General features: G+C 36.2%; 61 protein-coding genes, 3 pseudogenes and 1 other annotated feature (1 of these 65 cut by a window edge). Of the genes and pseudogenes, 53 read left to right on the forward strand and 11 right to left on the reverse strand.

All coding sequences use genetic code 11. From position 1 onward, the window contains the following. On the forward strand, positions 1-622 hold the 3' portion of the coding sequence (locus tag FG383_RS08480; protein ID WP_142606849.1) for a DUF4179 domain-containing protein. Its footprint begins 638 nt before the window's first position; the window shows 622 of its 1,260 coding nt (coding positions 639-1,260); the start codon falls outside the window, past its left edge; it ends in the stop codon at positions 620-622. A 295-nt stretch (positions 623-917) separates the two neighbouring features. Here FG383_RS08480 and FG383_RS08485 read toward each other — a convergent pair whose 3' ends face one another. After that, entirely contained in the window at positions 918-1,481 is a 564-nt protein-coding gene (locus tag FG383_RS08485; protein WP_142606851.1) for a cysteine hydrolase family protein, read from the reverse strand. Positions 1,482-2,009: 528 nt separating this feature from the next. On the opposite strand from FG383_RS08485, the gene FG383_RS08490 reads away from it, so the two are divergent. The 8 genes and pseudogenes from FG383_RS08490 (at position 2,010) to FG383_RS08520 (ending at position 6,450) form a co-directional block, all read left to right on the forward strand. Further along, complete coding sequence (locus FG383_RS08490) at positions 2,010-2,450, forward strand: NUDIX domain-containing protein (protein ID WP_142606853.1); 441 nt, start codon at positions 2,010-2,012, stop codon at positions 2,448-2,450. A 177-nt stretch (positions 2,451-2,627) separates the two neighbouring features. Then, complete coding sequence (locus FG383_RS21300) at positions 2,628-2,795, forward strand: hypothetical protein (protein WP_246096920.1); 168 nt, start codon at positions 2,628-2,630, stop codon at positions 2,793-2,795. A gap of 170 nt (positions 2,796-2,965) precedes the next feature. Beyond that, positions 2,966-3,697 carry a class I SAM-dependent methyltransferase gene (locus FG383_RS08500; protein ID WP_142606855.1) on the forward strand — a complete coding sequence of 244 codons (732 nt, stop codon included), beginning with the start codon at positions 2,966-2,968 and terminating at the stop codon, positions 3,695-3,697. A gap of 148 nt (positions 3,698-3,845) precedes the next feature. Then, positions 3,846-4,286, forward strand: a complete 441-nt coding sequence (locus tag FG383_RS08505; RefSeq protein WP_142606857.1) for an SRPBCC family protein — start codon at positions 3,846-3,848, stop codon at positions 4,284-4,286. Between the two features lie 249 nt (positions 4,287-4,535). Beyond that, positions 4,536-4,934, forward strand: a pseudogene (locus tag FG383_RS08510) (transposase); the annotation flags it as partial. A gap of 17 nt (positions 4,935-4,951) precedes the next feature. Continuing rightward, complete coding sequence (locus FG383_RS20860) at positions 4,952-5,119, forward strand: hypothetical protein (protein ID WP_185907884.1); 168 nt, start codon at positions 4,952-4,954, stop codon at positions 5,117-5,119. A 253-nt stretch (positions 5,120-5,372) separates the two neighbouring features. Next, positions 5,373-6,029, forward strand: coding sequence for a helix-turn-helix domain-containing protein (locus FG383_RS08515; protein ID WP_221887516.1), 657 nt, complete (start codon positions 5,373-5,375; stop codon positions 6,027-6,029). Continuing rightward, the gene (locus tag FG383_RS08520; protein ID WP_142606861.1) at positions 6,004-6,450 is read left to right on the forward strand and encodes a toxin-antitoxin system TumE family protein; all 447 of its coding nucleotides are present in this window, start codon (positions 6,004-6,006) and stop codon (positions 6,448-6,450) included. Before FG383_RS08515 ends, FG383_RS08520 begins: the two co-directional genes overlap by 26 nt. Positions 6,451-6,790: 340 nt before the next feature. Here FG383_RS08520 and FG383_RS08525 read toward each other — a convergent pair whose 3' ends face one another. Next, positions 6,791-7,294: an aminotransferase-like domain-containing protein gene (locus FG383_RS08525; protein ID WP_185907886.1), complete on the reverse strand. Its 504-nt coding sequence runs from the start codon at positions 7,292-7,294 to the stop codon at positions 6,791-6,793. Positions 7,295-7,302: 8 nt separating this feature from the next. Here FG383_RS08525 and FG383_RS08530 point away from each other — a divergent pair, with 8 nt between their 5' ends. From FG383_RS08530 to FG383_RS08580, 12 genes and pseudogenes are all read left to right on the forward strand, one after another. After that, positions 7,303-7,557, forward strand: a complete 255-nt coding sequence (locus FG383_RS08530; protein WP_342782134.1) for a branched-chain amino acid transporter permease — start codon at positions 7,303-7,305, stop codon at positions 7,555-7,557. A gap of 154 nt (positions 7,558-7,711) precedes the next feature. Beyond that, positions 7,712-8,041, forward strand: a pseudogene (locus tag FG383_RS08535) (hotdog domain-containing protein); the annotation flags it as partial. A gap of 255 nt (positions 8,042-8,296) precedes the next feature. After that, entirely contained in the window at positions 8,297-8,446 is a 150-nt protein-coding gene (locus tag FG383_RS08540) for a histidine phosphatase family protein (protein ID WP_142606865.1), read from the forward strand. Between the two features lie 190 nt (positions 8,447-8,636). Next, complete coding sequence (locus FG383_RS08545) at positions 8,637-9,092, forward strand: GNAT family N-acetyltransferase (RefSeq protein ID WP_142606867.1); 456 nt, start codon at positions 8,637-8,639, stop codon at positions 9,090-9,092. 422 nt (positions 9,093-9,514) lie between these two features. After that, entirely contained in the window at positions 9,515-9,994 is a 480-nt protein-coding gene (locus FG383_RS08550; RefSeq protein ID WP_142606869.1) for a GNAT family N-acetyltransferase, read from the forward strand. Positions 9,995-10,052: 58 nt separating this feature from the next. Beyond that, positions 10,053-10,328, forward strand: a complete 276-nt coding sequence (locus FG383_RS08555; RefSeq protein ID WP_142606871.1) for a hypothetical protein — start codon at positions 10,053-10,055, stop codon at positions 10,326-10,328. A 210-nt stretch (positions 10,329-10,538) separates the two neighbouring features. Beyond that, entirely contained in the window at positions 10,539-10,835 is a 297-nt protein-coding gene (locus FG383_RS08560; protein ID WP_142606873.1) for a hypothetical protein, read from the forward strand. Between the two features lie 151 nt (positions 10,836-10,986). After that, complete coding sequence (locus FG383_RS20865; protein ID WP_185907887.1) at positions 10,987-11,151, forward strand: hypothetical protein; 165 nt, start codon at positions 10,987-10,989, stop codon at positions 11,149-11,151. A gap of 307 nt (positions 11,152-11,458) precedes the next feature. Then, positions 11,459-12,115 (forward strand): hypothetical protein, encoded by a 657-nt coding sequence (locus tag FG383_RS08565; protein ID WP_142606875.1) that lies wholly within the window; start codon positions 11,459-11,461, stop codon positions 12,113-12,115. Between the two features lie 213 nt (positions 12,116-12,328). Further along, positions 12,329-12,769: a GNAT family N-acetyltransferase gene (locus tag FG383_RS08570; protein WP_142606876.1), complete on the forward strand. Its 441-nt coding sequence runs from the start codon at positions 12,329-12,331 to the stop codon at positions 12,767-12,769. Positions 12,770-13,070: 301 nt separating this feature from the next. Continuing rightward, positions 13,071-13,511, forward strand: a complete 441-nt coding sequence (locus FG383_RS08575; RefSeq protein ID WP_142606878.1) for a hypothetical protein — start codon at positions 13,071-13,073, stop codon at positions 13,509-13,511. Between the two features lie 396 nt (positions 13,512-13,907). Next, complete coding sequence (locus tag FG383_RS08580; protein WP_142606880.1) at positions 13,908-14,186, forward strand: UPF0158 family protein; 279 nt, start codon at positions 13,908-13,910, stop codon at positions 14,184-14,186. Between the two features lie 343 nt (positions 14,187-14,529). Here the strand turns inward: FG383_RS08580 and prli42 are convergent, their stop codons facing one another. Further along, positions 14,530-14,628 carry a stressosome-associated protein Prli42 gene (gene prli42, locus FG383_RS08585; RefSeq protein ID WP_142606882.1) on the reverse strand — a complete coding sequence of 33 codons (99 nt, stop codon included), beginning with the start codon at positions 14,626-14,628 and terminating at the stop codon, positions 14,530-14,532. Positions 14,629-14,755: 127 nt separating this feature from the next. Here prli42 and mce point away from each other — a divergent pair, with 127 nt between their 5' ends. The 10 genes from mce (at position 14,756) to rnz (ending at position 24,829) form a co-directional block, all read left to right on the forward strand. After that, complete coding sequence (gene mce / locus FG383_RS08590) at positions 14,756-15,166, forward strand: methylmalonyl-CoA epimerase (protein WP_142606884.1); 411 nt, start codon at positions 14,756-14,758, stop codon at positions 15,164-15,166. A gap of 4 nt (positions 15,167-15,170) precedes the next feature. Next, positions 15,171-16,718, forward strand: coding sequence for an acyl-CoA carboxylase subunit beta (locus FG383_RS08595; protein ID WP_142606967.1), 1,548 nt, complete (start codon positions 15,171-15,173; stop codon positions 16,716-16,718). 15 nt (positions 16,719-16,733) lie between these two features. Further along, positions 16,734-17,846 (forward strand): M20/M25/M40 family metallo-hydrolase, encoded by a 1,113-nt coding sequence (locus tag FG383_RS08600; RefSeq protein ID WP_142606886.1) that lies wholly within the window; start codon positions 16,734-16,736, stop codon positions 17,844-17,846. A gap of 22 nt (positions 17,847-17,868) precedes the next feature. Then, positions 17,869-18,354, forward strand: coding sequence for a chemotaxis protein CheW (locus FG383_RS08605; protein WP_142606888.1), 486 nt, complete (start codon positions 17,869-17,871; stop codon positions 18,352-18,354). 229 nt (positions 18,355-18,583) lie between these two features. Next, on the forward strand, positions 18,584-19,828 hold the full coding sequence (locus FG383_RS08610) for a DNA polymerase IV (protein WP_142606890.1): 1,245 nt from the start codon (positions 18,584-18,586) through the stop codon (positions 19,826-19,828). 108 nt (positions 19,829-19,936) lie between these two features. Beyond that, entirely contained in the window at positions 19,937-20,224 is a 288-nt protein-coding gene (locus FG383_RS08615) for a metal-sensing transcriptional repressor (protein WP_142606969.1), read from the forward strand. A 17-nt stretch (positions 20,225-20,241) separates the two neighbouring features. After that, positions 20,242-20,448: a copper chaperone CopZ gene (copZ, locus tag FG383_RS08620; RefSeq protein WP_142606892.1), complete on the forward strand. Its 207-nt coding sequence runs from the start codon at positions 20,242-20,244 to the stop codon at positions 20,446-20,448. Positions 20,449-20,531: 83 nt separating this feature from the next. Beyond that, positions 20,532-22,949: a heavy metal translocating P-type ATPase gene (locus FG383_RS08625; protein ID WP_142606894.1), complete on the forward strand. Its 2,418-nt coding sequence runs from the start codon at positions 20,532-20,534 to the stop codon at positions 22,947-22,949. Positions 22,950-23,068: 119 nt separating this feature from the next. After that, positions 23,069-23,653 (forward strand): YdhK family protein, encoded by a 585-nt coding sequence (locus FG383_RS08630; RefSeq protein WP_142606896.1) that lies wholly within the window; start codon positions 23,069-23,071, stop codon positions 23,651-23,653. A gap of 228 nt (positions 23,654-23,881) precedes the next feature. Continuing rightward, positions 23,882-24,829 (forward strand): ribonuclease Z, encoded by a 948-nt coding sequence (gene rnz, locus FG383_RS08635; RefSeq protein WP_142606898.1) that lies wholly within the window; start codon positions 23,882-23,884, stop codon positions 24,827-24,829. A gap of 17 nt (positions 24,830-24,846) precedes the next feature. Here the strand turns inward: rnz and FG383_RS20870 are convergent, their stop codons facing one another. Both FG383_RS20870 and proC read right to left on the reverse strand, forming a co-directional pair. Then, complete coding sequence (locus tag FG383_RS20870; protein WP_185907888.1) at positions 24,847-24,993, reverse strand: hypothetical protein; 147 nt, start codon at positions 24,991-24,993, stop codon at positions 24,847-24,849. A 140-nt stretch (positions 24,994-25,133) separates the two neighbouring features. Then, positions 25,134-25,946, reverse strand: a complete 813-nt coding sequence (gene proC, locus FG383_RS08640; RefSeq protein WP_142606900.1) for a pyrroline-5-carboxylate reductase — start codon at positions 25,944-25,946, stop codon at positions 25,134-25,136. A gap of 49 nt (positions 25,947-25,995) precedes the next feature. After that, positions 25,996-26,207 (reverse strand) — a binding site (T-box leader). A gap of 120 nt (positions 26,208-26,327) precedes the next feature. Here proC and FG383_RS08645 point away from each other — a divergent pair. The 4 genes from FG383_RS08645 to FG383_RS08660 all read left to right on the forward strand — a co-directional run bounded on the left by FG383_RS08645 (position 26,328) and on the right by FG383_RS08660 (position 31,436). After that, entirely contained in the window at positions 26,328-27,272 is a 945-nt protein-coding gene (locus FG383_RS08645) for an MBL fold metallo-hydrolase (RefSeq protein WP_142606902.1), read from the forward strand. Beyond that, the gene (locus tag FG383_RS08650; protein ID WP_142606904.1) at positions 27,259-28,011 is read left to right on the forward strand and encodes an SDR family NAD(P)-dependent oxidoreductase; all 753 of its coding nucleotides are present in this window, start codon (positions 27,259-27,261) and stop codon (positions 28,009-28,011) included. The genes FG383_RS08645 and FG383_RS08650 overlap by 14 nt, the downstream gene beginning before the upstream one ends. Before the next feature lie 93 nt (positions 28,012-28,104). After that, positions 28,105-30,174, forward strand: coding sequence for a catalase (locus tag FG383_RS08655; RefSeq protein WP_246096924.1), 2,070 nt, complete (start codon positions 28,105-28,107; stop codon positions 30,172-30,174). Positions 30,175-30,353: 179 nt separating this feature from the next. Then, positions 30,354-31,436 carry an FAD-dependent monooxygenase gene (locus FG383_RS08660; protein ID WP_142606906.1) on the forward strand — a complete coding sequence of 361 codons (1,083 nt, stop codon included), beginning with the start codon at positions 30,354-30,356 and terminating at the stop codon, positions 31,434-31,436. A 67-nt stretch (positions 31,437-31,503) separates the two neighbouring features. On the opposite strand, the gene FG383_RS08665 is transcribed toward FG383_RS08660, so the two are convergent. Together FG383_RS08665 and FG383_RS08670 are read right to left on the reverse strand one after the other, a co-directional pair. Further along, a complete protein-coding gene (locus FG383_RS08665) occupies positions 31,504-32,760 on the reverse strand; it encodes a TolB-like translocation protein (RefSeq protein ID WP_142606908.1) in 1,257 nt (418 codons plus the stop codon). A 103-nt stretch (positions 32,761-32,863) separates the two neighbouring features. Continuing rightward, positions 32,864-33,028 (reverse strand): aspartyl-phosphate phosphatase Spo0E family protein, encoded by a 165-nt coding sequence (locus FG383_RS08670; RefSeq protein ID WP_142606910.1) that lies wholly within the window; start codon positions 33,026-33,028, stop codon positions 32,864-32,866. A gap of 298 nt (positions 33,029-33,326) precedes the next feature. Here FG383_RS08670 and hslO point away from each other — a divergent pair, with 298 nt between their 5' ends. Next, on the forward strand, positions 33,327-34,205 hold the full coding sequence (gene hslO, locus FG383_RS08675; protein WP_142606912.1) for an Hsp33 family molecular chaperone HslO: 879 nt from the start codon (positions 33,327-33,329) through the stop codon (positions 34,203-34,205). Positions 34,206-34,333: 128 nt separating this feature from the next. Next, positions 34,334-34,768, forward strand: a complete 435-nt coding sequence (locus FG383_RS08680) for a hypothetical protein (protein WP_142606914.1) — start codon at positions 34,334-34,336, stop codon at positions 34,766-34,768. Between the two features lie 4 nt (positions 34,769-34,772). Here FG383_RS08680 and FG383_RS08685 read toward each other — a convergent pair whose 3' ends face one another. Further along, positions 34,773-35,411 carry a cupin domain-containing protein gene (locus FG383_RS08685; protein ID WP_142606916.1) on the reverse strand — a complete coding sequence of 213 codons (639 nt, stop codon included), beginning with the start codon at positions 35,409-35,411 and terminating at the stop codon, positions 34,773-34,775. A gap of 128 nt (positions 35,412-35,539) precedes the next feature. On the opposite strand from FG383_RS08685, the gene FG383_RS08690 reads away from it, so the two are divergent. From FG383_RS08690 to FG383_RS08720, 7 genes and pseudogenes are all read left to right on the forward strand, one after another. After that, on the forward strand, positions 35,540-36,115 hold the full coding sequence (locus FG383_RS08690; protein ID WP_142606918.1) for a histidine phosphatase family protein: 576 nt from the start codon (positions 35,540-35,542) through the stop codon (positions 36,113-36,115). A gap of 38 nt (positions 36,116-36,153) precedes the next feature. After that, positions 36,154-36,693 carry an NUDIX hydrolase gene (locus FG383_RS08695; RefSeq protein ID WP_142606920.1) on the forward strand — a complete coding sequence of 180 codons (540 nt, stop codon included), beginning with the start codon at positions 36,154-36,156 and terminating at the stop codon, positions 36,691-36,693. A gap of 97 nt (positions 36,694-36,790) precedes the next feature. Then, positions 36,791-37,474 (forward strand): hypothetical protein, encoded by a 684-nt coding sequence (locus FG383_RS08700; protein WP_142606922.1) that lies wholly within the window; start codon positions 36,791-36,793, stop codon positions 37,472-37,474. 594 nt (positions 37,475-38,068) lie between these two features. After that, positions 38,069-38,446: pseudogene (locus tag FG383_RS08705) on the forward strand (DUF4279 domain-containing protein); the annotation flags it as partial. Between the two features lie 122 nt (positions 38,447-38,568). Further along, positions 38,569-39,036 (forward strand): GNAT family N-acetyltransferase, encoded by a 468-nt coding sequence (locus tag FG383_RS08710; protein ID WP_142606926.1) that lies wholly within the window; start codon positions 38,569-38,571, stop codon positions 39,034-39,036. Positions 39,037-39,083: 47 nt separating this feature from the next. After that, positions 39,084-39,614, forward strand: coding sequence for a DUF6886 family protein (locus FG383_RS08715; protein WP_142606928.1), 531 nt, complete (start codon positions 39,084-39,086; stop codon positions 39,612-39,614). A 75-nt stretch (positions 39,615-39,689) separates the two neighbouring features. Continuing rightward, the gene (locus FG383_RS08720; RefSeq protein ID WP_142606930.1) at positions 39,690-40,529 is read left to right on the forward strand and encodes a YitT family protein; all 840 of its coding nucleotides are present in this window, start codon (positions 39,690-39,692) and stop codon (positions 40,527-40,529) included. 303 nt (positions 40,530-40,832) lie between these two features. Here FG383_RS08720 and FG383_RS21720 read toward each other — a convergent pair whose 3' ends face one another. Then, a complete protein-coding gene (locus tag FG383_RS21720; protein ID WP_221887517.1) occupies positions 40,833-41,078 on the reverse strand; it encodes a helix-turn-helix domain-containing protein in 246 nt (81 codons plus the stop codon). A 178-nt stretch (positions 41,079-41,256) separates the two neighbouring features. On the opposite strand from FG383_RS21720, the gene FG383_RS08725 reads away from it, so the two are divergent. The 3 genes from FG383_RS08725 to FG383_RS08735 all read left to right on the forward strand — a co-directional run bounded on the left by FG383_RS08725 (position 41,257) and on the right by FG383_RS08735 (position 44,108). Beyond that, positions 41,257-42,909 carry a M20/M25/M40 family metallo-hydrolase gene (locus FG383_RS08725; protein ID WP_142606932.1) on the forward strand — a complete coding sequence of 551 codons (1,653 nt, stop codon included), beginning with the start codon at positions 41,257-41,259 and terminating at the stop codon, positions 42,907-42,909. Positions 42,910-43,206: 297 nt separating this feature from the next. Then, positions 43,207-43,419 carry a hypothetical protein gene (locus FG383_RS08730; RefSeq protein ID WP_142606934.1) on the forward strand — a complete coding sequence of 71 codons (213 nt, stop codon included), beginning with the start codon at positions 43,207-43,209 and terminating at the stop codon, positions 43,417-43,419. Between the two features lie 275 nt (positions 43,420-43,694). Continuing rightward, positions 43,695-44,108 (forward strand): GNAT family N-acetyltransferase, encoded by a 414-nt coding sequence (locus FG383_RS08735; RefSeq protein WP_185907890.1) that lies wholly within the window; start codon positions 43,695-43,697, stop codon positions 44,106-44,108. A gap of 383 nt (positions 44,109-44,491) precedes the next feature. Here the strand turns inward: FG383_RS08735 and FG383_RS08740 are convergent, their stop codons facing one another. Further along, the gene (locus FG383_RS08740; protein WP_142606938.1) at positions 44,492-45,511 is read right to left on the reverse strand and encodes an NADH:flavin oxidoreductase/NADH oxidase; all 1,020 of its coding nucleotides are present in this window, start codon (positions 45,509-45,511) and stop codon (positions 44,492-44,494) included. Between the two features lie 179 nt (positions 45,512-45,690). Between FG383_RS08740 and FG383_RS08745 the strand changes: the two genes are divergently transcribed. Both FG383_RS08745 and argH read left to right on the forward strand, forming a co-directional pair. Continuing rightward, positions 45,691-46,899, forward strand: a complete 1,209-nt coding sequence (locus FG383_RS08745; protein ID WP_142606940.1) for an argininosuccinate synthase — start codon at positions 45,691-45,693, stop codon at positions 46,897-46,899. After that, positions 46,896-48,269, forward strand: coding sequence for an argininosuccinate lyase (gene argH, locus FG383_RS08750; RefSeq protein ID WP_142606942.1), 1,374 nt, complete (start codon positions 46,896-46,898; stop codon positions 48,267-48,269). The genes FG383_RS08745 and argH overlap by 4 nt, the downstream gene beginning before the upstream one ends. A gap of 222 nt (positions 48,270-48,491) precedes the next feature. On the opposite strand, the gene FG383_RS08755 is transcribed toward argH, so the two are convergent. Then, positions 48,492-49,265 (reverse strand): HAD-IIB family hydrolase, encoded by a 774-nt coding sequence (locus tag FG383_RS08755; RefSeq protein ID WP_142606944.1) that lies wholly within the window; start codon positions 49,263-49,265, stop codon positions 48,492-48,494. A gap of 82 nt (positions 49,266-49,347) precedes the next feature. Here FG383_RS08755 and FG383_RS08760 point away from each other — a divergent pair, with 82 nt between their 5' ends. The 4 genes from FG383_RS08760 to FG383_RS08775 form a co-directional block, all read left to right on the forward strand. Further along, positions 49,348-50,034 (forward strand): Crp/Fnr family transcriptional regulator, encoded by a 687-nt coding sequence (locus tag FG383_RS08760; protein WP_142606946.1) that lies wholly within the window; start codon positions 49,348-49,350, stop codon positions 50,032-50,034. A 167-nt stretch (positions 50,035-50,201) separates the two neighbouring features. Continuing rightward, complete coding sequence (locus tag FG383_RS08765; RefSeq protein ID WP_142606948.1) at positions 50,202-50,528, forward strand: DUF3870 domain-containing protein; 327 nt, start codon at positions 50,202-50,204, stop codon at positions 50,526-50,528. Between the two features lie 267 nt (positions 50,529-50,795). Next, positions 50,796-51,956, forward strand: a complete 1,161-nt coding sequence (locus tag FG383_RS08770) for a CaiB/BaiF CoA transferase family protein (protein WP_142606950.1) — start codon at positions 50,796-50,798, stop codon at positions 51,954-51,956. Between the two features lie 16 nt (positions 51,957-51,972). Then, a partial coding sequence (locus FG383_RS08775; protein WP_185907891.1) for an acyl-CoA dehydrogenase family protein occupies positions 51,973-52,745 on the forward strand: 773 nt, incomplete at its 3' end.

A 52,745-nucleotide genomic window follows, 5' to 3' on the forward strand; every position in this document is an offset into this window, starting at 1 on the left:
GAATCGTACTGTAAATGTCGATGGTCAGAAATTTACGATTACACAAATTCGCCGTTCTCCATTAAAAATGGCACTCGACATTGAAATAGACGAAGAAAATACGATGCAAATTTTATCGCTAGATGATATTGGGGTCGTGATGCAAAGTGGAGAGCGAAGAGAAAGCATTAAAAATGGCATATCAAAAAGCGGAAATATCCGAGACGGCAAATTTACTCTATATTTGCAAAGTGATTATTTCCATGACCCGGATTCACTCTCGATTATTATTGGAGCTGTTCAAGCTGTTCCAAAGGGAGAAGATTTTATCGAAGTTGATTTTGGTAGAAACGAAGTACTTACAAAGCCCGATTATTTCGATTGGGACATTTCCGTAACGCATCAAAGTGTATCAGTTGCTGTAAATAAAGGGGATAATCAAGGTAGACTTTTAATGCTACATGAGGCTGTAAAAGAAGATGGTACGACTTTAGAACATACAAGTAGCAAGGTTTCACGAGATGAGCAGTACGTAGTTGAGACGACGCAATTTCAAAATTATGATGGCAAAGCAAAAATATATTTAAACTATTACTCCAATCCTATTGGAAAAAATATTGAACTGATGATTCCAGTGCAATAAAGTACAGATGTTTAAAAAGGTCCTCCTTTTTGAACATCTGTTTTTATATTTCAGAGCAAGCATTAAGTATATTTATTTAGAATAAAGATAATAAATGGAAATCCAAAGAAGTGAAAATGACTTGGGTTAGTTAATTATGATTGTGCTATCGAGTGATTAAGTAAATGATCTTGGGCTGTCATAGGTCACTCATTTTCTTAATAAATAAAATAAACAGGGAATTCTCCCTGCTTATTCTGTCACAAAAGTTCATGTATTTTGTTGTTTTCTTGCATCAAGATATTAAGTGTTACCTTTAATTTTCCCGATAAGAGTCATGAGTTGGACGAAACACGTCTTCCCCTGAATTTCTAACTATTGAAAAGTGTTCAACATTATAATGCCCATGAAGCGTTTCATTATGGTGCTTTATTATTTGTTCTGCACTTAAAAAATCACTGTCTGTTGTTGAATGGGCATCACCGACTAAAGTCACGTCAAAACCATTAATCGTTGCTGTTCTGACTGCACTATCAATACAATGCTGTGTTTTACAACCCATCATAACAATATGTTCAATCTCTTGTGATCTCAAATGATCTAGAAGCTCTGTTCCATGGAAGGAATTCGTTGCAGTTTTATCAAAAAACTTAGTATCAGCAGGTACATTAATGTCATCGTGAACCTGAAAACCTTTCCCTTTACCTTCAGCAACATCTAAATCTCTAACAAATACAACTGGAACATCTGATTTCCTTGCTTTTTCGATCAGTAAATTAATATTCCTAATAAGTTGCACTTTATTAAAAACAGCACTTTCTACTTGATTCCCATCAATTAATTCTTGTTGAGCATCAATGATTAATAATGTTTGATTCAAATAATTTTCCCCTCTCAAAATGCGGGAAAACGCTAAACAGTTTGATTAGTTAGTCGTAATCCCTTTATTAATTTTCAAGTAACCATTTCTTTTGTTTGTCATAATATCTACCTCCAATCAAATATTGTCTAAATTAATTGAATTATTAGACCGTTAAATTATATCATATTTACTTTAATAACAGTCAATACAAAATAGAATAATTATAGCTTTAGTTCTATTTTTACGTCTAAAACATCAAGTAGATTTCGGCGATTCGTTGTGAAATATCTCACTTAAACTTAAGGGAGTTTAGTGAAAGAGTATCTTTCATCTTCTGAGTATTAGTAGTAAAATGAATATGAACTGGAAAATTGTAACTAGGGTTCCGCTATCTAGGTAGGTCAGTGACCAAGGGCTACATCTTTTACAATATGTAAAAGGCACCTATTGACATAAAAGGTCCGAGGGGAAAGGTTCAGCGTATTTCTTATGCGTTGAAATCTTTCTCTTCGGTCCTTTTTTTATTATTTTATGGAGGGTTATTGTATGAAAAAAATTGATGATTTAAAAGCTGGGATTGCAGTCATTATTTTGAATGAGGAAAAACAAGTTTTGTTACAGAAAAGGTCAGATGTAGGACTATGGGGCATTCCTTCAGGACATATAGAAATAGGGGAAACAGTTTCTGAAGCAGCTATCAGAGAAGTAAAAGAAGAAACTAATTTAGATATAAGAATTAAAAAGCTTATTGGTGTGTACTCTGAGCCTAATTCACAGGTGTTTGCTTATCCAAATGGTAAAGTAGTACATTTTATAACAACCTGTTTTCTTGCTGAAATTACTGGTGGAGAACTACGATGTAATTCCTCTGAGTCACTAGAAATTAAGTTTTTTGAACAACAGAACCTACCGCAAGACCTATTGAAAATGCATCCTTTATGGTTAAACGATGCACTTGCTAATAGAGAATTAGCGTTTATTCGTTAGTGAAATTCTTATTGAAGTAACGGGCAGCCATCCATGTAGCATCTTCATCATATAGTTGACTTTGGTTATGAAGAATCAGTAAATGGATAGGAACAAGGTTTTAATTTCGCTAAAGAAAATAATGCTCAGTGGAATATAAATGTAATTTCAATTCTTCCTTTAAAAGAAGATGAAACTATGGCTATTTTATCAGCTACTTTAATTATTCAAGGTAAGAGTTTAGGAACAGCAAATTTATTCTTTCAAACGTTCAAAAAAAATAGCATTAATGATTGGGAATTAATAAGAAGTTATATAGAAGCAGGAATTCCGTATATTAGTACAAACAGCGTGCTGTTCAACTAACACTGCAGGTTAGTTCATTAATTAATAGTTATAGCGATAATTTTTTCTAGAAACTAAATAACCTCCTACTTGTAGATTACAGGTAATATGTGGTAAAATATATTAATTTGTGTATTTGGCGATGAATCAAATTGCCTGACATCTTAAATTTTAGAGGGGGAATCGTTTCGATGGAGTTTAAAGGATCTAGCGTTTACGATCAAACGGATTTTTTAAAAAATTACATGACTAGAAGAAACAGAAACGATAGTCCAAATAATGCCATTGAAGGACCGATTATCTATGAATTAATTGGGAGCTTTCAAGATAGTAGTATCTTAGATTTAGGGTGTGGTGATGCATCTTTTGGAAAAGAGCTTTTACATTTAGGAGCAAAAAACTACACAGGAGTAGAAGGATCGGAACAAATGGTAGAAGTTGCACGCTCTAACATACTTGAACAAAATGGGACAATACATCTTGAAACTATGGAATCTTATGATTATCCAAAAGAGGTATTTGATCTTGTAACATCTCGATTTGCAATCCATTATGTTGCAGACATTAACCGCCTGTTTAAAGATGTTCATAAAACACTTAAAGAAGGTGGAAGATTTACTTTTAGTATCCAGCATCCACTGACAACTTCGTCATTTGCTAGTAAGCAATCTGGGGATAAACGTGGTAATTGGATTGTCGATGACTACTTCCATGAGGGGGAAAGAAAAGAGCCTTGGATTGACCAAATAGTGGTTAAGTATCATCGAACAATCGAACATTATTTTAAAGCACTTAAACAAGCTGGCTTTTCAATTCTAGATTTACGTGAAGGTACACCCAAGCGTGAACATTTTAGTAGTGAAGATGAATTTGTTAGAAGACAACGAATTCCAATTGTACTGGCTTTTTCTTGTGTGAAGTAAAATAAACATCCTAATATTGAATGTTGAACTCCCATGAAAATTAAAAAAGTTATGTAAAATGAGTGATGTAAGTTTATGCTTACTATGTAATAATTATATTGTAGGAATGTAAATTTCCAATTTATACGAAGTGAAAGTGGGGATCATAATGGCAACGGGAACACATACAGTAGAAATTCCAGTAGATGTACAAGCAGTTTGGGATTATGTCAGTGATCTTGAAAAATGGGCAACGACGGTACCGGCCTATAAAGAACATGAAATCATCAATGACACGCAATCTTTTTGGACATTTGAAGGTAGTGTGAAAGGTATTAAAAAAACAATAAAAGCACAGGTAGATATTACCGAATGGAATGAACCTTCCAATATTACGTTTGAACTAAAAGGTTTAACAGATAATTTTACAGGAAGCGGTCACTTTACAGCAGAAGAAGTTAATGGTAAAACTACAATGACTTGTACGGTGGAAGTTCATGCAGGCGGATTATCTGGCGCGATGTCAACACCTATTATTAAATGGGCTGTTCCAAAAGTAGCATCTCGTTTAACGGAATCTATCGCACGTAAAATTGCAGTATTCTCCTAGTTTCTAAAGATTGGAAGTCGCTTCGTTTTGGAGATACTTCTTCTGAAGTAAAGATTGTAACATTCTGATGTTATGACGAAGAGTTTTACTAGAAGGTTTATATTTAACGGAAAAAGGGGCTGTTTAAATGAAGAAGCCACTGAAAAGTCCAGATAGTTTAACTTAGCGAGGTATTCGACGATTTAATCGTCGAATACCTCGCTTTTTTTCATTTATTATAGTTTTATTAAATGCAGGTGTTGTCCCAAAATGATTTCTAACCAAGAAACGTTCAAGTTAAGTCCTTTCATGGCAATTTACGATATTGTCATCCCAAAAGATAATATGCTTTGTTAAATAATTGAGCTAGTCGATTTTACATTCATATTAGAAGAATTGAAAACAAAATACTGTTTAGACTATGGACGTAATGCGATTCCTTCGATTCGTATGTTTAAGTATTTATTGTTAAAGTCCATTTTTGATGTATCAGATGTAGATCTAGTGGAACGTTCAAAATTTGATATGTCATTTAAATATTTCTTAGATATGGCACCAGAAGATCCAGTTATCGATCCAAGTTCACTCACAAAATTCCGCAGGCTTCGTCTTAAAGACGTAAGCTTATTAGACTTGCTTATTGGGAAAATCGTTGAAATCGCACTTGAAATAGTACACAGACAGGTATGGAAATTAATACGGTAATTGATGACGCAGCATACTCTGAAAAGGCAAATATTAATTACACAAAAGAATCATCTGCGGGTCTTTTTGGCATGGAAATACAAGGTGCCACAGCAATGTTCGCGGTCAATCCTAAGCGAATACTCACATTGTTAAGAGAAAAAGAATAGAAAAGATCAAAGAAACAGGCAACTTCATGTTCAAAATCGAACAAGAAGTTGCCTGTTTTTGTTTGAAAAAACGATACGAATTTAAAAACGTAAGTTTTTCAGTGCCCTCTTGCACTGAGAAGGTTCTTTTTTGGCATTGATTTGTATAATTTGTATAGATAAAGGTAACAATAAACTTTAAAAGTACTTTCCGTTTACTTTCAGTTTGTTGACAAACTGAAAGTTCGACGATATGATGGAGGTGAGAGGTGAGATGATTATGCGTCCTACAGTAATTGAAAGAGAGATTTTAACTGGATCTGCTGCTCACGATTATACGAAAAAGATGGTAGAGACAGACCTAATAGTTACAGCTACATTGGTTAAGCACTTATTATTTACAGTAAAAGGTGCTGAGCAGTATCGAAACGAATGGAATGAAGATAACTTATCTAATAGGGAGAAGCTTGTTGAATATTTTAATCAGTTATTGGTACACATTTCAACGGAATCTATACTAGAAAGTATAGTAACATACTCAACAAGTGAAGTTGCTAAGTTTATTGGTGTATCACAACAAACGATTAATGCTTGGATACGTGATGGGAAAATTAAAGGTGTTGAAAAGGATGGAAATAAGTGGTCTAAAATACCTGAAGAAGCTGAAGTTATTTTATCGAACGGAAAACGATTTACAATTGCTACTTTAAAAGCTAATTGGGAAGTCGAAAACGAAGAACCTGAAGTAGATGAAATAACTTATCTAGAGCACTCAATAAAAGAATTAGAAGAAAAATACGATGGTAAAACTTTCGAGGAAGTTTTTGGCGATAAAACTATTTTGGAATTAACGGAAGAAGACACAGATGCTTCGGTTTGGTTGTCGTATAAAGTGAGGTTGGAAAGTGCCAAAAAAGCTAGGAATAACTAAAACAACCTTTAGCAACCTTGAAGTACGTTATGAACAAATTTATAGCGTATCATTTTCTGAAACACCGCAAGGACAATTAGGTCATAAAAAGGGTAGAGAAGTACTAGCAAAGATTAAATTTTTTGATGATGCTTGTTATCTACAATGTAGAGAAATCTTCGATAAAAATAATTTGGTGGAATATTATTATGATTGGTATGCCGGCAACGGTACCATACTTCAAAAATTTCACGCTCATTATCATCCGAATGATACACCCGAGGAAGTAAAAAAGTTTGATCCTTGGCATTGGCATGTGCCTATAGATGAAAAAGAGAAAGATGGTCAACGAGTACCAGGCAAGGAAGGCTACACAATTGACGATGTACTTGAAGAACATGTGCTACCACACATACTTCGATTGAAACGCTCTAAAAAGTAGAAAGTTGGTTAAGGAACAAAACCAACTTTCTTTTTTTATTATTCTTGTATATTTCACCTCTAGGTGTGTATGGTAACCGTATTATTATCTAATCTTTGCTATTTATGATAATTATGTTACAAAAACTTAAGTAATAGATTCCCTATAACAGATTTATTTAACTAATGGTGCCTTTAATGGAAACACATATAGTTGCTAAGACGGCTTTTTTTTCTTGTTCGACTAAGAGCAATTGAGTTCAATATGAAATAATCGAAAGAATTTTTTTGAGATTAAATCATTTATAAATATAGACACCAAAATCCAGTATTGTATCTTCAGGGGAATTGGTGTCTATTTACTAGTGCTTGTCCACATAATATTTGAGTATTTCTAATCCTCTTTGTAAGTCATCTAATGTGTTAGTGGAGGAAAGTGCTATACGTAGATAATGATACTTTGTCGTGCGTCCACTCATAAAACGAACTGAATGGAAAACACGTATTCCCTCGTTTTTTAAATCTGTTTCGATTTGTGACGTGTTCAAATGCGTTTGGATCGGTAGCCAGCGATAAAAACTAAGTGGATGTTCACCCACTTTTTTTTCTGGAAAATAATTCGTATAGATCTCATTCGCCATTTGTGCGAGTTGTTGCTTTTGATTAGCAATTTTAGATGCAACCCCGGACAGTATCAATTCAGTAATCACTTCTGCGTCGAGCGAAGAAGTTTTGACATTGTTCGTATATATGGACTGTAAAATCTTATGATGAAAGGCGTCGCTATACACCATATAGGCTACACGTAGACCTGAGCAAATGGACTTTGAGGTTCCACAAATATATACTGTTTGTTCTGGTAACAAGTTAAATATTGGCTGCTTATAATCCTCTATTAACCCTGCTGTTAAAAAGGCGTGGATATCATCCTCTATCAAGATTAACTGATGTTGGTCTCTTAGTTATCTATTGTTTGAAAGATGTCACGCTTTTAACTGGCTCCCATGGTTTTCCTGAGTTGATCGGAGTAGCAGTTGTGACTGGATTACATCTTTGGAAGCGCAATATGTTGTTATCGATAGCTGCTGGGACAATTGTTTATATGTTACTTGTACAATTCATTTTTTAAATTAATTCAAACAAAGGGGATATGAAAAATGAAGAAAAAAATAGATGAATTACACATTCATGAAACACATTACGAGGCAATTTTACAACAAGTAAAAAATGATCCTTATGCTCTTTCTTTAGGTATTCAGTTGACCTAATTCAAAGCTGGTTTTGCGGAGGCAAAATTAGAAGTACAAAATCATATGGTCAATGCATATGGCACGGTGCACGGTGCCGTTATTTATGCTTTAGCAGATTTTGCTTTTTCGGTAGCCTGTAATGCATATGGAAAGACCTCTTTAGCGGTAAATACAACTATACAATTTATGGAATCAGCTAAACCTGGGGACAAGTTATTAGCCCATGCAACAGAGGTTAAACGTAATTATCGTACAGGATTCTATCGTATTGAGGTTTATCATGAAGAAAATTTGATTGCAACTATGGAAGCTATGTCTTACCGTAAGGACCATTATTTCATTGAACTTGCTGAAATAAATTAAATAACAGGTACTTAGCAAAACTAGGCTTGATCAAAGATTATTTTTTAAAATGATCCTTATTGAACTAATGGATGCTTTAGTTAAACAAGGCCATCATTTCGATGGTCTATTTTTATGTCCAGAACATCAAGTAGTTTTTGGCGAGCCAGTGTGAAATGTTACACTAAAACTAATGAAGCAGGTTAGCTGAATAAGAAAGATAACATATAACTAAATATTTTCTAACAGAAAAATCATTAAGGGTGTGATAAATATTTGTTAATTTTATATATAACTAGACATGGTGAGACTGTATGGAATACGCAAAAAAGAATGCAAGGTTGGAGTGATTCGGAACTAACAGAGAAGGGGATAAGTAACGCTGTATCTTTAGGAAGTTTCAATAAGAAAATAAAATTACTATAAGAAGGAATTAACTGGAGAAAAATAGTATAATTAATAAGTCTAAAAATTCATTCAATATAATTTTTAGGTATTAGTTTTTAGAGGAGGCGTTCATTATGACAAATAAAAGAATTTATGAATCACTACAAGGGGATAACGACTAATTAACAAAGTTGTTTAGCGTTTCCCCGAATTTTGAAAGGGGAAAATGATGAGTACAGAAAATGTGAGAATCGTAGAATTAAATGCAGAAAACTGGTACGACTGTTGTAAACTAGAAGTATCGCCAGAACAAAAAGATTACCTAGAGCCCAATGCTGTTTCAATAGCTCAGTCAAAGTTTGAGCCTACATTAAAGCCATATGCTATTTATGCTGAAGATAAAGTAGTTGGCTTTTTGATGTACAATTCAGTTCAAGAGGAACTTGATGGTTATTGGATATATAGAATAATGGTGGATAAGGAACTTCAAGGCAAGGGGATTGGTAAAGCCGCTACTAAGTTAATGATTTCAGAAATGGCTAAATTACCGAATGCAGAAAAAATTGTTGTAGGTTTTCATCCTAAAAATTTTGGAGCCTATAATTTATACGCGAGTTTAGGATTTATTGATAAAGGTGATAGGTTCGGTAAGGAAATGGCAGTTATAAAAAATATTACCGAGTGACAGATCGATAGAATATATCCGCAAGAAAGGACCATTATTTGGTCCTTTCTTACTGTACGAACGGGTAATTTAGTTTTAAATCATGGGTTGCTTAGGTCAACTCTTTTTCTATTGAACTATAGCAGGAACATACAATTATAGTAAAAAGGATGGAATGATTATAATAGCGAAAAGTGAAAAAGAAATTCTATTACTGCATAGCGACAAAAATTTTACAACATTATTTCAGTGTTAATTTTGGAACATCACTTGCTGAAAATTGGATAGCTAAACAAGGTGGGGCAGATCATTCAGCATACCTAATTGTAATGGAAAGTTCTATAAATAATTTCTTGGCTGCAGGAAGTATCCTTTTTGGGATTGGCCTCGCCACTATTATTTTTACTTATTACAACATACTTAATATTTGAGGAGAATGATGTATGGATTTTAAATATGTAGAAATATCAGATGCTGCTGTAATTCATGACTTAATGATTAGAGCATTTATGGAGTATATGGATGCAGTGCCACCCTCGAGTGCTTTAGAGGAGACGGTTCAATCAATATCAGCCTCTTTAAAAGAAGGAGAACAAGGCTTCATTGGTTATGTAGATCATAGACCTGTAGGAATGGTTCGTTTTCTATTAAACGAAAAGGGTCTTTATTTTTTTAGATTATCAGTTATCCCAGAAAAACAGGGGCAAGGTATTGCGAAAAAAATATTAAAATCATTAGAAGACTATGCGATTAATAATGGAATTCACACATTATTTTGTAAAGTTCGTATGACTGTACCTAAAAACATTCAATTATATAGTTCAATAGGGTTTAACATTTATGAAGAGGAAGTAGTACATAAGCCGAACGGTATAAGCATAAAAGTTGTTTCAATGGAGAAAAAGTTATCGTTCATCGAGTAATTGAGAGTTATTTTATTAAAACACTGAAGAGAAAGAGGTTGTCGAGGAAACAAAATCTATGTTTAAAGATTCATTTGAATTAGTTATGGAAAACAATCTTGCTATTTTCAAGGGAAATAAGGAACTAGATCTTCTAAATTATTTATTATTTAACTATGTGGATAAAGAGGGGAAGTTAAAATGGTTCTCTATTTTTTTGAGTAAAAATACTAGCCCTATTTTTCATTCTGAACATTGGGGTAGGGAATTTTTTGCACCTAATGTAAATAAAAAAGATATAGCATTTATTAAATCGGTAACGCCAAATGAAACAAATTTCAATCAATATAAATAGCGGGATTATCACTACGTTACGGAACGAACGGGGCAGGATTAATGATTTAAAAACAAAAAATATTGGATAGCATTTAATAAGGTTTTTTAGAACTCCGTCAAATGATTTTGAATATTCACTCAATAATGATCTGTGACTTAGAACTATTTAATGAAATAAAATTTTAAGTAGCCGATATGATCTTATTAAAAAGTGAAAGGAGGTTCTAACATGGAGTTTATCATGGCAAATGCACCTGTTGTAATAGTGGGAGGGATTGTAGTATTTGTAATTCTAAGGCTGAAACATAAATATAACCAAGGGTACCTAGGTAAGAAAAAATCGAAAGGCGCTCAGTTTATATTAGATAGTTTAATACCAATGGGAATGCTTTGTGGCTGTGCTATCGGTGTGATTTGGGGCATGTTTTTCCGAATCTCTCTACTATCTACAGTTAGTTTAGGAGCTGGAATAGGTTTTTTATTTGGATATTTTGCTTATGAAATTTATAGTAAGAAAAATAAATAGTTATTTTTCTGAAACGGGCGCCTATCAAATTAGAAGAAGATAATTGCTTCGTACTTGCAATTTCAAATACGAAAGAACAAAAACTGGTTGTAATGGAATGGTTTCAATAGTTAACCATAAAAATTTTATTCAACTAACGGATGCTTAGTTCATGAGCATTGAAAAAGCTGTACCAATAAGCGAACCTATAGTAATACAAACAAACAAAAAGAAAAAACTCATTGATTCCCAGCCGTTCAATGTGAAAAAAGCCACGACCGCGATTACAAATGATATTCCTATTAAAAGAACACTAGGTATCCAATACTTGGGGTAATTCTTTTTTCGAAGAATAGATGATGAAATCATAACTATGAGAATGGAAGCTAAAGTAATATAAACAAAAATATGTAAAAAGTTTCTCCCCCTTAAATATTATTTAGTAGTAAAATTACCTATTATTGGTTTATTTTATCTGAAAATTCTAACAATATATAGGCAGGAATATCGAATTGGCTAACATGAGTGGAAAGAGGGCAACAGGTTATGGTTTTAAACCAAAAGAAGTGAGTAAACGTATTAAATATGAAAGGAATGATGGAAAATAAAAAAGGAAAGATAAATATAATTTGAGGGGGATTTAAATGCAGAAAAAAGGAATTTTATTATTAGCAATATTAAGTATGATTGTTTTCTTAGCAGCTTGTATAGATAAAAGTTCAGTGGATAACAGTATAGAAATGGATGAAAAAGACGCTACGAAACAACTTATTGAAGATAAAGATACTCAAATAAAGAAATTAGAAGAGAAGAATGAGGAACTTCAAGATTCATTGCATAGTATTCAAACAGATTTGAACTACACGAAAGAGGAAGCAAATTATTATAATCAATTGATTGATGAACTTTTAAATGATTATAGTGATGCTCAATTACTAGAGTTAGCAAAAAAGTTATGGAATTATGAGTTAGAAGTAAATGGATCACCCGTTCCGAGAGACGGTATAATAGAAATACAGGAAAACACAATTGAAATTTCTTTGATAGAAACACAACCAGCTTATGTTGTTTTACCAGATGATATTTTTATACAAGGAAAAGTCAGTGGGAATTATTATGACCATTTAAAATTTAACGCTAATCCTTCTGAAACATATGGCACTGATGGAACAGTTGTTACGGGAGTACATCACAAATTTGTAGATGTGGAAAAAGGGGCCACTATTTCATTCTCTATTACAGAAGAGTTAAAGAAAAGTTTAGGGTTAGATACCGCAGAAATTATGATTAAAAGCAGATAAATAATTCATCAAATTTTTTAAGCTAACGGGAGCTTTAGTTAAACAAGACTATCATTAGGATGATCTATTTATATGTCCAGATCATCAAGTAGATTTCGGCGGTCCAGTGTGAAATGTTATACATAAACTACCTGGGCAGTTTAGTTGAAGGATAAATGTTGTCTTAATAGATGGTATAATTTGAGAGGATTTTATAATTGGAGGAATTGAATTATGGCGAATTCTACATTAGAAACTATATCTGAGTTAACAAATAGCAAACAGTGGTTAGAAGCTTTTCCTATTATGAAGCAATTAAGAACTGATTTAACAGAAGAAACATACATAGAGTTACTTCAAGATATGAGTAAAGATGGGTACAAGCTATACGCAATGTATGTTGAAGGTGAAATAGTTTCACTAGTTGGATTAAGTTGGAGAATTAACTTTTATAATAAGCGTCATATTTTTATTTATGATTTAGTTACTGATGTGTCTCAACGGTCATTTGGTTACGGAGAGAAATTGTTAAAGTACATACATGATTGGGCTAGTGAAAGTGGGGCAGAGTATGTAGCTTTGGAGTCAGGTTTACAAAGAAGTGATGCACACCGTTTTTATCAGGATAAATTAGACTATGACAAATGGTGTTATTCCTTTAGAAAAACATTGTAATAGGATTTTAAACTTTAATTATTATTTTTACTTAACTAGCGGGTGCTTTACTTCATGAAGGAGTAAAGCCCTTTTCTTTTTTGAGCTAACTGGACAGTTTAGTTGACGATGGAAGGCTAAGAATAAAAATAAGCAAGAAGAAAGCATTTTGGACATACTTTATTAAAACACTACAGGAAGTAATTGAGTGTGGGATTAATAAAACTGATATATGGAAAATGATGTGCAAAAGAAAAAACCAAACTTTTTGAATATTCTTACGTAATATAAATACAAGTACTTTTCTTTTAGGAGGGATATTATGAACATCATATTTATGGTGATTTTTATAGGTATTGCTATAACAGTCGTATTTAAAATAGCCCATTTACTATACTTATTATTCAAACTAGGTTTCAACTTTGAAGTAATCAATTTCCTATTCGTCTTTGGTTTCATGGCAACCTTTGCAACATTCATATTAGTCGGTACAAATTATAGTACAGTAAGTTTTATAATATCTTCACTCATCGGTGGTGCGATGCTACCTTCATTATTCGATATCACAAAGATGAAGACGGCATCTCATTACGGGCAAAAGAGACCAACGAGCGTATCTGAAAACAACTACGCATGGAGCTACTATGGCAGTGGGAATGGGAATGGGAATGGGAATGGGAATGGGAATGGGGATTGCGGAAATGTAGGTTTTAGTAGTGATAGCGGAGGCGATTGTGGTGGTGGCGGGGGAGGTGGCGACTAACCGCATAATAACAAAAAAAGAATCCATACGAGTGGTCGTATTTATGGATTCTTCTTTTTATTTTATTTAGGTTAATGGAAAAATGTATAGGATATTAACCTATTATCAGTTTTTCTTATTGAAAACGCCGCAGTTTAGTTTTGTTCAACGAAAGGATGCTTTACTTAAAGGGGGGAAAGCCTGTTCTTAATTTAGCCAAAGGGCAGGACAGTTGAAGATAAAACTTCATTTATATAATTTTTTGAAGTCGATGTTCAGGATTCTCCATATTAAATATTCTATGAGGAATTTTTATATCTTGTTGTACATGAAATTTATAATATTATTATAAAAATGGAAGGTGATCTATAATATGAGTATTCAAGTGAATGGGAACGAGAAAATAGAATAATTGCTATGGATGTTGTTGAAAACTTTGAAAATTACATAGAGTTACCTACTAAACATGAAGTCAATGAATATGAAATTATGGAAGACTTTTGCCTAGCAGTAAAAGATCAGCAAAAGAAGGATTCTTTATTATTAGAAATTAGTAGAAAGGGTGCTTTTAGAAGATTTAAGGATAAAATAGTAGAATTTGAAATCGCAGATCAATGGTATTTATATCGTCACGAGCGATTTAAACAAATTGCGATAAAATGGTGTCAGAATAATAACGTAAACTATATTGAATAGTATTTTTCAAGTTTATACAAACAACCTACACTAGATCTTGAAATGAGCTACATTCAATTTTTTCCGAAGATAATTTACAACAGTTTTCTACTAATAGGAATACCGAGTCCTAGATTAAAACTCTCTTTGAATTATTGATGACCCAAATACCAAAAACGATTATTGATTAAATTTTAAGTATCTAATTCTTAATAGGTTGTTTCATAGACAGATTAGCGCTTTTGTAGAATGTATATATACGGTACCTTATTATATTGTATTTAGTATTAACAATTTTGTTTAACATAGCAAATATATAGAAAAAACAGCGGAAGCATGCGAGCTACCGCTGTTTTTTTATCCATTATTGCAGGACGAAGCTTAATCCAAATAATAGGGAAGACATGACCATTACTAAAATCATTAAATAGACAACAATTTTACGGAATTTTTGATTGCGCATGAAATTCTCTCCTTTAGCATGTACTACTATTTTAACAAAAACGAAAAAAATCACAAGAGGTAGCCATTTATTTTTGAAATCTGTACAATAGAATAGAGAATAGTCAAACAGTAAGGGGTGTGCAACAATGGAAAAGGTCGATCATATTGGGATTGCTGTGAAAAATATAGAAGATTCCCTTCCATATTACACAGAAACACTAGGTTTGAAACTAATACATATTGAAGAAGTTCCTTCTGAAAAGGTGCGAGTTGCTTTTATCGATAGCGGTAATGTAAAACTGGAATTACTTCAGCCCATCGACGAAACTAGTGCGGTTCATTCTTTCATTGAGAAAAAAGGAGAAGGTATACATCATGTTGCCTTTGGAGTAACTAATATTCAACAACGTTTAAATGAGCTGAAAGAAAAAGGGGTAAGGCTCATTCAAGAAACGCCAAAACTTGGAGCGGGTGGTGCGCAGGTCGCATTCATTCATCCAAAAGCATCTGGCGGGGTTTTATATGAGCTTTGTGATAAAACAGGGGGAGCGAAGTAAACAAATGGATATTTATGATAAAATCAATGATTTATATGATCGCAAGCGCAAAATCGAATTAGGCGGCGGAGACAAACGTATCGAAAAGCAACATGAAAAAGGGAAGCTTACTGCTCGTGAACGAATTGAGTTACTTGTGGATAAAGGCTCATTTGTCGAGTTAAATCCATTTATCCAACATCGTACAGTTGACTTTGGGATGGATAAGCAAGAAGGACCTGGTGACGGGGTGGTCACAGGGTATGGGAAAGTGAATGGTCGACCAATTTATCTATTTTCACAAGATTTCACTGTATTTGGAGGAGCACTTGGAGAAATGCATGCGCTGAAAATAGCGAACGTGATGGATTTGGCTGCTAAAAATGGTGCGCCGTTTATTGGGCTAAACGATTCAGGTGGTGCTCGTATCCAAGAAGGGGTTGTGTCCTTGGATGGGTACGGACAAATTTTTTATCGTAATGCGATTTACTCCGGAGTTATTCCTCAAATCTCGGTGATTTTAGGACCTTGTGCTGGTGGAGCGGTGTATTCCCCTGCTATTACTGATTTCGTTTTCATGACGGATGAGACGAGTCAAATGTTTATCACTGGACCAAAAGTGATAGAAACAGTAACGGGTGAAAAGATTTCTGCGGAAGATTTAGGCGGATCAAAAGTACATAACACGATTAGTGGAAACGCCCATTTCCGTGGTAAAACAGAGGCGGAAGTACTGGAAAGTGTGCGTTTACTTTTGAGTTATTTACCTCAAAACTTCGAGGAAAAACCTACAATTACGGATGTAGCAGCGGAAAATGATGATCGTCCAGATTTAGCGGATATCGTTCCATTTGAAGCCGTTCGTCCGTACGATATCCGAAAAGTGATCGAGCAAGTAGTGGATACGGATTCTTTTTTAGAAGTGCAAAAAGAATTTGCTAAAAATATTGTCATCGGTTTAGCACGTATTAAAGGAGAAGTGGTTGGACTCGTTTGTAACCAGCCAAAAGTAATGGCAGGTGGATTGGATATCGACTCAAGTGATAAAGCTGCTCGCTTCATCCGTTTTTGTGACGCCTTTAATATTCCAATCATTACATTTGAAGATGTGACCGGCTTCTTCCCAGGTATTAAGCAAGAGCACGGCGGCATTATTCGTCACGGGGCGAAAATTTTATTTGCTTATTCGGAAGCAACTGTTCCAAAAATGACTGTTATTTTACGTAAAGCATACGGCGGGGCTTATGTAGCACTAAATTCCAAATCGATAGGTGCAGATGTAGTGTTTGCATGGCCAAATGCGGAAATTGCAGTAATGGGTCCACAAGGGGCTGCGAATATTATTTTTGCACGTGAAATTGCAAATAGTGATGACCCTGAAAAAGTACGTGCAGAAAAAATTGAAGAATACCGTGAAAAATTTGCTAACCCGTACGTAGCGGCTTCGATGGGGATGGTCGACGATGTAATCGATCCTCGTGAAACACGTATTAAGTTAATACAAGCATTAGAAATGATGCGTAATAAAAAAGAAACAAGACCAAATAAAAAACATGGAAATATTCCACTATAAAGGAGTCTACACAAGATGAACCGTTTAATAGAAGAATTTTTTGAATTAGTAAAAATAGATTCCGAAACGAAGCATGAAGAAGTAATCGCGCCGATTTTAAAGGATAAATTAGAGCAATTAGGTTTTTCTGTTATCGAAGACGATTCTGCTGAGCGAACTGGACATGGTGCAGGAAATTTAATCGCCACTTTAAAAGGCACGAAAGCAGATGTGGATGCAATTTATTTCACTGTTCATATGGATACAGTCGTTCCAGGTAAAGGAATCCAACCAATTCTAAAAGAAGACGGCTATATCTATTCGGACGGTACGACTATTTTAGGAGCGGATGATAAAGCAGGAATTGCTGCTTTATTTGAAGCCATTCGTCGTTTGAATGAGCAGGAGGTACCACATGGTGATATCCAGGTCGTGATTACAGCTGGAGAAGAAAGTGGTTTAGTTGGAGCAAAAGAAATGGACTCTTCACTACTTACAGCCAAATACGGCTATGCCATTGATAGCGATGGTCCTGTTGGAGGTATCGTTACTGCGGCTCCGTTCCAGTCCAAACTATGGACAACGATTACTGGCAAAACAGCCCATGCTGGAGTTGCACCTGAAAAAGGAATTTCTGCTATCACTTTAGCTTCTAAAGCAATTTCCGCGATGAAATTAGGTCGTATCGATGCAGAAACGACTGCCAATATTGGTCGCTTTGAAGGTGGACAAGCAACAAATATTGTTTGCGATGAAGTGCATATTTTATCGGAAGCACGTTCTCTTAATCACGAAAAGTTAGAAGCACAAGTGGCGCATATGGTAGCTACTTTCGCAGATATAGCAGAAAAACTAGGAGGTACAGCTAAAACCGAAACGGAATTAATGTATCCTGGTTTCCATTTTGAAGATGATCACGAAGTAGTACAAGTAGCGAAAAAAGCAGTTGAAAAAATTGGTCGAACTGCCGATATAAAAAGAAGCGGCGGAGGCAGTGATGCAAATGTCATTGCTGGATTTGGTATTCCAACGGTAATTTTATCTGTTGGCTATGAGGAAATTCATACGACAAATGAACGCATGCCAGTAGTAGAGCTAGAAAAATTAGCTGATTTACTTGTAGAGATTGTAAAAGTAGCAGCAGAATAATGTATACAGGAGGTGCTGTTTATTGTCTAGTGAAAAAGTAGTTGTTTTTCAATGTGGAAACGAAGAATACGCAGTTCCCATTGAACATGTCGTATCGATTGAAAAATTAGAACAAGTAAATCCAATCCCACATTTACCGAATTATTTAATCGGATTAATGAAGATTCGTGGAGAACTCGTTCCAATTATCGACTTCGAAGAAATCTTATATCATCGTAGTGGTGTAAATTATGAGAATGCTCGTGTCGTGACGATGCATACACAAGATATGTCAGTTGGAATTCTAGTGAAGGAAGCGAAAGAAATTCTAGACATTCTAACGGATGATTTAAAGCAAATCGGTCTAGTAAATTATACGAAAACGCAATATTTTACGGCGGTTGCAAATTTAGAAAATCGAATGATTACCATCGTCGATCCATCTATTTTAGTTCGTTCTTTAGAAGGAATTAAAGATATTCAATCGTATTTGGAAAATGTGAAGAAAGAAGAACAAGGTAGCTATTAATAGCTACCTCTTTTTATATGAAAAAAGCGGAAAAGGGCAACTGATGGTGATGGGAAAGCAACCATTCAAACATCTAAAGCAACCAGCCAGTTGGCGAGAGCAATCAATCGTCCAACAAGAGCAACCAGATCCCATTTAAATAAGCTCCTATTGGAAAAACATATCTCAGAATAGCTCAATTGTCGGTAAAATTGTTATTATGGAATAATACAAATTGGAGGTGAGGTATGTGCAGCGTAAGGCGAGAATTATATTTCATCTAGATATGAATAGTTTCTATGCTTCTGTCGAACAAGCACATGATCCTTCATTGAAAGGAAAAGCGATTGCGGTTGCAGGGGATCCGAAACAAAGACGTGGAATTTTAGTCACTTGTTCATACGAGGCTCGCGCTAAAGGTGTGTATACTACAATGTCTGTTTGGGAGGCAAAACGAAAGTGTCCCGAGCTGATTTTATTGCCACCGAATTTTGAACGGTATCGTGCTGCATCGAAAGCGATGTTTGATATATTACGTTCGTATACGCCGCTTGTGGAACCGGTGTCCATTGATGAAGGGTATATGGATGTGAGTGATGTAGAAATGGGACAAGATGCAGTTGCTTTTGCGGAATCCATTCAACAGCGAATCATTCGAGAACTAGATTTGCCAAGCTCGATCGGGATCGCTCCGAATAAGTTTTTGGCAAAAACTGCTTCGAATATGAAGAAACCGATGGGAATTACAGTTTTACGTAAAAGAGAAGTTGCGGAAAAGCTTTGGCCACTCCCTGTTATAGAAATGCACGGTGTTGGAGAAAGCACATCCAAAAAGTTTGAAGAATTCGGCATAAATACAATTGGAGACTTGGCAAATGCCGCTCCCGGTCTTTTAAAAGAAAAGCTTGGGAAAGTAGGAATACGACTTTCTGAGCGAGCAAATGGCATAGACAATCGGGGAGTGGATCCAGAATCAGTTTTCGATACGAAAAGTGTTGGAAACTCTACAACCCTTCCTTATGATGTAACGGATGTAGACGAAATTGAAAAAGTATTACGCTTACTTTCGATAAAAGTAGCAGCTAGACTAGAGTCAAAAAATTTAGCAGGACGTTCGATCACGATTCATATTCGAGACGCCAATTGGAAAAATAAGACGAGAAGCAAAACAGTAACGAATCGATTATTTGAAGAAAAGGAGATTTTTCAACTTGCGACCACATTGTTCCATGCAACTTGGAAGGATGAACCGATCCGATTACTCGGCGTTACGGTAAACAACGTATACGATAAAGGAGAATCGGTGGAGCAGTTATCTATTTTTAACTTTGAAGAGCATGCAAAAGAAGAACCTATTTTAAAACTTGTCGAACAGTTACAAACTAAGTTTGGAAAAGATACGATTAAACGGGGTATTAAAGTAAAAAAGAAACCTTCGTTAGAATCTAAAACGAGTTTTAGTAAGGATTTTTTGGATGATCATGAAAAAAAATAAACAAAATCATTTCGCTTTACATACCTTACGAGGGTACTGTATTATAAAGGTGAATAGGAGGTTGGATACTTGGACAATATTACAGAAGATAATACAGTTACAACTGACATGTCTTGTCGGAAAAGTCATCATCCTGAACATGTAAAAAAAGATTTAACAAATCGCTTAAACCGAATAGAAGGACAAATCCGTGGAATAAAAGGAATGGTAGATAAAGACGTCTATTGTGACGATATAATTACCCAACTATCCGCAACTCAATCCGCTTTAAACAGCGTAGCAAAAGTTCTTTTACAAGGACATTTAAAAGGCTGTGTAGTAGATAGATTAACAGAAGGCGACGATGAAGTACTAGACGAACTACTAGTTACCATTCAAAAATTAATGAGAAAATAAAAGGAGTAGTGATACAGATGGAAAATATAACATTGAGCGTACAAGGAATGTCCTGTGGTCATTGTGTGAATGCAGTTGAAAGTAGCGTTTTTCAATTAGACGGTGTAGAACAAGTAAAGGTAAACTTAGAATCAGGTAAAGTAGATGTTTCATTTGATAACGAAAAAGTTACGCTTAGCGAGATTAAAGAAACAATTGATGAACAAGGATATGATGTGGAATAGTCGGGTAAGGGTGCTATTTTAGCACTCTCTTTCTTACAAAATTATATACCCCCTAAAGGTATAAGTGGAGAGGTGAAATTCAAATGAGTAATGAAGTAAAAGAAACAAGTCTACAAATTACAGGAATGACTTGTGCTGCTTGTGCTACAAGAATTGAAAAAGGGTTAAGTAAAATGGATGGTGTAGAAAAAGCGAATGTTAACTTGGCACTTGAAAAATCGTTAATTAAATACAATCCTGAAAAGTTGAGCGAGCAAGACCTTGAAGAGAAAATTCAAGCGCTTGGGTATGGGATTGCGAAGGAGAAAAGAGAATTTGCCATTACAGGAATGACTTGTGCTGCTTGTGCAACAAGAATTGAAAAAGGGTTAAATAAAATGGACGGCGTAACATTTGTAAATGTTAACCTGGCTCTTGAAAATGCAGCTGTTGAATATAATCCTTCCGAAACTTCCGTTGCGGATATTATTGGAAGAATAGAGAAGTTAGGGTACGGGGCGCTCCATAAGGATAATGAGAAAGATACGATGGATTACCGAGAGCAAGCAATACAAAAGCAAAAAAGAAAATTTTTCATCGCTGCTCTTTTGTCACTTCCATTATTGTGGACGATGGTTGGTCATTTTTCCTTTACTTCCTTTATTTATATGCCCGAAATACTGATGAACCCATGGGTACAAATGACGCTAGCAACGCCGGTTCAATTTATCATTGGTTGGCAGTTTTATGTGAGTGCTTATAAAGCGCTTCGAAATGGTAGTGCTAATATGGATGTCCTTGTCGTGATGGGCACATCCGCTGCGTATTTTTATAGTGTATATCAAGCCATCGTTACGATTGGTGCACATCATACTGCACAATTGTATTTTGAAACTAGCTCCGTTTTAATTACTCTTATAATATTAGGAAAACTTTTTGAAGCAAAAGCAAAAGGTCGGTCCTCTGAAGCAATTAAAAAGCTTATGGGACTTCAAGCGAAGACGGCGTTGGTTGTTAGAAATGGTGCAGAAATAGAAATACCACTTGAAGAAGTAGTTACCGGGGATACAATTTTAGTAAAACCAGGTGAAAAAATTCCTGTAGATGGACTAGTGCTCGAAGGAAACACGGCTGTAGATGAATCGATGCTAACAGGTGAAAGTATTCCAGTCGATAAGATGACTGGTGATTCTGTGTTTGGTTCAACGATCAACAAAAATGGTTTTCTGAAAATGGAAGCAACGAAAATCGGAAAAGACACCGCGCTTTCGCAAATTATTAAAGTGGTGGAAGATGCGCAAGGCTCTAAGGCACCGATTCAAAGACTTGCCGACAAAATCTCTGGTGTATTTGTGCCGATTGTCATAGGTATTGCCACTATCACTTTTTTAGTTTGGATTATTTGGGTACACCCTGGAGAAATTACTCCGGCATTAGAAGCTTTGATTGCTGTTCTTGTTATTGCTTGTCCTTGTGCTTTAGGACTTGCAACACCAACTTCTATAATGGCAGGATCTGGGCGTGCCGCAGAGTTTGGTATTTTGTTTAAAGGCGGCGAACATTTAGAAACGACTCACCATATTGACACGGTCATTGTAGATAAAACTGGAACTGTTACAAACGGAAAACCCGTGTTGACGGATGTAATTGTATCCCAAGAGGGAAATGCGGAGGAATTCCTTTCACTAATAGGCGCTGCTGAAAAACAATCGGAACATCCACTTGCAGAAGCGATTGTTCAAGGAATTCAAGATAGAGGAATATCCCTTCGTGACGTACAACAATTCGAAGCAATCCCAGGTTATGGCGTTAAAACCATCGTTGACCATAAAGAAATTCTTGTTGGAACACGTAAGCTGATGTATCAACATAATATTGACATTTCTCCTATCCTATCAGTGATGGAAGGCTTAGAAGCGAATGGGAAAACAGCCATGCTCGCAAGTATAGATGGTGAATATGCGGGACTCATTGCAGTAGCAGATACAGTCAAAGAAACATCCAAAAAAGCAATTAAACGATTAAAAGAGATGAATATCGATGTCATTATGATGACAGGCGATAATGAACGTACTGCTAAGGCAATCGGCAAGGAAGTTGGCATTGACCATGTGATTTCGGAGGTTCTTCCAGAAGGGAAAGCAGCCGAGGTCAAAAAGCTACAGGATTCTGGAAAGAAGGTGGCTATGGTCGGAGACGGGATTAATGACGCCCCTGCCCTTGCAGTTGCTGACATCGGTATGGCAATTGGAACAGGAACAGATGTTGCAATGGAAGCAGCCGATATTACGTTGATTCGTGGAGATTTGAATAGCATTGCAGATGCAATCATTATGAGCCACAAAACGATGCGAAATATTAAGCAAAATCTGTTTTGGGCTTTTGCCTACAACACGCTAGGAATCCCAATTGCAGCTGTAGGCTTATTAGCTCCGTGGGTAGCAGGAGCCGCTATGGCATTTAGTTCTGTGTCGGTTGTATTGAATGCTTTACGATTACAAAGAGTAAAACTAGAGAAATGATTTTGGAGACTTTGCCTACTTCGGTGGGCAAGTTTTTTCCACCATTTTCGTGAGTGCTTGTTATCAAATACAGAATATGAGTTAGTTAGTGGAGAAAGTAAAGATGGAGGGGGATTACGATGAAAAAAGAATTAGTGATTGGGATAGTAAGTTTGTTCGCAGCATTTACGTTGACCGCTTGTGCAAATGATAAAAATGAAACGACTTCGAATGAAAATATGGATATGAATGCAAGCTCTGAAGAAAGCATGAACATCGATCATTCTAAGATGAATCATTCTAGTTCAGGGGAAGTTCCAGAAGGTTTGAAAGTGGCAGTAAATCCAACTTACCCAGTAGGAAGTCAAGCAATTATTGAAACGGATCATATGGAAGGGATGAAGGGGGCAGAAGCAACAATTGTGGGTGCTTACGATACGATAGTTTATACGATTTCCTATACTCCGACTATAGGTGGAGAAAAAGTGACAAATCATAAATGGGTTATTCAAGAAGAGATTAAAGATGCTGATGATAAATCGTTAAAACCAGGATCAAAAGTTACGATAGAAGCTAATCATATGAAAGGGATGCAAGGTGCAACTGCGGAAATAGATTCAGCTGAACAAACGACGGTTTATATGGTGGATTACACGCCAACGACTGGCGGAGAAAAAGTAACAAATCATAAATGGGTAACAGAAAGTGAATTGTCATCTAAATAGGTGTGTATAAAAAGCGTATATAATTTAAAATAGGTGCTGGCCTCATATGGACAGCACTTATTTTATTGGCATAGTTGTTTCCTGATGCTTTTCATACGGTAATCTATTGCAAGACATGTTCCGAGAAGGTAGTATAAAAGGAATTAAAGTAAAAGAGAAAGTCTTATGAGAATTTAAAATGGATTTTCGAAAAGATTTTCTTGGATGATTACGAAAGTAGGTGAGAGGATGCAACTATTATTTTTAGGTACTGGTGCGGGAATGCCTTCCAAACAGCGCAACACAACTGCCACTGTATTGAAATTACTCGATGAACGGGGAACATTTTGGATGTTTGACTGTGGAGAGGCAACACAACATCAAATTCTACATACAACATTGAAACCGCGAAAATTAGAGAAGCTGTTTATCACGCATCTTCATGGGGATCATATATACGGACTGCCTGGTTTGCTCGGCTCCCGTTCTTTTTTAGGTGGGGATGAAGCCCTAACGATTTATGGACCAGTTGGATTAAAAGCATGGATCGAATTGACGCTTGCTACATCGAAAACACATATCAAATATAAACTGAACATTATCGAAATCGAAGAAGGCATTGTTTTTGAAGATGATCAGTTTATCGTCGAAGCAAAGTTGCTTGAACATGTTATCCCTTGTTTTGGGTATAAAGTGACGCAAAAAGCCCTTCCTCCAGAACTTCTGATAGCGAAGACGGATGCACTAGGAGTACCAAGAGGTCCATTATTGAAGCAGTTAAAAGAAGGACAAGATGTAGAATTAGCTGATGGACGTATCGTAAGGAGCTCTGATGTAACAGGGGAACTAAAAGAAGGATTTCAAGTGACCATTCTAGGGGATACAAAATTTTGCGAGAACGCTATATTATTAAGTCAAAGTGCCGACATTGTCGTGCATGAAGGGACATTTGATCAAGACACGGCAGAACTTGCGGGTCTATACGGGCACTCAACCATCATGGATGCAGCAAATGTTTGTAAAGAAGCTGGGGCAAAGCACTTGATAGTCAATCATATAAGTGCAAGATTTATGCCATCTGATATAAAAGACATGATTGCTCAAGTCAAACATTATGAGTTTCCGATTTATGTTGCGGATGATTTTGCTGAATTTGATTGGGTAAATGGAGAGTTAAAGAAGGTTCCGAGGGAGTAGTATCACTCGGAATCTTTTTATTTTTTTTCAAGTATGACTAAACTAAGCGTTGCAACTGGTCCGATAATAAGTGATAAAAGGAACCAATTCAAACCACTTCCTTGTGCGATTCCTGCGTTTATAAGGGTAAGGGTACCCCAACCGACAAAATAAGAATTATCCATTCGGTAGTACACGCCTTTCTAGGTGTTTAGTTGCTTATGTGGGAGAAATGGTTGCTATCACAGATGAAATGGTTGCTCCAAGATCTCATTTGGTTGCTTTCCAATGCCAATTGGTTTCCCTTAGCCAATTTCTCCCACTATTATTCGTACTGCTTTCCAAGAACACGAGATTTGTTTTGAGCGGCATCAATGCATGCAAATATTGCTTCGTCTACTTTATGATGTATTAACTGTTCAACGCCTGCTTCTGTTGTGCCGCCTGGACTTGTTACTTTTCTTCGCAGTTCAGATGGTTCCACGTCGCCTTTTTTCAGCATTTGTGCTGCACCTTCCATTGTTTGGATGAATAGTTGACGAGCATCGGCAGAAGTCAATCCATGCTGTACAGCAGCTGCTTCAAATTGTTCTGCAAAGTAGTATAAATAAGCAGGGCCGCTACCAGCAAGTGCCGTCACCACATGTAAATCTTCTTCGTCTACTACTTTCACTGAACCAATTGCCTCTAGTATATCAATAACTTCCAGTTTCGATTTCTCTGAAACAAGGTCATTCCAGCTAACAGCAGACGCACTTAATCCAACGGCTGCAGAAGTATTTGGCATAACACGTGCAATAGGTCGAGTTCCTAAATGGGTAGAGATTGTTTGGATCGATACACCCGCAATAACGGAAATGATCATTGCTCCTTCATTTAAATAAGATGCAATTTCCCCAAATGCATCAATTGCATCTTTCGGTTTCATTGCTAGAACGATAATGTTTGCTTCTGTTATCGCCTTTTTTTCTTCGCACACGATCTGTACGTTATACGTTTGTTTCAAATGCTCCAGTTGATCAATATCTGATTTATTGGTCACATGAATTTGCGCAGGAAGAACCTTCTCCTCTTTCGTCAAGCCATTGATAATTGCCTCCGCCATTGCTCCAGCTCCGATAAAAACGATCTTCGACATGTACAATCCACTCCTTTTGGTCATATAAAAAAGCGCTCCCGTCCCTATAAATAAGGACGAAAACGCTTGTCTCCGCGGTACCACCTAAATTTGCCGAAAAATCGGCACAACTTACTCCTCCTTATCGCGGGAGGCACGACTATGTTTACATAGTAGCTCCGAAGTAGGTTCGACATATGAGCGGGAGGTGAAACTTGCAGCGGGTCATTTCACTCTCTAGTACTCCATCATATATGTACTATTCTTCATCTTGGCTTTTATTTTCTGAATTAAAGAAATTATATGTTGCATTTTCAGAAAAGTCAACGTCAATTTAGTGACGTCTTGTAAAAAAAGCGGTACAATGGAATGAATAGCTATTCATAACAAAGGGGATTTTACATGATAATACATAAAATTAGCGTGCCGACTCCATTTGCAGTTGGGGATGTAAATTCATATTTAGTCAAAGGGGATGCACTTACATTAGTAGATGTAGGACCAAAAACGGAAGAAGCTCTGAAAGCACTTTTAGCTGGGATAAAAGAAGCGGGTTATGCACCAACAGATATTGAACAAGTGCTATTAACCCATCATCATCCAGATCATTCTGGCTGGGTAGATGCTTTTGACAAGGCTACGATATTAGGCCATGCATATAACCAACCATGGTTAGAAAAAAATGAAGATTTTTTTCAGTATCACAATGAATTTTATATGCAAAGTTTGATAGAAGAGGGAGTACCAGAAAGCTATTTACACTGGGTAGAAAAGATGAAGAGACCACTTCAGCTTATCGGAAATCGACCAATCGATAAAATATTGAACGATGGTGACATGCTACCTGGACATCCTGAATTTACCGTACTAGAAACATTAGGTCATGCGCAAAGTCATCTATCATTTTGGGCAGAGAAAGAAAGAGTTTTAATCGGTGGAGATCTTATTTTGGAGAAAATTTCATCGAACCCACTAATTGAACCACCGTTAAATAAAGGAAAACGCGCAAAATCAATGTTACAATATAATGCATCGCTTAAACGAATTCAAGAACTACCAGTAGAGAAAATATATAGTGGACATGGCAACGAAGTGTTTAATGTATATGACCTTCTCACGACAAGACTGGAAAAACAAAAAGAACGAGCATTGAAAGTACTAGATATGATGAAAGACGGGGAAAAAACAATTTTTGAACTTACCCAAGCGCTTTTCCCAAAAGTTTATGAAAAAGAACTAGGATTAACGCTGTCCGAAACAATAGGGCAAGTCGATTATTTACTGGAAAACGGCTATATTATGGAACATCGTAATGAGAAAGGGATTTTGTTGTATGAGCAAGCTTAAGAAAATATGTATTACCGGCGCTACAAGTGGCGTCGGGCTTTTGCTTGCCAAAAAACTTCAAGCACAAGGACATGAAGTATGGGCAACCGGAAGAAACCAACAAGTACTAGAAGAATTACATCTGCTAGGCATACATACAATACAAGCCAACTTAACTTTAGACTTATCGTTTGACGAGGTGTTTAAGGAAATGGGTACGCCGGACACGGTCATACTTTGTGCTGGTGTAGGAACTTTCGCATATATGACCGAGTTAGAAGAGAAAGAAATGGATCAAATGATGCAAGTAAATGTACTTGCACCGATGAAACTGACCAAATTTTTTGCAACGAAAATGAAAAAAAGAAGGACTGGGCATCTAATTTTCGTTGCTTCGCAAGCGGGGAAAGTTGCGACTCCAAAAGCGTCTGTCTATGCAGCTTCCAAACATGCGATTCTTGGATTTGCAAATGCGGTGCGCATGGAATTGAAAGAATTCGGCATTCACGTGACAACCATCAATCCGGGACCAATCGACACGCCATTTTTAGATTTAGCTGACCAAACCGGTAGCTACAGGAATAAATTAAGCAAACATCTTTTGTCTCCTGAAAAAGTGGTCGAAGCTATCGTGAAAACAATCGAAAACCCAGTTAGAGATATAGATTTACCAGCGTATATGCGTATAACGAGCAAACTGTATGCAGTATTTCCTAAGACAGTAGAAACACTAGGAAAAGGTTTTTTTAATAAAAAGTAGAAATTAATCATTTTATTAATAAGTACCTTCTTCCTTACATATAGTATAGATGGAGCTTAATGAACGAAACAACAATACTAGAAAGGGGATTTGGTGGATAAAACACCGGAAAATGATAAACGAAAAGTGGATGAAAATAGCAAGGATCGTCAATTAGAACAGTTTCGAGTGAATAATGACGGGAAAAAGATGACGACCAATCAAGGCCTAAAAGTGTCAAACGATGAAGAATCGCTAAAAGCTGGTGTCCGTGGACCAACGCTTATGGAGGATTTCCACTTCAGAGAAAAAATTACGCATTTCGATCATGAACGAATTCCAGAAAGGGTAGTGCATGCAAGGGGTTACGCTGCGCACGGGGAATTTGAATTGTATGAATCGATGACGGAATACACAAGAGCTGGCTTTTTGCAAAAAGCCGGAACGAAGACACCTGTATTTACTAGATTTTCAAATGTAGTTGGAAGTTCAGGTTCTTCCGACACGGTGCGGGACGTTCGCGGGTTCGCGGTGAAATTTTATACCGAAGAAGGCAATTATGACCTTGTTGGCAATAATATCCCTGTATTTTTTATCCAAGATGCGTTAAAGTTTCCGGATCTTATTCATGCAGTAAAACCAGAGCCGCATAATGAGATGCCACAAGCAGCCTCTGCGCATGATACTTTTTGGGATTTCGTCGCGAACAATCAAGAATCAGCGCATATGATCATGTGGCATATGTCAGATCGCACTATCCCGAAGAACTTTCGTGTAATGGAAGGTTTTGGGGTCCATACTTTTCGATTCGTTAATGCAGAAGGGGTAGCTAGGTTTGTGAAGTTTCATTGGAAGCCGCTACTCGGAGTCCACTCGCTCGTTTGGGATGAAGCCCAAAAGATTGCAGGGAAAGATCCTGATTTTCAACGCCGTGATTTATGGGAATCAATTGAAAATGGTGATTTTGCCGAATATGAACTTGGTGTGCAAATGATCAATGAAGCGGATGAATTCATGTTTGACTTCGACATTTTAGATGCTACGAAAATATGGCCAGAAGAAATAGTGCCAGTTAAGATAATCGGCAAGCTGACATTAAACCGAAATGTTGACAATGTTTTCGCAGAAACAGAGCAAGTGGCATTCCATCCGGGAAATCTAGTGCCTGGGATTGACTTCACGAATGATCCACTGTTGCAAGGTAGGTTATTTTCTTATATTGATACCCAATTATTACGACTTGGTGGACCAAACTTTACAGAAATCCCTATTAATCGTCCTATTTGTCCGTTCCATAATAATCAGCGTAATGGATTTAGTCGCCAGTCGATTAATGTCGGGCAAGTGAGCTATCACAAAAATTCTCTTGCAAACAATACACCTTCCACTAGTACTGCAAAAGAAGGTGGCTTTGTCCACTACGCACAAAAAGTGGAAGGGCGAGTTATACAGGCAAGAAGTGAGTCATTCAAAGATCATTTTTCACAAGCAAGACTTTTTTGGAATAGTATGTCTCCTCCAGAAAAACAGCATATTATAAATGCATTCTCATTTGAAGTAGGGAAAGTTAATGATCGCAATGTTAGGCAGCAAGTAGTGGATATGTTCGCACATGTCGATTTTGAAATGGCGAGTATTATTGCGGACAATTTAGGCGTGAATAGACCAACTGGACAGCAATCTCAAGTAACTGCTTCTTCCCCTGCACTGAGTCAAGCAAATACGAGAAGAGTCCCCCAAACATTGAAAGTTGCTGTGCTCATTGGCAATGGATTTGATGTGGATGAAGTGGAATCAGTAGTCAGAACGCTCAGACGCTATGGTGTACAGTTTACGATTGTTGCGGAGAAATTTGGCATAATCAGGAGTAAAGATCGCTTTAAAGTTCGAGTGAATGAAACTTTCCTCACGACAGCTCCTGTACTATTCGACGCTTTATATGTAGTTGGAGGAACGGCTGAAAATCAAGGGAAATTCAATTCAGATTTAATTTATTTTATAGATGAAGCGTTCAAACATTACAAACCCATTGGTGTTGCAACAACAGGAGTGCCATTTTTCGATGCATCAAGTGCAAAGGCAGGACCTGGAATTGTGTTTGCTACTAACAACGCTGACTTCAGTAAGATGTTCGTCCAAGCGATTACACAACAACGATTTTGGGACAGAGATATTTATCAATAGATATGATAGAATGTTATAAGTCGCCCCAGCAAGAAATACGGAGCGGCTTTTTGCTATTTGTCTGTCATTTGACTAACTGTGATTGTAATTATATACTTACTTACGATAGGTAAGTTAGATGTTTTGTTGGATAAATTGACTTAAGACTAGTTAATGTTCCATAGCGGGAGGATTATGAAGTGAATTATAGCGTAGATGTATGTATTGTAGGAGCTGGACCAGGTGGGGCATTGCTTGCGTATTTGCTTGCGAAGAAAAATGTATCTGTTTTGCTACTTGAACAGCATCCGACTGTTGGAAAGGCGTTTCGTGGGGAGCATTTAAACGAAGAAGGCGAAGCGATTTTAAAACAATATGGTCTTTTGGAGAAAATAGAAAAATTAGGTTTACTTCGCATGGAAAAACTAGAGTATTGGCATGACGGGAAACCATTTAAAACGATTTTACCAGATCCGCAAGTAGGACATTTAGGCATACATGTTCCACAAATAAACTTGTTAACGATATTGTTAGAAGCAGCAGAAGCATATCCATCTTATATTTCGATGATGAATACGAAAGTTGTCGAATTGTTAAAGGATGAATCGGGCCATTTTAATGGAGTTCGAGCGTTAAAAGATGGAGAAGAAATAGTCATTGCAAGTCAACTTATTATTGGAGCAGATGGTCGCTACTCCACCGTTCGAAAAAAGGCGGAAATTGATGTGACGATTCGAAAACATGGGTTTGACCTACTTTGGGCAAGAATCCCTGCTCCGGATAATTGGGAACCTTCGATAAGAATGGCACTAATTGGTGATAAACAATTATCGCTATTCACTCAAGCAAAGGGCTTTATCCAAATTGGTTGGAATATTGAAGAGGGCTCATTTCCACAGTTACGCAAGCAACCATTTACTCCTTTTATTGACCAACTCATCGACGCCTTCCCGGAATTAGAAGAAACGGTGCGAAACTCTATTCAATCGTGGAAAGATTTCGTGTTGTTAGATGTATTCAGTTCTACAAGTGAAAGCTGGGGGAAAAACGGTGTTGCATTAATCGGGGACGCTGTGCATACGATGACACCAACCGGAGCTTTTGGCCTAAACAGCTCTTTGAAAGATGCAGAATTTTTAGCAACTCTTATTAATAAAAATTATATCTCTCAATTGGATAATATGGATTGTGCAAATCAAAGAAAAATAGAAGTAGAGAAGTTACAAGCGATTCAAATAGAGAAAGAGCAGACATTTGCTTCGAATTTTGTTGTCGTTGTTTAAAAATATAACGCACCGCTATACTAACTATGGCTAAATTAATTAGCCGTTTGTATAGCGGTGCGTTATTTTATTTCTTTGGAAAAAAACTATAGACACCGATATTATTTATCCAAACTTTTGCGTCGCCGCCGTTCGGGTCCGCAATCCATAACTCGGCTGTATTATCCGGTAACTCTTTTTGTCTGGACCACGTAATTTTATTAATAGGAGGTAGGTATATTGGATTGTAATCGCCTTTCTCTTTAGGAGGTGTAGTTATCCTAACTTGTTCGTTTCCAGAAAGCGGAACAAAGTATAAAGAAGGCTGTGGCCGTTTTTCAGGGTCATTGGACCATTCCGTTTCCGGTACCCTAGACACAACAAACGAATCGTCATTCATCCATGAAAAACCCATGTCCACATACTTTTCAGGTGTCAGATCCAACGTAAGAAAAGAAGGAAGTTCGGTAACTTTTAAGTCTTTGTTTTTAAACCCATATACAATCCTTCCACCTCCAGCAATATAACCAAGGTAGTTTCTATTAAATGCCCATTTTGAATCAAATCCTAAAGCCATCTCATCAATCACATTAAATTGTTTTCCATCCGCAGAAAGAACACAAAGCATATCGCTATCCATTGCCCAAGATGCAGTAGGTGATACTCTAAAGGATACCCATTGCCCATTTGGCGAATAATGAAATGAATTAGCGTTTATCGAAATGATTTTCACTTCTTCTGTACCTATCTCCTTTGGAATAACAAACAGCTTTTTCACATTTTTCGTCAAATCTTTATTGTCCATATAATTATCTGCTAAAGCGATTTTATATAGTACTGGATTTGTCCATCCATCTGGACGGAGATCAGCACCTGACGAAGCAATGAATCCTTTCCCACTTGGTTGCCATTCATAACTGTCGACACCTAATGCGATGTTATTAAATTCCTGTAAATTGGATACATTTAAGACGCCACCATCCATGAAAGCAACAATATTCGCAGTAGGTGACCACTTAGGGCTATAGCCGTCATAAAAGATTTTTTTATGCGTTTTCGTTTGAATCGTATAAACCCATAATTCATTGGAAGTATTTTTGGAATCGATTAAGTTACCGGGCACTTCCTTTTGATATAAAATCATTTTACCGTCAAATGACCACTCTGGAGGATAATTGTACGTAGCTTTCTCGTTCATTATTTTCATTTCTTTGTTATTGGCTTTAATCCATAAATAGCCGTCTCTTTCAAATGCAACTTTTACACTTGAAGTGTCCGTTTCAGCTCTAATTATGGATGGAGAAAGTAAACAGAAGATAATAAGTAACTGAAGAATTTTTGCCATATTGTCACCTCTAGAATTAGGTTTCCCGGTCTTTAAATACTTATCCAAAATTAAAACCGACTACGATCCATTTAAGGAAGGTAAATCGGTTTTGTTTGCTTGTTTATGAAGCGATCTTTTGATATCTATTTAGTAATTGGTCTAGTTCTTGGCTGCACTCTACAACTGTCGGATGCGTAAATCCATAGTTTTTCGCTTTTCTGTACATAATTTTTCTTTTAATTGCAATTTGTAACAACAACGTTTTTTCATCAAGTATTCTATACACGATCTTTCCTCCAAATAATATTTTATATACGCTACTAAATGGTTTTCAGAACCAACTTTTTCATTGTAGTACATTCAAAATGCAAATTTTGTCGTATGGTGAAAAATATGAAGAAGTTCATAAATTCGTCACAAAGTAGATGCATAATTAATAAAAAGACTAAAAGCCTATTGTATTTATTTAACTACCTAAGCTTCCAGGCTTAAGTTAATTTTGTTTACTTTTCAAGAAAATCGCTTAAAGTTAGTAGAATAAAGAAAGCTGAAATATAAACATTTCATAAAGGGAGAACGAAAAGATGACAGATTATGTAGTAAAAGCAATTGCCCTTCATGACCAAGTACGAGCATATGCAATACGCTCAACTGAAACTGTTGGGGAAGCACAAAGAAGGCACAAAACACTTCCAACCTCCTCTGTTGCACTTGGTCGATCCATGACGGCGGGTGCTATTTTAGGTGCTATGATGAAAGGTGAAGAAAAACTGACGATTAAAATTGACGGTGGTGGTCCTATAGGGACGATACTTGTCGATGCAAATGCAAAAGGCGAGGTACGTGGATACGTATCCTACCCCAAAACTCATTTTGAAGTGGCAGAGTCGGGGAGATTAGATGTAAGTCGCGCGGTTGGAACGAGCGGCACACTTTCTGTTTCGAAGGATGTAGGAATGAATCAGCCATTCGTTGGCCAAGTACCAATTGAAACGGGTGAAATTGGAGAAGATTTCACTTCGTATATTATGAATTCGGAGCAAACACCTTCTTCCGTAGGAGTAGGTGTGCTTGTGAACGCAGATTATACAATTCACGCGGCTGGAGGTTTTATTATTCAATTACTTCCAGGGACCAATGATGAAACGATTCAATTTATAGAAAGTCGCTTACAACAAATACCTTCTATTTCTTCCATGGTAGAAGGTGGATATACGCCAGAAGAAATGTTATTGGAGGTTCTTGGAAAGGATAATGTAACCGTACTAGAAAAAATGCCAATTCGATTCCAGTGTCAATGTTCAAGAGAACGAATCGCAAGTGCTATTATTAGTTTGGGACAAGAAGAAATCCAAGATATGATTGAAGAAGACGGGCAAGCAGAAGCACAATGCCACTTCTGTAATGAATACTATTTATTTACAAAAGAACATTTGGAACAATTACTAGAGGAAACAATTTAATAAATTTATTGGACTGTTTGGATGATCATTCGTCAAACAGTCTTTTTGTTGGAAATTAACTTCCTGTTTTTGAAGGATTCTCCCGATTAAATGGAGAATATTACTAAACGTAGGAAGGGGCTTTATTATTGGGCTATTTTTGGAAATTAAATATAGTTAGTGCTTGCTATGCGTTTTTTCTATTTGTTTCTATTGAGCTCCAATTAAATTTTTACCGAATTTGGCGTTTAAGTGGGTGGGAACCAGATTCTGTAAACTTAATGACTGGAGTTATACATATTGTTGGCTTTGTACTACTTACTTTTTTAATCTATTATTTCAATAAAAAATGGCTGCGGACTACAAAATTGAAATATTGGACAGCCATTCTTTGGATACCTTATTTATTCGTTTTACTTTATATCTTCGCAAACTTATTTCCAATGACGAACCGCGGAGATACCCCAGCACCAGTTACGGGGCTAATCATGCTGGCACAAATCATAAGTTATCCGTTCTATTTATCTGTTGTTTATTTTCTGAGTGACGTTTTGGAAGGTGATCCAGAGGAGAGTTTAGGATAATTTGTTAACTAGGTGGATGATTGTATGGACTATATTGTTGCATTGGATACCCCTGATTTCCGTGAGGATGTATATAATTAGGGAAATACTGTGCGTTACTTCCATGTGTTCGATGACAATCTTTCGGTGGTCCAATATAAGTGGAGTCCGTAATAGGTTCTATCGCTTTTTTCCATTGATTTTCGTCCAAACAATAAGTGTGTGCCATAATGTTCGATGGAGTTAATCTTAAAATATCGGAACCAAGAATTACTTCTGGCGTGGATGCATTAAAAATAGCAAGTACATGAGTCCGATCCTCTGTAGCCATTTGGTAATGCCACCAACCTTGGGGGATATTCGCCACTTGGCCAGGTGTTATGGTGTAATGTTGATATTGCTTCGTAAATGGATTCAAAATAGAAACAGCCATTGCACCGGAAATACAATATACTAACTCGGAAGCATTTGGATGGTAATGGGGTTCAATATTGTTGTTTGTACTAAGAAAAATATCGATCAATGATAAATTGTCCAGTGTATTTAACTGTTCGACACCTAAAATATTCATAAAGTTGAAATTATCTTTTTTAAAGAAAAGGTTTTTATTGACATCAAAAGTGAACTGGGTCGATGGGGAGGTGTAGTCAATTGGCGTATCCATAGCTTAACCTGCCTTTTATAAATTGTAATGTGTTAATAGGCACATTCTTTGCATCATATGTAAAAGCCCGATATATTGTGCGAAAATGGCCTTTTTACAATAATAATTACAAGAAAGTAGGAATAAATATGACTAAAATTTGTATTGTAAGACACGGAGAAACGGATTGGAATGTAGCAGGAAAACTTCAGGGCAGAACTGATATCCCGATAAACAATACCGGGAAATTACAAGCGGCAGATTGTGGTGAATACCTCAAGAATATGCAATGGGATGTCATCATAACAAGCCCTTTGAATAGAGCAAAACAAACTGCAATGATTATTAATAAAAAGATTAATGTCCCTATTATTGAAATGGATACATTTATAGAAAGGGGCTATGGGGATGCAGAGGGTATGACATTAAAGAGCAGAACTTCCTCGTATCCAGATAGAGTATATCCTAATCAAGAAGATAGAATATCCTTAAATAATCGGATAACAGAGGGCCTTCATGAAATAAACGAAACATATCCAGCAGGCAATGTATTACTTGTCGCACACGGAGGAGTAATTAACGCCATACTGGCCAATATATCAAATGGAGAAATAGGTTCAGGGAAAACTAAATTGCTAAATGCATGTATGAGCAATATTCAATTTAAACAAGAAAAATGGCAAATAGTAGACTTTAATCTAGTAACGCATCTTACGAAGAAATGACATAAGGTAATGACTATTTAATGGATAGGAAGAGGATAATGAACAGTTGGAAAATGCTCAATTCAAGCTATGTTTTTAAAACACCATTCGGAAATTTACGGAAAGATGATTGTGAACTCCCGGATGGACAAATAATAAAGAATTATTACGTCAACGAATACGCTGACTGGGTCAATGCAATCGTTCTTACAAAAGAGAAAAAGATTGTACTAGTTAAACAGTTTAGATATGCAGCACAAGATTTCTTTTTAGAAATCCCTGCAGGTAAACCCGAGGAAAACGAAACATATGAAAATGCTATAGTAAGAGAAGTAAGGGAGGAGACTGGGTTTATTAGCGAAAAGGAGCCTATATTACTAGGGGAATTCTATGTTAATCCTGCAACTCAAACGAATAAAGTGGTAACATTTTTGATCTTAGATGCTTTTAAAGCGTTTGATCAAGTTTTAGATCCTACTGAATTCATAGATGTACGTTTGGTAGACTTAAATGATATGGAAACAATGATAGAGAATCAGGAGATAAATCAATTATTTACAGTGAGCGCTTATTATATGTCTAAATCGCGCTTAACATAATTGCAGAAAGAGGAATTGGAGAAAGCAATGAAAACGTTTTTTTAAAGTAGTAGGTACATTATTATTCTTTACACTCTTGTCCGGGGCAAGCTATTTAGTGTTATATCTCTCCATAAAGTCTAGTATTTTAGCTGGGATTTTTGTATTAGTGCTATGTTTGTTCCTATTTGCTACAAGTATTTATGGATTAGTTAGCGGGAAAGTAAAATTAGCAAAACTTCAAAATCGAATAGAAGTGGCCGCTGTACTAGTAGGTTCGATCTTACTAGCCCTATCTATTTCTTTATTTATATTAATGAATACTATATTAGAGTATGCACTGGAAGAGGAGGGGGTGGAATCTAAAGATAAATCGCGCTTAATAGCAAGCACGTTTTTTCATGTACCGACGCAAAGAAACTTAGAGAAGGAAATGAAAAATGGAATTACCTATTTATACCCTTCAGGTGCCAAAGACACGGTGGAGCAGTTTGATACACTTCTTCAAGAAAAGAAATCGTCATTTGATGCCCTTTTTGGCAATGAAACAATGGAACCTTTAATGATAGAGATTTATAACGACGTTTCTACCCTACGAAATAGTCCGCTTTCAAGTGATGCTGATGGCTATTATAATAGTTTCAATCAGTCCATTCATGTTGTGAAAATTGATTCACACCTCATAGGTGATTGGGAACCGTATTTATATAAGCAGTTATTCGAGGAGGAATTGATTTATAACGAGAAAACCCAGGATGAATTGCGTCAAAAGTTAGCGAAAGACTTCTCTGAGCAATTTTAACTAGGAAGAACTTAACATCATAGACGGTTTTCGATCAATATACAAAAAAAGAAAACAGGGTTTGCATCGGTAAATGATCAAACTAACAGTATTAAATATATAAGTGAACAGCAAGTCGTGCTAGCTGTAAACGGTTGGTCCATTTTTAAAAAATGTTTAGGCTCATGATATTGATTTTTAACGTATAGCATCCAATAGGGTGCCTTTCTTTTGCTTTAAATAAAGTTAGAAAAAAGATTAGTGTAGTTGTAAAGAACAGTTTTACCCTGAAAAGGGGAGTGGTTGTATGAAGAATATTTTGTGTTTTACAAAAAAAATACTAAAAAAGTTTGGTGATAGAGTATAATATTGGTAAGTTTAGCGGTTTCAATGAGCCTAATTGCTAGGAGGAGAATAAGTGACTACATTTGGACTTATAAGACATGGTGTTAATGAATTAGAAAAAATGCATCTTAATATAACGGTCGATATAGTTGGAAGTCAAAGAGTTGTTTTGAGTTAAAAAGTTTAGTGGAATCACAAAAGTGAACTGGAGGATTAAATTTTAAAAAAACAAAAGTTCAAGCTTACTTCTTTTTAGGGAATGATGATTTTCCAATAGATGAAGTAACGAATAGATTGAATATCGAGCCGTCTGAAACTACAAAAGTAGGGGAACCGTTGCCTTTAAATTCCGACAAACATTATTTTTCTACAACTTGGAAATATGGTTTGGGCTATAAAGAAACGTTAGATGTGGATGAAGTATTAATGCCTATTATTGAAAAATTGGAGTCAAAAGTGAAGGACATATTATGTTTAAAAAAAGATTATGATTTAGTAGCTAAATTTGTCATTGTAATTGAAATACATAATGGCTATTCTCCAGGACTTCCCATTTACACAAAGGCGAGTAAATTAGCTGCTGACATTGGTGCAGATTTTGATATTGATTTGTATGCATATCCGTATAGTGAACCAGAGGAATTATAGTTCATATTTTATGGGAGAAGGGTTAGAAAATAGCCTATGATATTAACTACTGCGGGCAGTCCTACTGTGTGTGTTATCTACATCATATAACAATAACTCAATTGAAGAGAGGGAAGAAACTAGTGAACATAAGATTTGCAGAACGAAGGGATATAGAGCAGTTAACTCAAATGAGATGGGACTTCACGCTGGAAACTCATGATACAAAATCATTTGAAGAAAGTGACTTTGAACTATTTGAATTGGAATTCCGAGCCTTTTTAGAGAACGCAATAAGTAGTGGCAGCTGGTTTATTTGGGTAGTAGAGGAACAAGAAAAAATCGTCTCCCATATCTACATAGAATTAATACAAAAAGTACCACGACCAGGTAGAATAACCTATCCTTTTGCATTTATGACGAATGTTTTTACAGTCCAGGAATTTAGAAACAAAGGAATAGGAAGTAACTTGATCAAGTTCATAAACGAATGGGCGAAAAGTAAGAAGTATGAATTTATAATTGTCTGGCCGAGTGACGAAAGTATCAGCTACTATAAAAAGAACGGATACAGACATTGTAAAGAACCAATGGAATTTTTTCCTTCTTAAGATAAGCATACGAGAAAGTAGTATTGAAAATCGATTAGGAGGCATATATGAGACTTTTCCATGTAAGTGAAGAAAGTGATATTAAGCTTTTTGAACCACGAATACCTACTCGAACAGATTTAGACTCTACAAAAGGGCTTGTTTGGGCTATAAATGAAAAGTGTTTGCCGAATTTTTTAACCCCTAGAAACTGTCCGCGTGTTTGTTATCACGTTGGTGAGCATACATCGGAGGCAGACAAGCTTTCCTATTTTTCATCAAAGTCTTGCCCCCATGTTGTTGTAATAGAGCATAAGTGGTTTGAAGTAATGCAAAATATTACTTTATATTTGTATGAGTTTGATGCTAATGAATTTACTCTTTTAGATGAAAATGCAGGCTATTTCATTTGTGAAAAGAAGCAGATTCCTATTAATAAATTCAAAGTACCTGATTTATTTGCTGAGCAGTTTAGAAGAAATGTTGAAATACGCTTGGTTGAAAACCTGTGGGACATTTATTTTGAAATACAGGAGACAACATTGAATTGGTCTATGTGTAGAATGAGATTCGCGCAGCCAGCACTAGGGAGTAAATAAGTAGAATTATTTTAGAGATTCTCATTTTTGTACATATTCTGATTTACAGATACATAGAAGGTAGGAAATTAATTTATGAAGAAACAAATTTTGGATATTTTTTTTATTTTGTTAGGCTCATTTATTTTTGCATTAGCTATAAACCTCTTTGTAATACCTAATGAACTTGGTGAAGGAGGAGTTACAGGGATAACAATTATATTATTTTATCTCTTTGAATGGTCGCCGGGGCTAGTAAGTTTGATAATTAATACTTTATTGCTTGTAGTAGGCTATAAGTTCTTAAATAAGAGTACTATTGTCTATACGATAATTGCGGTTTTATTTATATCACTTTTTCTACATGTAACAGAAAGTTGGAACATTTCTTCAAATGAATTGATGATCAATTCAATATTTGGTGGTATCTTTGCAGGGGTAGGTATTGGATTAATCATTCGAGTTGGTGGTACGACTGCAGGTTCGACTATTCTCGCTAGAATTACTAATAAATATTTTGGTTGGAGCATAAGTTATGGGCTTTTGTTCTTCGATTTAATCGTTGCCTTTTCTTCTTATTTTATTATTGGTACGGAACGTCTTATGTTTACGATTATTATGCTATATATTGCGACCAAAGTAATGGAATTCATTATTGAAGGATTAAACCCTAAAAAAGCTGTGACCATTATATCAGAAAAACCAGATGAAATAGCTGAGAAAGTAACAAATATGATGAACAGAGGTGTAACTGTACTTTCAGGTCATGGATATTATACAAAAAATTCAAAGGACATTCTTTATATTGTTATTAGTACACAAGAAGTAGTCAAACTCAAAAAAATTGTAAGATCAACTGATCAAAATGCATTTATAACAATTCATGATGTACGTGATGTATTTGGAGAAGGATTTTTAGATATTTCCAAAACGTAAGATTATTATAATCGGAAAAAATTTCTATTCATCTCACAAAATTAAAGAAGCGGTACGAAGGCAGGTTTAAGATGTATTAAAGAAGAGAAAAGGCTGTTTAAACAGCCTTTTCAGATTGTAGAAAAATTCAATTTTGGTCTATAAATTTATTTTAAACCTGACAAGGGCCACCACTTTGCTTTCCGAGGGATTGGCTTCAGTTCAAGCTGTTTGCAATGGAGTCTTCTTGATGCCCCTTACATAATCAACAATTCTTACCTATTAAATTATAACTTTATGCCATTCTATTGGAGTTAAAGTTAATCAGGATAGTATTTGAAGCTTTTCCAACTTCCGATAAAGTGTTCGAATAATCATCCCTAAATCCTTTGCAACCATTTGCTTACCATTGTAATTGTACCCATAGATATTAAGCTTTTCGGTTATTATCTCTCTTTCTGCATCTACTAATTCTAAATTCTTAGGTGGGTTATGAACATCTGTGCAACATGATATAAGGTATGGAGGAAGTGATTGTTCACTTAAAGTATTTTCTGTTTCAAAATTCATGCTATATTAGTTGTAGGTTTCTATTATTTAGCATTGGTATTAATATTCACTCTATTGCTCAATTACGTTGAGAATAGATTAGATAAGGGGGGAGTAGGCAAAAAACTAAAAAAGAAAGCCTTCTCTTCGTAAAAATAAAAGTCCCAAGCATAAAGCAAATAGAAAAGGAGTATGAAGTATGATTACTACAAAAAATGAAGTACTAAAATTGACAGAAGAACTTGTTCGTGTTGAAAGTATAGTAGAAACGCCAGGTGAAATCGATGCGGCTAAGAAAATATATGAAATGATCGCCGAGATGCCTTACTTTATCCAAAAACCTGACCAAGTAATTCTTTCAAAAACAAGTGATGACCAATTGGACAGATATAATGTCCTAGCATTTGTAGAAGGAACAAAAGAGAAAAGTTGTAAAAAAACGATTATCTTAATGGGTCATCTGGATACAGTTGGCATTGATGATTATACAAATTTGAAAGACGTGGCATGTAAACCGGATGAACTAATGAAAAAATTACACGATGAAAAACTCCCAGATTTAGTAAAAGAGCAACTGGAATCGGGAGAATGGTATTTTGGTAGAGGTGTATTAGACATGAAAAGTGGTGTAGCTAGCCATATGTCATTGCTAAAGTATTTCGCTGAACACCCAGAAGAATTAGCAGGAAACCTAGTTTTCTTTTCAGAATGTGACGAAGAAGTAAGTTCCAAAGGTGTTTTATCGGGTCTAAAAGATTTGAAAAAATGGAAAGAAGAGCACAGTTTTGATTATATAGCATTAATAAATTCGGATTTCGTCGCTCCTTTATATGACGGCGATGTGAATCGTTATATTTACAAAGGAACTGTTGGGAAATTACTGCCTTCTTTTTTCATAACTGGAGCGGAAACGCATGTTGGTTCTGCTTTCGAAGGGTTGGATCCGAATTATATTGCAGCAGAATTGACAAGACAAATTAGCTATAACCCCGAATTATGCGATAGACATTTAGGGGAAACACCCGCACCGCCAATTTCTTTGAAACAAATGGATTTAAAACCCAATTATACTGTGCAAACAGCACTTTCAGCATATGTGTATTTTAACCTTTTCGTGCATACATGGTCCCCGCAAGAGGTCTTAACCAAACTTATGGAACAAGCGGTATTCGCTTTTGAAAACGCTATCAAAACTTTAAATGAACGGTATGAAAGTTTTTGTAAACTAAGTGAACAACCTTTCAAGCAATTACCATGGAAATCACGTGTAATTTTGTATGAGGATATGACCAAATCGTTAAAAGAGGAACATGGAGAAATTTTTGTGAAGCATATGAATAAGTTTAAAGAGAAACTACTATTAGATGATAGCTTGGATACGAGAATGTTCGCAGCTAGAGTTGTGGAAGAAGAATGGAAATGGATGAAGGATCAAAGTCCAGCCATTATTTTACTTTATTCATCCCTATATTCACCTTGCTTAGACCTTACAGGGAAAAATAAACAAGAAGAAAATTTGATTTCGGCTTTAGATAAAGCAATAGAAAAAGTGCAGTCACAATATAAATATCCAATCGTTTCTAAAAATTATTTTCCTTATATTTGCGATATGAGCTGTGTTGCTTTAAAAGATGATGAGAAATCTATCCAATCGGTGATTAATAATAATCCTGCTTGGGGTACAAAGCATTACGTGAATTATGAAGATATAAGAGAAATCAATGTACCTGCTATTAATATCGGGCCTTATGGTTATGATGCTCACAAACGCTATGAGCGTATGGAGATTGAATATTCTACTGAAGTTATTCCGGCAATTACGAAGGAAATAATTGAAACACTTATCGGTTAATTGACTTTTAAATAGTAAACTTTTAAGAATGTAGACAAACACTAAAAAAATGAGTTTGTCTACATTCTATTGTTTTATTTAGGATAGCTTAGTTTTCCAAGCGTCCACCGAATGATTTCATCATTTTTGGGGAGTTAGTGTGCATAGCCTACTACCAGGCATCGCAATTTTCATTTTATTTATAGTAATATCCAGAAAAAATATTCAATTTTCCGGATATTACTAAAAGGAAGCTAGTATGTTCGGCTCCACTGCTACTAATAGCTCCAGTAGTTCGTTAATGAAAAGAGGGGAACAATGAAGAAAATCATAGCTAAGCTAATTCTTCTTTTGCTTTCAGTAGTCATATTCATGATTCTTTGGAAACTAATGCAGTATATATTTAATGCTTTTGTCCCGTTTAATCCAATGACCGAGCTTATAGCTTTCGTAGTAATTGTGATCATGATACCAACGTCCATGGTTTTAGCAGATATTAGTTTCATGTTATTTCAAAAATCCTTTAAGTAAAGGGGAATGGAAATAATTGGACAAAAGATTCGATAAGATAAATTATGGCATTTGAATCAAGATAAGCAACATACTTTCGTTGCTGAAAATTAAAAAGGAATCACATTTGTAGATAGAGGAATTGTTTATCCAAAAAGAGCTATTTGGTAGAAAGCAACCAATTGAATGGAATTCTAGATATATACAATTAGCGAAATTAATAGAAAATGAACATTTTGCTGTGGGTAGGTCCATGGAATTTCACAAAATATGAACTTCAAAGAGGGGTTAGTCTAATGAATTATAAAATGGTAGAAGAATTAAGCGAAAGACATTTAAACGAATTACATAATTTATTTAAAAATGAATGGTGGACTCAACATCGTGAACTTTCAGAAATTAAAAAAATGGTAGAGAATAGTAGCGTAGTAATTGGATTAGTAAATAGTGAAACAGAGGAATTAATAGGGTTTGCAAGGGTAATTACAGACACTATATATAGAGCATTCATATTTGATGTGATGACGAAAGAAAATTTCAGAAATAATGGTATCGGGAAAATTTTAATCGAAAGTATATTAGAGCATCCTCTAGTTCAAAATGTAGATAGGGTAGAACTATATTGTCCAGATAGATTAGTTGGGTACTATGAGAAGTTTGGCTTTTCAACAGATGTAAATGGTAGTAACTTAATGAGATTGACAAAATAATATTATTCCCTTAAATAGGAACATATGTGTGATATAATGGGAAAGTAGTAGAATAGCGTGTTCATGGGCGGTCAGCATTTCCGATTTACTATTCATTTATTTGGATAGGGAGAGGAGGTGTTGCATATGTCGACATTTGAATCTTTGATGTTCGCTATAGCGTTCGCAGGTTTGATTGTTTCCATTCTTACTTTTTCCAAAGAAAAAAAGTAAACCGCCCCTGAGCCTAGCAAGCATGGGAAGGTTTACTCGTCCTAATTGCTGATCGCCTTTGAAGCGATACTATTTTATTACAAGACTGTTTGGTGTTGTCGCACCGAGCAGTCTTTTTTAATATACTCTTTTTCACTCGTAATTATAACATATTGAATAGCGAAGTGTTACTAAAATCCTCTTTTATACGGTTCAGGTGGTGTCACATTACCTGTAATCGCTTCTTCCGCATGTAGTGCCCAGTACGGATCCTTCAACATGCCGCGTCCCACCGCCACAAGTTCAGCGTCGCCATTTGCAATTGTTTGTTCCGCCAATGCCGCATCTTCTAAAATACCAACTGCTATAACTGGTACATTCAATGCTTCTTTATATGCATGGGCAAACGAAACTTGATATCCAGGAGTATTGGCAGGTTTTATCTTCCCAGCAGGTCCTTCTCCGCCGCTCGAAACATGGAAAACATCCACACCAGCTTCTTTATACTTTTGCGCAATCTCTAAAGAATGCTCTAAGTCGTAACCGCCATCCATATATTCGATTGCTGAAATGCGGAAAAGCAGGGGCATTTCTTTAGGCATTACGCTACGTACTGCTTTTATAACTTCTACTCCAAATTTAGATAAGTCTTTTCCATATTCATCTGTACGATTATTAATAGAAGGGGAATGAAATTGATGGATTAAATAGCCATGGGCACCGTGTAGCTCGATTGTATCAAATCCAGCTGCTACAGCGCGTTTTGCTGCGTCTTTAAATTTAATTACCATTTCTTTTACTTCTTCTGTTGAAAGCGCTCTTGGTACTTTCCAATTTTCCGCTACTGGAATATTAGAAGAGCTAACCGGTGGATTGGCATCTGTAGCCTTTCTTCCAGCATGTGCGATTTGTATCCCTATTTTTGACTTATGTTTATGCACTTCATTTACTATTTTTTCATATGCAGGAATTTGCTCATCTGACCACAATCCTAAATCATAATCAGTAATTCTACCATCCGGTTCTACGTCCGTCATTTCTACTATTATAAGACCCGTTCCTCCGATAGCACGTGAAACATAATGGATAAAATGCCAATCAGTTGGGATACCATCTTTTGCTTCCACGGAATATTGACACATAGGGGGCATCACTACTCGATTTTTTAACGCAAGACCTTTTAGTGTAAAAGGTGAAAATAAATGACTCATCTTATCACGCTCCTTACATCTATTATCTTCGTTTCATTTTGAGGAATCAATTAATCTGATTTTCCATTAAAAATATTGTGCTTAATTATAAATTATTAGTTGTATTTATACATATATCATGTTACATTATGTATATTAATACTAACTTTGCGTATAAACATACATTGGAGGAATATAAAATGAATAAAAAAGTCGTTTTAGCATATTCAGGCGGACTAGATACATCTGTAGCAATTACATGGTTAAAAGAACAAGGATATGACGTAGTAGCAGTGTGTCTCGACGTTGGTGAAGGTAAAGATTTAGAATTTGTTAAAAATAAAGCACTACAAGTTGGTGCAGTAGAAAGTTATATGATTGACGCAAGAGAAGAGTTTGCGAATGAATATGCACTAATTTCTTTACAAGCACATACTTGGTATGAAAACAAATATCCGCTTGTTTCTGCATTATCTCGTCCATTAATTTCGAAAAAGTTAGTGGAAATTGCGGAACAAACAGGTGCAACTGCAGTAGCACACGGTTGTACAGGTAAAGGAAATGACCAAGTTCGTTTCGAAGTTTCGATCAATGCATTAAATCCTAATTTAGAAGTTATTGCACCGGTTCGTGAGTGGAGCTGGAGCCGTGAAGAGGAAATTGCTTATGCAAAAGAAAAAAATATTCCGATTCCAATTAACTTAGATAGCCCATTCTCGATTGACCAAAATCTATGGGGTCGTGCAAACGAATGTGGTATTTTAGAAGACCCTTGGGCAGCGCCACCAGAAGACGCTTATGATTTAACGGTGTCATTAGAAAATGCACCAGACGTGCCAGATGTTATTGAAATTGAGTTTAAAAATGGTGTTCCAGTTGCGCTAGACGGCGTGGAATATAAACTATATGAGTTAATCTTAAAATTGAATGATTTGGCAGGTAAACACGGAGTTGGACGTATCGATCATGTAGAAAACCGTCTTGTTGGTATTAAATCCCGTGAAGTATATGAAATCCCAGGTGCTCACACATTGTTATTAGCACATAAAGAATTAGAAGATATTACATTAGTAAAAGAATTAGCTCATTTCAAACCAGTAATGGAGAAAAAACTAACAGAACTTATTTATGAAGGACTTTGGTTCTCTCCACTTAGAACAGCACTAGAAGCATTCTTAAAAGAAACACAAGTATACGTAAACGGCACAGTTCGCGTGAAATTATTCAAAGGACATGCAATTGTAGAGGGACGTAAATCACCTAACTCTTTATACAACGAAAAACTTGCGACTTACACAGCAGATGACGAATTTAATCATGCATCAGCAGTTGGATTTATCGAGCTTTGGGGTCTTCCAACAAAAGTTCACGCGATGGTGAACCAAGGAGCGGAGAAGGTGAAAGCATGACCAAACTTTGGGGAGGAAGATTCCAAAAATCTGCTGAACAATGGGTAGATGAATTTGGAGCTTCCATCGGTTTTGACCAAACATTAGTAATGGAAGATTTAGAAGGAAGCGTTGCACACGTTAAAATGCTTGGGGCTTGTCAAATTTTGCCCCAAGAAGACGTGCAGCAAATTCTGGGTGGTTTAGAGCAATTAAAGAAACTAGCAGCAGATAATGCATTAGAATTTTTAGTTGCAAACGAAGACATTCATTTAAATTTAGAAAAAATGCTTATTGATTTGATTGGACCAGTTGGCGGGAAACTGCATACAGGGCGCAGTCGTAACGATCAGGTAGCAACGGATATGCACTTATTCTTGAAAAATAGAGTAGGAGAAATCATCGAGTTAATCGAACTTTTCCAACAAACACTGATTGCTCAAGCAGAAACGCATGTGGAAACACTTGCACCAGGATATACGCACTTACAACGTGCACAGCCAATTTCATTTGCACATCATTTAATGGCGTATTTCTGGATGCTAGACCGAGACAAAGATCGTTTTAAAGATTCGATTAAACGTATCGACATTTCTCCACTTGGAGCAGGGGCACTTGCAGGAACTACTTTTCCAATTGATCGCAAACTTTCTGCAGAATACCTTGGATTTGCGAACGTATATGCAAACAGCATGGATGCGGTAAGTGATCGTGATTTTATCGTCGAATTTTTAAGTAATTCTTCGATGCTAATGGCACATTTATCCCGATTTGCAGAGGAAATCATTTTATGGTCAAGCTCGGAGTTTAACTTCATTGAGTTAGATGATTCATTCTCTACTGGCTCTAGTATTATGCCACAAAAGAAAAATCCGGATATGGCCGAGTTGATCCGTGGAAAAACAGGTCGCGTTTACGGAAATCTAATGGGCTTACTTACAGTTATTAAAGGATTGCCACTTGCTTATAATAAAGACATGCAAGAAGACAAAGAAGGTATGTTCGATACGGTGCATACTATCGTTGGGAGTTTGAAAATATTCGAAGGTATGGTTCGCACAATGACTGTTCATAAAGAACGTCTCCACGATACTGTACACAAAGACTTTTCCAATGCAACGGAACTTGCGGATTATCTTGCAGCAAAAGGACTGCCATTCCGTGAGGCACATGAAGTAACTGGTAAGTTAGTATTCCTTTGCATCCAGCGAGGCTATTTCTTATTAGATCTTCCGCTAGATGATTTACAAGAAGCAAGCAGCTTAATAGAGTCGGATATTTATGATGTATTATCACCTCTTGCTGCGGTTAGAAGAAGAAATTCCCTTGGTGGAACTGGATTTGACCAGGTTACCATCCAAATAGAAGAAGCTAAAAAGCGTTTAGCATAATGAAACTGTAGACACTCAGATTTTGAGGAGCTGTCTACAGTTTTTTGTCATTTGGGTAACAATTTCAGTCTTTCTATAAGGAGTAGTTAGAAAAAATGACGGTTTAGTTGGAAAATTAGTGAGTTTAGTTGGAAAAATGATTGAGTTAGTTGTAATTATTTCATGTTTAGTTGGAAAGATATCGAACTGGCAAGAGATCCACTACTGAAATAGGAGAAGTCTTCATCTGTACATTTCCAGTTGAGTGGCATAAACTTTACTAAGTTCTTTAATCTTATCTGCGACTGCCCCTGCATTACTTTCAACATTCCACGTCGCTACTTTCTGCAATTCCTCGTGTTTACCGACACAGACTGCTTCTGTCGCAAATTGAAACATAGGGATATCATTTGCATCGTTACCAAAAGCGATGAAGTCCTGCTCTTTCACATTTAGTTTTTGCAAGCCAATCCATTTATCTGTACCTATTGGGCTAATATCTAGAATATTCTCTTGCCGATGAATGTATGTTCGAACATGAAGCAAGTTTAATCGAGATAATATTTCGCTTACATGTTCGTTTGGAAATAGCACAACCTTAATCATTTGCTCCATCTTATGTATCGAAATGTTTTTTGCTAACTGGTCGGGATCCAGATTTCGAAAAATCGGATGCTCTGTGCTTCCAGTATATGCATAATCCCATTCCGTATCGATTAAATAGCTAAGCTTTAAGTCTTCAATAATTTGTTTTATTTGTTCTTTAGTTTGATGATCGAACGATGTTAGATGCGTAATTTTTCCATCGTTTGCAACAAACGTCCCATTTCCACCAATCATATGATACATATGCATTTCTTTTGGAAGTACAGGAAGTAAGTCGCGAATTGGTCTTGCAGAAGCAAAAATAACTTCATGTCCCATATGGCGACAATATTGTAATGCCTCTGTTATTTCTTCACATAAAGGTTGCCCCTTAAAACAAATCGTACCATCTAAATCAAAAACAAATTTCATCGCTCTCCGTCCTTTCACTCTCTTAATAGTAGCTATTTTTCGATATAATAAAAAGGACATATGTCTCAAAAGGAGAAAAACGATGCAAATTATTCAAGATCATTTACTTTCAACAGATTATTTGAACCACAAAGAGTTGAAAATGCTTTTTACAGATAACCAACATCCATTTCAGATCAGACGATATAATCGCAACGAAGTCGTTTTATTGGAAGGGGAGGACATTGATGGGCTATATATGCAAGTTTCAGGTCGAACAAAAATTACAACAAGTGTTATTACAGGTAAAGCATTGCTGCTTAGATTTTGTTCAGCCATTTCCATCATGGGTGATATTGAATTAATCCAAAAGGTGCCAATTCAATCCCAAGTAACTGCAGTGGAAGAAACGGATTTTATTTTCATCAATAAAACATACATACGCAACAAATTAATGAAAGATCTAGCTTTTTTAAAAGAACTCTTAAAACATACAACGTACAAACTACAAACTTGTACAACCGCATCCCGCATTAACTTGCTCGCTTCTGTTGAATCGAGGTTTGCGAGTTATTTGTGCACTGTTCGTAATGGTGACACTTTTGGAAAAGAGATTCATACGACAAATAGCGTGGAAATAGCTTCTTTAATAGGTACAACATCGCGACATTTAAATCGAGTTATTGAAAAGTTTGTTAATGAAAAGATGATTGAGAAGAAAAAGAAAGAAATAATAGTTATCGATTGGGAAAAGATAGAGAACATTTCTGGTGGATTAAGGTATGAATGATTCAAAATCTTTCTGTGAACCTACTATCCTATGTAGTCTTCTTAACTAAATGAAAATTAAACAGAATATTCCCATTAAGTACTATTAAATAGTATTCGCTTCCTGTATTCTTAAAGTATAGAGATGCTTTTAATATAAGCTTTTTAACAAAGGGGATATGAAAGATTATGAATACAGTTTTTATAGCGGGGCATGCAAGGCTTCCGGCGGGAATGGCCGCACAAAACTTATATGAAACGTTAACAATTACAGCGGAAATTGATAAAAAATACGGAGTGATTGTTGCGGCGAGTTGTACGTTAGCTACGGAACATGGACGAGCATTTGTACAACAACTGCTAAGAGGGCATAGTTTACAAGATGGAATTGATCAGCCACTTGCAAGTATAAAAAATCATTATTTAGGCAAAGCAGGAAATGCAGTAATGTCAGCACTGAAAGATCTATATAAGCATTATGAGTTATATACGATTGAAAAAGAAAAATTAATTTAATATTTAAAAGTATTTGATTATTTAGTTTACAAATCTATATTTATGTAATAGAATAAGAACTAACGAGTCATGTCGAAACGTTTAAGCGTTCATTACCCATGACCAATCTGTTAGGAAATATAAAAAGCCAATACTGCCTAATCTGTCAAAATTCTTTCCGGAATTTTAACCGCAGATAAAAAGCCAGTTCAATTTGACGTACAGCTAGTCTGTAGTCCTTTTGAATTGGCTTTTTGAATTTATCGATAGAAAGGAATGAGTGTTCAAATGACGGGAGCTCTTGCGAATATCAAAGTCTTAGATTTGTCGCGTGTTCTCGCTGGTCCATATTGCACGATGATTATGGGTGACTTAGGTGCAGAGGTCATAAAGGTGGAGGCACCTGGCGGGAGTGATGAAACGCGTAAATGGGGTCCTCCATTTAAAGAAGAAGTAAGCGCTTACTACTTGAGTGCCAATCGAAACAAAAAGGCGATTACTTTAGACTTGAAGTCAGAAGCTGGTGTTGAAACGATTAAAAAGTTGGTTCAAGAAAGTGATGTAATTATTAATAATTTCAAAACTGGCACGATGGAGCGTTTCGGTTTAGGGTATGACGTGTTATCGGAGCTTAATCCACGTATTGTGTATTGCTCGATTACAGGGTTTGGTGAAACGGGACCGGATCGACATATTCCAGGATATGACTTTATCATTCAGGCGATGAGCGGTTTAATGAGCATTACCGGTACGAAAGAATCAGGACCACAAAAAACAGGTGTTGCCATAGTAGATGTTCTAACTGGGTTATATGCATGCATTGGAATTCAAGCTGCTTTGTTAGAGCGCGTACAATCCGGGAAAGGACAAAAGTTAGATATTTCCCTTTATGATTCTGCAGTAAGCGCACTAGTGAATATTGGAAGTAATTATTTAATGGCCGAACAAGTTCCGAAAGCTCTCGGAAATAGCCATGCAAATATTGTTCCGTATCAGGCATTTCAAACATTAGATGGAGAAATGGTCATTGCAGTCGGAAACGATCATCAGTTTAAGGCATTTTGCGATGTGCTCGGAAAACCCGAATACGCTCAAAATATTCTTTTTCAAACGAATCCTAACCGCGTGAAAAACAGAGACCAATTAGTTCCATTATTACAAGCCATTTTATTAACAAAAGAAACCGCCTATTGGCAAGAACAATGTAGAAATAATAATATTCCAAGTGGTCCAATTCAAAATTTAGAGGAAGTTGTCCATGATAAACAGCTTCAAGCGCGCAATATGTTTATCACGCAAGAACATCCAACAGCTGGACACATAAAACTGATTGGAAGTCCACTTAAGCTATCCCGGACACCGGTTCAGATGAAGTACCATCCTCCTAATCCAGGGGAGCATAATGAGGAAATTATGAATCGATTAGGTATGACACAAACAACCAATTAAGAAGGAGAGATATATGATGAACTTTTCATTCTCAGCAGAACAAAACATGTTACGTAAAACGGTAAGAGGATTTGTCGACAAAGAAATTATGCCTTATATTGGCGAATGGGATCGTGCAGGAAAATCAGACCCAGCTATTTATACGAAACTTGCAGACCTTGGATTCATGGGTGTTTGTATTCCAGAAGAGTATGGCGGAAGCGGGATGGACTACAATTCGCTTGCGATCGTATGTGAAGAGCTAGAGCGAGGAGATACGGCTTTCCGTACAGCGGTTTCTGTACACATTGGGCTAAATAGTTTGACGTTGTTACAGTGGGGAACAGAAGAACAGAAACAAAAGTATTTAGTACCTCAAGCAAAAGGGGAGAAAATTGGTGCGTTTGGTTTAACGGAACCCGCAGCAGGGTCTGATGTAGCAGCGCTTGAAACAACCGCTGTAAAAGACGGGGATCATTACATTTTAAATGGACAAAAAGCATGGATTTCCTTATGTGATGTGGCAGACCACTTTTTAGTCTTTGCTTATACAGGAGACAAATCGGAAAAACATAAAGGGATTTCTGCTTTTATCGTAGAACGTACGTGGGAAGGGTTTTCTTCTATTGCAACAAAAGGAAAACTAGGAATTCGTGCTGGAAATACAGGCGAGCTATTTTTCGAAAATGTGAAAGTACCAAAAGAGAATCTACTCGGTAAAGAAGGAGAAGGGTTCAAAATTGCGATGGCGGCGCTTGATAATGGACGCTTCACTGTAGCAGCTGGAGCGGTAGGACAAATTATGGCATG

The organism is Psychrobacillus soli (assembly GCF_006861775.1).
GTDB lineage: Bacteria > Bacillota > Bacilli > Bacillales_A > Planococcaceae > Psychrobacillus > Psychrobacillus soli.

Bases quoted from the DNA above. Each gene is read 5' to 3' on its own strand.
- FG383_RS08730 (WP_142606934.1), top strand. From the start codon at position 43,207: ATGAAGAAAATCATAGCTAAGCTAATTCTTCTTTTGCTTTCAGTAGTC.
- FG383_RS08575 (WP_142606878.1), top strand. From the start codon at position 13,071: ATGAACATCATATTTATGGTGATTTTTATAGGTATTGCTATAACAGTC.
- FG383_RS08555 (WP_142606871.1), top strand. From the start codon at position 10,053: ATGTTTAAAGATTCATTTGAATTAGTTATGGAAAACAATCTTGCTATT.
- proC (WP_142606900.1), bottom strand. From the start codon at position 25,946: ATGTCGAAGATCGTTTTTATCGGAGCTGGAGCAATGGCGGAGGCAATT.
- FG383_RS08770 (WP_142606950.1), top strand. From the start codon at position 50,796: ATGACGGGAGCTCTTGCGAATATCAAAGTCTTAGATTTGTCGCGTGTT.
- FG383_RS08765 (WP_142606948.1), top strand. From the start codon at position 50,202: ATGAATACAGTTTTTATAGCGGGGCATGCAAGGCTTCCGGCGGGAATG.
- FG383_RS08740 (WP_142606938.1), bottom strand. From the start codon at position 45,511: ATGAGTCATTTATTTTCACCTTTTACACTAAAAGGTCTTGCGTTAAAA.
- FG383_RS08760 (WP_142606946.1), top strand. From the start codon at position 49,348: ATGCAAATTATTCAAGATCATTTACTTTCAACAGATTATTTGAACCAC.
- FG383_RS08665 (WP_142606908.1), bottom strand. From the start codon at position 32,760: ATGGCAAAAATTCTTCAGTTACTTATTATCTTCTGTTTACTTTCTCCA.
- FG383_RS08685 (WP_142606916.1), bottom strand. From the start codon at position 35,411: ATGGATACGCCAATTGACTACACCTCCCCATCGACCCAGTTCACTTTT.
- FG383_RS08755 (WP_142606944.1), bottom strand. From the start codon at position 49,265: ATGAAATTTGTTTTTGATTTAGATGGTACGATTTGTTTTAAGGGGCAA.
- FG383_RS08735 (WP_185907890.1), top strand. From the start codon at position 43,695: ATGAATTATAAAATGGTAGAAGAATTAAGCGAAAGACATTTAAACGAA.
- FG383_RS20860 (WP_185907884.1), top strand. From the start codon at position 4,952: ATGGAAATTAATACGGTAATTGATGACGCAGCATACTCTGAAAAGGCA.
- FG383_RS08630 (WP_142606896.1), top strand. From the start codon at position 23,069: ATGAAAAAAGAATTAGTGATTGGGATAGTAAGTTTGTTCGCAGCATTT.
- FG383_RS08565 (WP_142606875.1), top strand. From the start codon at position 11,459: ATGCAGAAAAAAGGAATTTTATTATTAGCAATATTAAGTATGATTGTT.
- FG383_RS08570 (WP_142606876.1), top strand. From the start codon at position 12,329: ATGGCGAATTCTACATTAGAAACTATATCTGAGTTAACAAATAGCAAA.
- FG383_RS08600 (WP_142606886.1), top strand. From the start codon at position 16,734: ATGAACCGTTTAATAGAAGAATTTTTTGAATTAGTAAAAATAGATTCC.
- FG383_RS21300 (WP_246096920.1), top strand. From the start codon at position 2,628: ATGGCTATTTTATCAGCTACTTTAATTATTCAAGGTAAGAGTTTAGGA.
- prli42 (WP_142606882.1), bottom strand. From the start codon at position 14,628: ATGCGCAATCAAAAATTCCGTAAAATTGTTGTCTATTTAATGATTTTA.
- FG383_RS08690 (WP_142606918.1), top strand. From the start codon at position 35,540: ATGACTAAAATTTGTATTGTAAGACACGGAGAAACGGATTGGAATGTA.
- mce (WP_142606884.1), top strand. From the start codon at position 14,756: ATGGAAAAGGTCGATCATATTGGGATTGCTGTGAAAAATATAGAAGAT.
- FG383_RS08725 (WP_142606932.1), top strand. From the start codon at position 41,257: ATGATTACTACAAAAAATGAAGTACTAAAATTGACAGAAGAACTTGTT.
- FG383_RS20870 (WP_185907888.1), bottom strand. From the start codon at position 24,993: ATGGATAATTCTTATTTTGTCGGTTGGGGTACCCTTACCCTTATAAAC.
- FG383_RS21720 (WP_221887517.1), bottom strand. From the start codon at position 41,078: ATGAATTTTGAAACAGAAAATACTTTAAGTGAACAATCACTTCCTCCA.
- FG383_RS08715 (WP_142606928.1), top strand. From the start codon at position 39,084: ATGAGACTTTTCCATGTAAGTGAAGAAAGTGATATTAAGCTTTTTGAA.
- FG383_RS08490 (WP_142606853.1), top strand. From the start codon at position 2,010: ATGAAAAAAATTGATGATTTAAAAGCTGGGATTGCAGTCATTATTTTG.
- FG383_RS08505 (WP_142606857.1), top strand. From the start codon at position 3,846: ATGGCAACGGGAACACATACAGTAGAAATTCCAGTAGATGTACAAGCA.
- FG383_RS08745 (WP_142606940.1), top strand. From the start codon at position 45,691: ATGAATAAAAAAGTCGTTTTAGCATATTCAGGCGGACTAGATACATCT.
- FG383_RS08645 (WP_142606902.1), top strand. From the start codon at position 26,328: ATGATAATACATAAAATTAGCGTGCCGACTCCATTTGCAGTTGGGGAT.
- FG383_RS08545 (WP_142606867.1), top strand. From the start codon at position 8,637: ATGAGTACAGAAAATGTGAGAATCGTAGAATTAAATGCAGAAAACTGG.
- FG383_RS08580 (WP_142606880.1), top strand. From the start codon at position 13,908: ATGGATGTTGTTGAAAACTTTGAAAATTACATAGAGTTACCTACTAAA.
- FG383_RS08625 (WP_142606894.1), top strand. From the start codon at position 20,532: ATGAGTAATGAAGTAAAAGAAACAAGTCTACAAATTACAGGAATGACT.
- copZ (WP_142606892.1), top strand. From the start codon at position 20,242: ATGGAAAATATAACATTGAGCGTACAAGGAATGTCCTGTGGTCATTGT.
- FG383_RS20865 (WP_185907887.1), top strand. From the start codon at position 10,987: ATGAGCATTGAAAAAGCTGTACCAATAAGCGAACCTATAGTAATACAA.
- FG383_RS08560 (WP_142606873.1), top strand. From the start codon at position 10,539: ATGGAGTTTATCATGGCAAATGCACCTGTTGTAATAGTGGGAGGGATT.
- FG383_RS08550 (WP_142606869.1), top strand. From the start codon at position 9,515: ATGGATTTTAAATATGTAGAAATATCAGATGCTGCTGTAATTCATGAC.
- FG383_RS08720 (WP_142606930.1), top strand. From the start codon at position 39,690: ATGAAGAAACAAATTTTGGATATTTTTTTTATTTTGTTAGGCTCATTT.
- FG383_RS08595 (WP_142606967.1), top strand. From the start codon at position 15,171: ATGGATATTTATGATAAAATCAATGATTTATATGATCGCAAGCGCAAA.
- argH (WP_142606942.1), top strand. From the start codon at position 46,896: ATGACCAAACTTTGGGGAGGAAGATTCCAAAAATCTGCTGAACAATGG.
- rnz (WP_142606898.1), top strand. From the start codon at position 23,882: ATGCAACTATTATTTTTAGGTACTGGTGCGGGAATGCCTTCCAAACAG.
- FG383_RS08695 (WP_142606920.1), top strand. From the start codon at position 36,154: ATGAACAGTTGGAAAATGCTCAATTCAAGCTATGTTTTTAAAACACCA.
- FG383_RS08650 (WP_142606904.1), top strand. From the start codon at position 27,259: ATGAGCAAGCTTAAGAAAATATGTATTACCGGCGCTACAAGTGGCGTC.
- FG383_RS08500 (WP_142606855.1), top strand. From the start codon at position 2,966: ATGGAGTTTAAAGGATCTAGCGTTTACGATCAAACGGATTTTTTAAAA.
- FG383_RS08615 (WP_142606969.1), top strand. From the start codon at position 19,937: ATGTCTTGTCGGAAAAGTCATCATCCTGAACATGTAAAAAAAGATTTA.
- FG383_RS08515 (WP_221887516.1), top strand. From the start codon at position 5,373: ATGATTATGCGTCCTACAGTAATTGAAAGAGAGATTTTAACTGGATCT.
- hslO (WP_142606912.1), top strand. From the start codon at position 33,327: ATGACAGATTATGTAGTAAAAGCAATTGCCCTTCATGACCAAGTACGA.